Consider the following 57316-nt stretch of genomic DNA (forward strand, 5'->3'; position numbering starts at 1 on the left):
GCCATCAATCAGTGTACCGTTTGCTGATGACATAAATGGCGTGTCATTAACAGGATAGCCATAAGCATGTAAGTAGTCTTTTCTCGCACTTTCCCCCAAAATAATCACATAATCTTGGTATTTAGAATTTTCTAATGTAGATTGTCCCCAGCTACTTTCCTGTGACATTTTTTTCAATTTTTGCCATTCATTAACGATTTGTACGCTCGAATCTATTGTTTCTTTTAATGGCGCAGCAATCGGTAAGTTATAACCAATTAATAGGGTTGACAGCGCGATAAATGTTTTATTACGATAAAATTTCACCCCAAATTTGATCGCACTTTTGTAATGTAAAAAGACTAAAATTGGAATAGACAATGCCGCTAAATAGCTGCTCACAGGGATTTGCATAAGAAACTCTTTGGTCTCTAACATATCTGTCGCGAGAACCGATGCAATATATTGATAGCTTGGTGCACCAAAATTTAAGCCTGTCGGCGTATAAATTGCGTGTAAGCAAACTAAGGGTAATAAAATAAAATAGAAAGATTTTCGGCTGCTACTTAATAGAATAATGAAAATAGCCGCGAGTAAAATCAGACTAATGGATGGCTCAGGAAACATCCCTGAACCACGTAAAATCAAATAACCGGCAGCAATGGCACAAGCCAAAGAAAAAAGTGCGGTTAAAATTTGTGAGGTTTTTGAAATTTTCATAAAGTTTACCTATAAAATCAAAACGGCGATATTTTATCGCACTTTTCTGACCAATTTCCATTTTTAACTTTTTCGCTCTTTTGCTAGAATAAGCCAAATTTTGTAACCGACAAAGGAAAAGACAAATGAGCCAACCAATTTACAAACGTATTTTATTGAAATTAAGTGGTGAAGCATTACAAGGGGATGAGGGATTCGGTATCGATCCTTCGATTCTTGATCGTATGGCTTTAGAGATTAAAGAATTAATTGAAATGGGCGTGGAAGTTGGTGTTGTGCTCGGCGGTGGTAACTTATTCCGTGGCGCAAAATTAGCTAAAGCCGGCATGAATCGAGTGGTGGGTGACCATATGGGAATGCTTGCAACGGTAATGAATGGTTTGGCAATGCGTGATGCACTTCACCGTGCAGATGTCAATGCGAAATTAATGTCTGCGTTCCAATTAAATGGTATTTGCGATACCTATAACTGGTCTGAAGCAATTAAAATGTTACGTGAAAAACGCGTGGTGATTTTCTCAGCCGGTACGGGTAGCCCATTCTTTACAACAGACTCAGCAGCTTGTTTACGTGGTATTGAAATTGAAGCAGATATCGTATTAAAAGCGACTAAAGTAGATGGTGTATATAACTGCGATCCTGCTAAAAATCCTGATGCCGTGTTATATCATAATTTATCTTATGCAGAAGTGATTGAAAAAGAATTACAAGTAATGGATTTGGCAGCATTCACGCTTGCTCGTGATCACGGTATGCCAATTCGTGTATTTAATATGTGTAAACCTGGTGCGTTACGCAAAGTGGTACTCGGTACAGAAGAAGGCACAACGATTAGTTAATTTTTTAAACGAATAAAATGGCGAGAGACTATCTCGCCTTTTTTATGAATAAATTTATTCAAAACTCCCTAAAAATCCAGTAAAATCACTGTGTTTTATCTTTATTTATTGAAAAGGACAGATGAATGATTAATGAAATCAAACAAGATGCTGAAGCTCGCATGGAAAAAAGCCTCGAAGCGTTGCGTGGGCATATTGCAAAAATCCGTACAGGTCGTGCTCAACCTAGCTTATTAGACGCGATCCAAGTGGAATACTATGGTGCAGCGACACCACTTCGTCAATTAGCTAACGTGGTTGCAGAAGATGCGCGTACTTTAGCGGTAACAGTATTTGACCGTTCTTTAATCAGTGCAGTAGAAAAAGCAATTTTAACTTCTGATTTAGGTTTAAATCCATCTTCAGCAGGTACAACAATTCGTGTGCCTCTTCCGCCATTAACTGAAGAACGTCGTCGTGATTTAATCAAAATCGTAAAAAGCGAAGGTGAACAAGGTAAAGTCGCGATTCGTAACGTACGTCGTGATGCAAATGATAAAATCAAAGCATTATTAAAAGACAAAGAAATCAGCGAAAACGATCAACACAAAGCAGAAGAAATCATTCAAAAAGTGACTGATAGCTATATCAAAAAAGTGGATGAGATCTTAGCTGATAAAGAAAAAGAATTAATGGATTTCTAATTGTCGAACCATGTTTTGGGGCAGACCAAGTGTCTGCCCTTGTTCTATTCTGATGAAGAAATAAAAGCACAAAGTGCGGTCGAAATTTTATGCAAAAACAAAATCTTGTTATTTTAGGATCAACAGGTTCTATCGGTCATAGCACCCTTTCTGTTATCGAACATAATCCCGACAAATACCATGCCTTTGCGTTAGTGGGGGGCAAAAATGTTGAGACAATGTTTGAACAGTGCGTGAGATTTCAACCGCACTTTGCTGCATTAGATGATGAAAATGCAGCAAAGGTATTGCGAGAAAAATTAGCTTCACACCACATTAAAACGGAAGTCTTAGCTGGACAGAAAGCCATTTGTGAGTTGGCAGCACATCCAGATGCAGATCAAATTATGGCAGCCATTGTTGGGGCGGCGGGATTACTACCGACTCTTTCGGCAGTAAAAGCGAGTAAGAAAGTCTTGCTTGCGAATAAAGAATCCTTGGTGACGTGTGGCCAGATCTTTATTGATGCAGTGAAACAGTCAAGAGCAAAATTATTGCCTGTTGATAGTGAGCATAACGCGATTTTTCAATCCTTACCGCCTGAGGCACAAGAAAAGGTTGGATTTTGTCCTTTGAAAGAATTGGGGGTCAGTAAAATTGTCTTAACTGGTTCTGGTGGGCCTTTCCGTTATACGCCATTAAACGAGTTTGAACATATTACGCCAGAACAAGCCGTCGCTCATCCAAACTGGTCAATGGGTAAAAAAATCTCCGTGGATTCTGCCACGATGATGAATAAAGGCCTAGAGTACATTGAAGCGCGCTGGCTCTTCAATGCATCAGCGGATGAAATGGAAGTGATTATTCATCCTCAATCTATTATTCATTCGATGGTGCGTTATGTAGATGGCTCGGTCATTGCTCAAATGGGTAACCCGGATATGCGTACACCCATTGCAGAAACCATGGCTTATCCAAATCGTACCGTAAGTGGTGTAGAACCATTAAATTTCTTTAAAATCAAAGAATTGACATTTATCGAACCTGATTTTAATCGTTATCCAAATTTAAAATTAGCAATCGATGCGTTTGCAGAAGGGCAGTATGCGACAACCGCAATGAATGCAGCAAACGAAATTGCAGTACAAGCCTTTTTAGATGGATATATTAAATTTACGGATATTGCGAAAATTAACCAAGCATCGGTTGAACAAATGCCATCTTCTATCATTTCAAGCATTGATGATGTATTAGCCGTAGATAACCAAGCCCGTGAATTAGCCGATTCGCTGATTAAAAAGTTGATGTAGAATACGTAAAAGTGCGGTCATAAAATTCGAATATTTTAGAATGAAAGAACTTGATAACAATAATATTCCCGAACATGTTGCCATTATTATGGATGGTAATGGGCGCTGGGCGAAGCAACAAAATAAGCTGCGTATTTTTGGCCATACAAATGGGGTGTCAGCCGTACGCCGAGCGGTGAGTTATGCACGACAGACTGGTGTTAAATTTTTGACGTTATATGCATTTAGCAGCGAAAACTGGAATCGTCCCGAGCAAGAAGTGAGCGCTTTAATGACGCTCTTTATGCAAGCGCTTGATCGAGAAGTCAAAAAATTACATAAAAATAATATTCGTTTAAAGATTATCGGTGATGTTTCTCGTTTTAGTGAAAAATTGCAAGAGAAGATCGCAAAAGCAGAAAAGTTAACGGAAAATAATACCGCACTGACTTTAAATATTGCGGCTAATTACGGTGGTTGTTGGGATATTGTTCAAGCGACTCAACAATTAGCTGAAAAAGTAAAAAATAATGAGATTTCGGTGAGTGATATTAATGAATCACTTTTCCAGCAACATTTAGTCACACAAGATGAGCCGCCGGTCGATTTGTTAATTCGGACGAGTGGTGAGCAACGCATTAGTAATTTCTTGCTTTGGCAAATTGCGTATGCGGAATTGTGTTTTTTAGATGTGCTTTGGCCGGATTTTAGTGAAAAAGATTTTAATCAGGCAATTGCCTGCTATCAACAACGTCATCGCCGTTTTGGCGGGACAGAATAAGCGGAGAACTTATGCTTAAAGAACGTGTATTATCAGCCATTGTGTTGATTGCTTTGGTATTATGTGCCTTGTTCTTATTTACCCCATTTTATTTTGCCCTAGCCTTGGGCTTTGTGGCGACGCTTGGTATTTGGGAGTGGGCTCAATTTGCTCGTTTTAAAAATCCTTTAGCACGCCTTTGTATCGCGGCATTTTTAGGTGCATTTATCTTCCTTTGGCTTTATAACGAAGGTAATTATTTAGATGCGGGTCGAGTATTTGAAAACTACTTACCGTTGTTATTACTAAACTCTGTCGGTTGGTGGGCACTTGCATTGGTGTTAGTGGTAACTTATCCAAGCTCAGCGAAGTTTTGGGGTAAAAATATTCCTTTACAACTCCTGTTTGCGTTTTCTACGTTGATTCCTTTTGTTGCCGCCGTCTTACGTTTACGTTTAGATAATTATACGGCTGATCCACATCATGGTTTGTTCTTATTGCTCTATGTATTTGTATTAGTATGGGCAGCGGACTCTGGTGCCTATTTTGCCGGACGAGCCTTTGGTAAGCACAAGCTTGCGCCGAAAGTATCACCGGGAAAAACATGGCAAGGCGTATTTGGCGGCATGATCACCGCGGCGGTATTGGCATTTGTATTTATTCATTTCTCAGGTGAAACCTTATTAGGTAGTCGTGCAATGACTGGTTTTGTTGTGCTTTCTGTGGCAACTGTGGCTATTTCTGTATTGGGTGACTTAGCAGAAAGTATGTTTAAACGTGAATCAGGCATTAAAGACAGTAGTCAGTTAATTCCAGGCCATGGTGGTATTTTAGACCGTATTGATAGCTTAACGGCCGCAGTACCATTCTTCACATACTTCTATTTCTTTGTGTTATAGGATAGAACATGTCGTTTTTGTGGTCGCTTGGCTCATTTATTGTTGCAATTGCCGTACTGGTTGCTGTACATGAATACGGTCACTTTTGGGCCGCAAGAAAGTGCGGTATTAAAGTTCATCGTTTTTCGATTGGCTTTGGTAAAGTAATTTGGCAACGTACAGATAAATTAGGCACAGAGTTTGCGATTTCAGCCATTCCGCTTGGCGGTTATGTAAAAATGCTTGACGGGCGAAATGAAGAAGTTCCCGCAGAATTAAAATCGCAGGCATTTGAAAGTAAATCTGTTGCGCAACGTGCTTTTGTGATTGTTGCAGGTCCCCTTGCTAATTTTATTTTTGCGATTTTGGCATATTGGGTCATTTATGCCGTTGGAATTCCGAGTGTTAAACCGGTTATTGAAAACATAACACCCAATTCTCCGGCTGCAATGGCTCAAATTGAACCGAATACCCAGATTTTGGCAATTGATGGGAAGAATACACCCGATTGGGAAACCATTAATTTATTGCTTACTGATAAGTTAGGTTCTGATTCGGTTGAACTCACATTAACACCTTTTGGTGAAGACCAACCTTATCAACGAACCATTAATCTGCAAAATTGGACATTTGAACCAGATAAAGAAACATCATTTGAAACATTAGGGATCAATCCCGTTTCAAGTAAAGTGGAGATGACACTATCAAAAGTAGTGGAAAACTCACCAGCAGAAAAAGCGGGCTTATTGATTGGCGATAAAATTTTAGCAGAAAATTCGACCGCACTTGACTGGAAAGCTTTTGTCGCACAGGTACAACAAGGTCAACCTTTTACAATCAAGGTGGAGCGAAATCAGGAAATTTTTGACAAAACCTTGCAACCGGAGAAGAATCAAGATGGTAAATGGTTTGTAGGGTTAAGTCCGACGTTCTTAAAAGTTGGCGAACAGTATCGAACTGAATTAAAATATGGTATTCTTGATGCGCTACAAAAAGGTGTGGAAAAGACAGGCCAAATTTCTTGGTTTATTGTGAAGGCAATCGGGAAATTGCTTAGTGGTGAACTTTCATTTTCCAGTTTGGCTGGGCCAATTTCAATAGCACAAGGTGCAGGCGCATCTTCTAACGCAGGTGTGATTTATTTCTTAAGTTTTCTTGCGTTGATTAGTGTGAATTTAGGCATAATGAATTTATTTCCGTTGCCAGTTTTAGATGGTGGACATCTCGTATTTTTGGCGGCGGAAGCTATCAAAGGAAAACCTGTTTCAGAACGGGTGCAAAATTTAAGTTATCGTATAGGGCTAACAATCTTGTTAATTGAAACAATTTTTGTGCTTTTTAATGATTTCTTACGTTTATAACTATTGTTTTTTATAGGATAAAGTCGATGAAAAAACTTCTAATCGCAAGTTTATTATTCGGTACTACAACGAGTGTATTTGCGGCACCATTTGTAGCAAAAGACATTCGTGTTGACGGCGCTCAAGGAGACTTAGAACAGCAAATTCTAGCAAGCCTTCCAGTTCGTAGTGGTCAGCGAGTAACGGATAAAGATGTAGCCAATATTGTACGTTCATTATTCGTAAGTGGACAGTTTGATGATGTTAAAGCTTTCCAAGATGGTGATGCATTAGTAGTGAGTGTTATTGCGAAACCAATCATTTCTGAAGTGAATATTAAAGGTAACTCAGTTATTCCTACAGAAGCATTAAAACAAAATCTTGATGCAAATGGTTTCAAAAGTGGTGATGTCTTAAATCGTGCGAAATTAGAAGAGTTTGCGAAAACCTTAAGAGAACATTATAAGAGTGTAGGCCGTTATAATGCGAAAGTTGATCCAATCGTGACAACTTTACCCAATAACCGCGCAGAAATTACGCTTCAAATTGATGAAGATGATACGGCAAAACTTCGTTCAGTGACTTTTAATGGAAATGAAGCGATTTCTAGTAGCAAGTTACAGGAGCAAATGGAGCTCCAACCAGATGCTTGGTGGAAACTTTGGGGTAATAAGTTTGATGGAACGCAGTTTGACAAAGATATACAAACCATCCAAGATTACTATCATAATAATGGTTATGCAAAAGCAAGAGTGACAAAAACAGATGTTCAACTAAATGAAGATCATACAAAAGCAGATGTTACCATTGATGTAAATGAAGGTGAAAAATACAATTTAAGTTCAGCTCGTATTGTCGGTAACTTAGGTGGTATGGCTGATGAATTGCAACCATTGTTAGGTGAACTTCACTTAAACGATACGTTTAGTCGTGCAGATGTGCAAAATGTAGAAAGCTTAATTAAAGATAAATTAGGTGAACGAGGTTACGGTAGTGCAACAGTTAATACTGTTCCTACTTTTGATGATGCGAATAAAACATTGGCGTTAACCTTTGTTGTTGATGCTGGGCGTCGTTTATCTGTACGTCAAGTCCGCTTTGAAGGTAATACGGTTTCTGCAGATAGCACATTGCGTCAAGAGATGCGTCAGCAAGAAGGCACTTGGTATAACTCACAATTAGTTGAGTTAGGTAAAGTTCGTTTAGATAGAACGGGTTTCTTTGAAAGTGTAGAAAACCGTATTGAGCCAATTAAAGGCTCTCATGACGAAGTGGATGTAGTATATAAAGTAAAAGAACGTAATACAGGTAGTATCAACTTTGGTATCGGTTATGGGACTGAGAGCGGTATAAGTTATCAAGCAAGTGTAAAACAAGATAATTTCTTGGGTACAGGCGCGGCAGTAAGTTTGGCTGGTACACGTAATGACTATGGTACAAGTGTAAATCTAGGTTATACAGAACCATACTTTACTAAAGATGGGGTAAGTTTAGGTGGAAACGTATTCTATGAGACTTACGATAATTCAAAAAGTGATACAGCCTCAAATTATAAACGTACCACTTATGGTGGCAATATTACATTAGGCTTTCCTGTAAATGAAAATAACTCATATTATATAGGTGTAGGCTATACTTATAACAAAATCAGTAATTTTGCGTATGAATATAATCGTACTTTGTATATGAAATCAATGGATTTGCTTGGTAATTCTGTTAAAACTAATGACTTTGATTTCTCATTTGGTTGGAATTATAACAGCTTAAATCGTGGATATTTCCCAACTAAAGGTGTAAAAGCAAGTTTAGGTGGACGTGTAACAATTCCTGGTTCCGATAATAAATACTATAAGTTAAGTGCTGAGCTTCAGGGATTCTATCCATTAGATAGAGATCATCGTTGGGTATTATCTGGTAAAGCTACTGCCGCTTATGCGAATGGTTTAAGCGGTAAAAGAGTGCCATTTTATCAGCTCTATACTGCAGGTGGTATTGGTTCATTGCGTGGTTTTGCATATGGGGCAGTAGGACCTAATGCAATATATTGGCAAAAAGATCGTAATGGTAAAGAAGGTTGGATACCAAACACTGATGTGATTGGTGGTAATGCAATGGCTACCGCAAGCGTAGAATTAATTGTTCCAACTCCTTTTGTATCAGATAAAAGTCAGAATAATGTAAGAACTTCACTGTTTGTTGATGCTGCAAGTGTTTGGAACACAAAATGGAAATCGGATAAAGAAGGGTTACCGTCTAGTGTTTTAGTTAACTTACCTGATTATAGTAAAGCTAGCCGCATTCGAGCTTCTGCGGGTATTGGTTTCCAATGGCAATCTCCGATAGGACCGTTAGTTTTCTCTTATGCTAAACCAATCAAAAAATATGAAAATGATGATGTAGAACAATTTCAATTTAGTATCGGTGGATCTTTCTAATAAGTTGAACTTTTACATCTAATCTAAGTCAAAATCTTCGTTCTGTGTCAGTATGTTAGCTGACACAGAAAAATTTACTAAACTAATTTAAGGAAATTTAAATATGAAAAATGTAGTAAAAATGACCGCACTTTCTTTAGGTCTTGCTCTTGCATCAGGTTTAGCCGCTGCGGATGAAAATATCGCATTTATTAATGCGGGTTATTTATTCCAGAATCATCCAGATCGCCAAGCTGTAGCAAACAAATTAGATGCAGAATTTAAGCCAATGGCAGATAAACTTGCTGCAAGTAAGAAAGAAATTGATGCTAAAATTGTGGCATCTCGTAAAAAAGTGGAAGAGAAAATAGCAGCTCTGCAAAAGGATGCGCCACGTTTACGTCAAGCTGAAATCCAAAAACGCCAAGAGGAAATCACTAAATTTGGTTCTGATGAAGAAGCGGCATTAAATAAATTAATGGAAGAACAAGACAAAAAAGTTGCTGAGTTTCAAGAGCTAAATGAAAAACGCCAAACAGAAGAGCGTGGTAAATTGTTAGAAAGTATCCAAGTGGCAACTAATAACTTGGCAAAAGCAAAAGGTTATACTTATGTTTTAGATGCAAATTCTGTAGTATTTGCGGTAGATGGTAAAGATATTACTGAAGAGGTATTAAAATCTATTCCAGCAACTGAAAAAGCAGCTCCAGCAAAAACTGAAGAGAAAAAATAATAGGTTCTCATAATGCAAAAATCCTATTCTTTACAGGAATTAGCAAAAAAAGTCGGCGGTACCCTTCGTGGTAACGCCGACGTTGTTGTTAATAATATCGCCGCACTGTCAAAAGCAGAACCTAACCAGCTTACGTTTATTTCTAATGCAAAATTTCGTCCTTTATTAGCTGAATCTAAAGCAGGTATTCTTGTCGTGTCAGAAGCGGATGTGGAATTTTGCTCACCTGAAAGTAATTTACTTATCGTTAAAGATCCTTATGTTGCTTATGCAGTATTAGCTCAATATATGGATACTACCCCGAAAGCCGCTCAAAATATCCACCCAAGTGCAGTTATTTCTGAAAAAGCTTCAATTGGTGTAAATGTATCAATTGGTGCAAATGCTGTTATTGAAGAAGGCGTTGTATTAGGCGATAACGTGATTATTGGCGCAGGTTGTTTTGTAGGTAAATTCACAAAAATTGGCGCGGGTACTCAGCTTTGGGCAAACGTAAGCGTTTATCATGAAGTAGAGATTGGACAAAATTGTTTAATTCAATCAGGTGCTGTCATTGGTAGTGATGGTTTTGGCTATGCGAATGATCGTGGTCGCTGGGTGAAAATTCCACAGGTAGGTCAAGTGATTATTGGTAATCATGTCGAAATCGGCGCTTGCACTTGTATTGACCGTGGTGCCTTAGACGCGACAGTCATTGAAGATAACGTCATCATTGATAACCTTTGTCAAATAGCCCATAACGTTCATATTGGCACGGGCACAGCCGTTGCTGGCGGTGTGATTATGGCGGGTAGCTTAAAAGTCGGTCGTTATTGTTTAATTGGCGGAGCAAGTGTGATTAATGGTCACATGGAAATCTGCGATAAAGTAACCGTGACAGGCATGGGCATGGTGATGCGCCCGATTACTGAACCAGGCGTGTACTCATCGGGTATTCCATTACAAACCAATAAAGAGTGGCGAAAAACAGCCGCACTTACCTTGGGAATTGATAGTATGAATAAACGATTGAAAGCCCTTGAGAAAAAACTTGGCTAAGATTTTAAAACGTACCTTAGGGTGCGTTTTATTTTTATACAGAAATATCGTATAATCTCAATGTTTTATTATTATTTATTGTAAAGGTATTAGACGTGTCAGAGAATCAAGTAAGTAAAGTAATTGAAGCAAAAGAAATTATGACCTTATTGCCACATCGTTATCCATTCTTATTGGTGGATCGCGTGTTGGACTATAAAGAAGGTGAGTGGTTAAAAGCAATTAAAAATATCAGTGTAAACGAACCTTGCTTTACAGGTCATTTCCCGAGTGAGCCGATTTTACCAGGTGTGTTAATTCTTGAAGCTTTGGCACAAGCAATGGGATTACTTGCATTTAAAACTCATGAATTAAAAGGTGGCGAATTATTCTATTTCGCAGGTATTGATGAAGCGCGTTTCAAACGCCCAGTATTACCTGGAGATCAAATGGAATTGAACGTTCAAGTGATTAAAGAACGTCGTGGTATTACAGCATTCACTGGCATTGCAACCGTAAACGGTGAAGTAGCTTGTGAAGCCAAATTAATGTGTGCTCGTCGATAATTAAAGAAAATTAAGGGGTAAGTATGATCCACCCAAGTGCAAAAATTCACCCAACCGCGCTTGTTGCTGATGGCGCAGTTATTGGCGAAGATGTTGTTATCGGTCCTTTTTGTATTATTGAAGGAAGCGTTGAGATTAAAGCACGTACTGTTTTAAACTCTCACATTGTCGTGAAAGGCGACACCGTGATTGGTGAAGATAACCAGATTTATCAATTCGCTAGCATTGGTGAAGTAAATCAAGATTTAAAATATAAGGGCGAAGCAACAAAAACCATTATTGGTAATGGAAACCGTATTCGTGAGCATGTGACGATTCATCGCGGCACTATCCAAGGTGGTGGTGTAACATATATTGGTAATAACAATTTACTCATGGTAAACGTACATGTTGCCCATGACTGCCAAATCAAAAATAACTGTATCTTAGCAAATAACGCAACACTTGCTGGTCATGTTCAATTAGATGATTTTGTAATTGTTGGTGGTATGTCTGCGATTCACCAATTTGTGATTGTAGGGGCACATGTTATGTTAGGTGGAGGCTCTATGGTTAGTCAAGATGTTCCGCCTTATGTGATGGCTCAAGGTAACCATGCGCAACCTTTCGGTGTTAACCTTGAAGGATTAAAACGTCGTGGTTTTGATAAACCAACTATGCATGCTATCCGTAATGTTTATAAAATGATTTACCGCAGTGGTAAAACCCTTGAAGAAGTATTGCCGGAAATTGAACAAATTGCACAAACTGAATCTGCAATTAGTTTCTTTGTGGAATTCTTCAAACGTTCTACCCGTGGCATTATTCGTTAATCAACGTTTCTTTTCTCGTTAAGAGAAAATGATGAATAACAAAGAGACCGCACGATGATTTGTTCAAAGTGCGGTCGTTTTTTAGGATAAATTTAATGATTAAAGAAAATCCGACTATTGCAATTATTGCCGGTGAAGTGTCTGGTGATATTCTTGGTGCCGGTTTCATTAAAGCACTTAAACGCCACTATCCGCAAGCTAAGTTTGTCGGGATTGGCGGGGAGCGAATGATTGCTCAAGGCTTTGAAAGCTTTTTTGATATGGAAGAGCTCTCTGTCATGGGGCTAGTGGAAGTTCTCAAACATTTGCCGCGATTGCTAAAAATTCGTCGTAGTATCATCGACCAACTCTCTGACATTAAACCTGATGTATTTATCGGTATTGATGCACCGGATTTTAATCTTACCGTTGAACTGAAATTAAAAGAAAAAGGGATTAAAACCATTCATTACGTAAGTCCATCGGTATGGGCTTGGCGTCAAAATCGTATTTATAAAATTGCTAAAGCGACCCACCAAGTCTTAGCTTTTCTTCCTTTTGAAAAAGCCTTTTATGATCGTTTTAATGTGCCTTGTCGTTTTATTGGCCATACCATGGCAGATGCGATTCCATTAAAACCAAATAGAACGGAAGCTTGCCAGACCTTAGGTATTGATGAAAAGGGACATTATCTTGCCATTTTAGTGGGAAGCCGTGGTAGCGAAGTCGGGTTTCTTACTGAACCATTTCTAAAAACCGCTTTGTTATTAAAAGAAAAATATCCAGACTTGCAGTTTTTAGTTCCTTTGGTGAATGAAAAACGTCGTCAGCAATTTGAGGAAATAAAGGCTCAGATTGCCCCTGATCTCGATATGCATTTAATTGATGGTAAAGCACGCCAAGTGATGATTGCCGCCGAAGCGACTTTACTTGCTTCGGGTACTGCAGCCCTTGAGGCGATGTTGTGTAAATCACCAATGGTAGTGGGGTATCGAATGAAACCTTTCACGCATTTCTTGGCAAAACGATTGGTCAAAACAAAATATATTTCATTGCCTAATTTGTTAGCGGATGAAATGCTTGTGCCAGAAATGATTCAAGAAGATTGCGAACCGCAAAAATTAGCAGAGCAACTTTCTCAGTATTTGGGCGATGACGAAAGTGCGGTCAAATCTCGCAGTGTTTTAATTCAACGTTTTACTGAATTACACAAATTAATTCAATGTGATGCGGACACTCAAGCCGCTCAAGCTGTGATTGATTTATTGGAGCAAAAACATGACTGATTTTGTTTATCCTGAAGGTTATCAATTAGTTGCAGGAGTGGATGAAGTAGGCCGAGGGCCTTTAGTGGGGGCAGTTGTAACGGCTGCAGTGATCTTAGATCCGAATAAGCCGATTGCTGGTTTGGCAGATTCTAAAAAACTCAGCGAGAAAAAACGCCTTGCACTCGCAGCAGAAATTAAAGAGAAGGCCTTAGCTTGGGCAATGGGACGAGCAGAGCCAGCTGAGATCGATGAACTAAATATTCTTCATGCCTCTATGTTAGCCATGGAACGAGCCGTAAAAGCCTTAAAAATTCAACCGCACTTTGTATTGGTGGATGGTAATCGTATTCCGCCTAATCTTGGTTTACCAGCTCAAGCGGTAGTGAAAGGGGATTCAATCGTGGCTGAAATTAGCGCAGCCTCTATTTTAGCAAAAGTCGCACGGGATCAGGAAATGGAAGCATTAGATAGAAAGCATCCTGAATATGCTTTTGCTCAACATAAAGGCTATCCGACCAAATTACACTTGGAAAAGTTAGCGGAACTGGGACCTTTACCTGAGTATCGTCGTAGTTTTTCGCCAGTGAAGAAAGCATTAGGCATAGAAGAATAGTTAGAGTGAAGGTCGTAAGATTAAAGGATAGAGTATGAACACCATTTTTGAGCATGCACTTTGGGTGAGTCCGTTGTTTTGGACATTAATACTGCTTGGTGCTGCCATTATTTTATTTGTACATAATAAAATTCGTATGGATGTGGTGGCATTATTGGTGATGCTATCCTTTTATCTAAGCGGTATTCTCAGTATTCAAGAGATCTTAGTTGGCTTTAGTGATCCTAATATTATCCTCATTGCTTTACTCTTCATTGTAGGGGAAAGTTTAGTCCGTACGGGTATTGCTTATCGTGTGAGCGATGGCATCTTGAAAGTTGCGGGAAATAGTGAAGCTAAAGTACTCATTTTACTGATGCTTTCAGTGGCTGGATTAGGGGCATTTATGAGCTCAACAGGTGTGGTTGCTGTATTTATTCCTGTTGTGATGATGATTTGCCGTCAAATGAATATTTCACCAAAACGACTAATGATGCCATTAAGTGTGGGAGGGTTAATCAGCGGGATGATGACATTAATCGCGACAGCGCCTAACCTTGTGGTAAATGCGGAATTAGTAAAAGACACCAACCTTCGTCTTGAGTTTTTTGATTTCACTCCGATCGGATTGCTAATCTTAGTGCTAGGTATGGGCTATATGCTTATCGCTCGTCGATGGCTTTCGGATAATAGTGATGAAAGTAATCAAGATATGGCGCAGAGCTCCATGAATGAGCTAATTAATGAATATGGTTTGAAAGATCGTACCAAGCGTTTGGTGGTGAAAAGCACATCCCCTTTCGTGGGTAAAACCTTAGACCAACTTCATTTACGTTCTAGCTATCAACTTAATGTGTTGGCGATTGAGCGTTGGAAACATTTCCGTCCAAGTTACATCATGCCTCTTGGCACCTCAGAGATAAAAGCAAAAGATATCCTCATGGTGGATTTGGAACGCTGTGATTTCAATTTTGATATGTTTTGCCAAGAGTTTCATTTAGAACCAGCCGAAATTAAATCTCAATCGTTTGATCAGCAAGCTCGTTCTATTGGGATGGCCGAGTTAATTATTGTGCCAAACTCAGCCTGTATTGGTAAAACCACTGCTGAGTTACAATTCCGCACAAAATACGGTTTAAATGTGGTTGGGATTAAGCGAGATGGCCTGGTATTGAGTGATGCCTTTAAAGAAAAATATCGCTCAGGTGATTTGCTTTTAGTGATTGGTGATTGGCGACTTATTCAAGCGATGCGTGATCGTCGAAAAGATTTCCTGGTATTGAATTATCCGAAAGAAATGGAGCGTGCTGTGCCAGCTCAACGTCAAGCACCGCTTGCCTTATTATCTATTTTAACCATGGTAGTATTAATGGTTTCAGGTGTCGTGCCAAATGTTGTGGCAGCCTTAATTGGTTGTTTAATGTTGGCTTATTTTCGCTGTGTGGATGCTAAAAGTGCTTATGACTCCATTCAATGGCCGAGCCTTATTTTGATTATCGGAATGATGCCATTTTCGACCGCACTTCAAAAAACTGGAGGAGTAGAGTTTGCCGTGAAATGGCTCACACAAATCATTGATGGATGGGGAATGTATCCTGTATTGATTGTGCTCTTTATATTTTGTGCATTAGTTGGACTGTTTATTTCGAATACAGCTACTGCAATTTTGATGGCACCCATTGCGATTTCTCTCGCAACCCAGCTTAATGTGTCTCCCGTGCCATTTGCAATGGTCGTGGCGATTGCGGCTTCAGCTGCATTTATGACTCCAGTATCTTCTCCGGTGAATACCATGGTGGTGGGGCCAGGTGGCTATAAATTTGCTGATTTTATAAAAATTGGCGTACCTTTTACCTTAATTGTTATGTTAGTGACTGTTTTTATTGTGCCAATATTATTTCCATTTTGATTAAAAGAGTAGTCCATTTTTGAGAGTTCTCCCTATGAAAGGGACAAATTTTTTGTTAGTAATTGCAAGAATAAGGTATCATTTTTCTAATTTCTTCCCTTTCCTTAACAATCCTATCCTATCAGGATATTCAGCACCAAAAGAATAATTAGCACAAAGAGCACAGTGAGCACCCTGTGTTTTTTGTAACAATTTGTTTTTTAATGAAAAAATAGCAGTTTGTTGAAATATATATACAATCTCAATATTGTTAATTGTAATATATATTTCAATTCGATATTATTTATCGTGGTAATGATTGAGGTGTAACATTTTGCTTTTATTGAATAAATCATTGATATATATGGTTTTTTTGATAGTATTACTACGTTGATTGTCATATCTAATAAGGAGGAGTTTATGACTACACAAAAAACAATTACTAATAGACGTAAATCAGTGGATGAAAGAAATAATGAGTTAATGAAAACTTTATGGACGGAAGAAGAATTAAAGAAAATCCCTAGATGGAACAGAAAAATTAATCATGGGTTTGCGACATTGCCAAGAGCTTTGCCATTAATAACATTAATACAAGATAAGTTATCTAATGGTAAACCGTTATCTTCTACATATCTAAGTTTATGGTTTAGAGGGAATGATGATGGATTTATAAATATTAAAAACGAAAAAGATTTAGCTATTGAATCAGGATTTAGTGGTGAAAGAGCTGTTTCAACATGGAAATCGAGAATGAAGTTATTACAAAAATTTGGATTTATTGAAATCAAAAAAGGTTTAGAAAATGAATTTCAATATATTTTATTAATTAATCCTTTTATTGCGATTCATAAATTAAAAGATACTATTCAAGAAGGATTGTATACAAAGTTAGCTGAAAGAATGTTAGAAGTAGGTTCCAAATGGGATTAAGGAGTGATTATGAAAAGATATATTAAGCATTTATTAGTTATTATATTAGTGTTTGTTTCTCCGCAGAGCTTTATACATATAGATAATCATATTTTTATTACGAACATTACTGTTACTTTATAGACCTTTAAATAGGTGAGAAAGTTAATTTTTCCTATTGTTGTATTGAAAAATATAGAAATTTTTATATTAAACCATGAATTTTTTAGTGAATAAATAAAAGAGCGGTCAAAATTGACCGCTCTTTTTATCTCTCAGCGAGATTATTTATTTAATTTCGCTTTGTAAGTTGGGTTCATTAAGTTTTCTACAGAAAGGATGTCATCCAATTGTTCTTTCGTTAATAAACCTTTTTCTAATACCACTTCACGTACGCCTTTACCTGTTTGAGCACAGATTTTACCGACTAAGTCACCGTTGTGGTGGCCGATGAATGGGTTCAAGTAAGTCACGATACCGATAGAATTGTAAACGTAGTTTTCACAAGTTTCTTTGTTTACGGTAATGCCATCAACACATTTATCGCGTAAGTTCACACATGCGTTGCCTAAAATCTCAATAGATTCAAACATTGCTTGTACGATAACTGGCTCCATTACGTTTAATTGTAATTGACCCGCTTCTGATGCGAAGGTCACAGTTGTATCGTTACCAATTACTTTAAAGCATACTTGGTTAACCACTTCAGGCACAACTGGATTTACTTTTGCTGGCATGATAGAGGAACCCGCTTGTAATTCAGGTAAGTTAATTTCTTTAATACCTGCACGAGGACCAGAAGAAAGTAAACGTAAGTCATTACAGATTTTTGATAATTTCACTGCTGTGCGTTTTAATGCACCGTGAACAGAAACGTAGTCACCGCAGTCTGAAGTTGCTTCGATTAAGTTCTCAGCACCCGTGCAATGTAATCCAGTTACATTAGATAAGTGTTTAACAACAGAAGGTACATAACCTTGTGGAGTATTTAAGCCAGTACCAATTGCAGTTGCGCCCATGTTTACTTCTAGTAAGTGTGCCGCAGCTGCTTTTAAATGTTTCACTTCTTCAGCCATTAATACAGCAAAAGCTTTGAATTCTTGACCCACAGTCATTGGTACAGCATCTTGTAATTGGGTACGGCCCATTTTTAATACTTTCTCGAATTCTTTCGCTTTATTTTCAAAACCTTGTTGCAAATAAGCAACTTTTTCAAGAAGTTTAGCTACGCTGTTGTAAACCGCAATATGGAAACCGGTAGGGTATGCGTCATTAGTTGATTGGCTCGCATTCACATGATCCATTGGGTCAAGGTATTTATATTCCCCTTTTTTGTGACCTAAAATTTCTAATGCTAAGTTTGCAATCACTTCGTTGGTATTCATGTTTACAGAAGTACCCGCGCCACCTTGATAAATATCAGATGGGAACTGATCTAAACATTTACCGTTTATTAATACTTCATCACAAGCTTTTACAATGGCTTCTGCGATGTTTTGTGGAATCGCACCCAATTCACCGTTAGCTAATGCAGCTGCTTTTTTCACCATTACCATGCCGCGTACAAATTCTGGTACATCAGAAATGGTCACATTAGAAATGTTGAAGTTTTCGACCGCTCTTAAGGTATGGATACCCCAGTATGCATCTGCTGGCACATCACGTTCACCTAATAAATCCACTTCTTTTCTGTATTGAGTCATTTTAATCACCTTTCCTGGTTGTTAATTAATTTGAGGTAATTATAGGAATTTAAATTGAAAATAAATTTGACGTGGATCACATTTCAAATAAGACGTATAAGAGATATTTTCATTTCTCGCATAAATTTTTTTAGGGGAAACATCACTTAGTAATATTAATTTTATACTAATTTTAGTTGCTCACTGATCTTCTCAAAGAGCTTTTGAATGAGCTCTGCACGATAGCCAAGCACTCGTAGAATAAGTCCACCTTCATTTAATTGAGAAATGCCAATCAGTAGCGATTTTTCGCTTTCCTGCTGTTGAAGTGTTTGGACGATTTGCTTAATATCAGTTTGCGTTTTATGTAAATTGAGATAAACCAATGAGCCTTGATGTGAAAAATCTTCCATTTGGCTTAATGCGGTCAATTTCATTTGTGCTGGCTGCCATTGAATACAATCCAAAACAAGCGGTTTAGTTTGCCCATTGTTTTGCAAAAGCTGAACTTTCAGATGAGAAGAAAATTGACGAAATTCAAAACGTTCATTATTTGCTACTCGACCAATAGCTACAATCTCGCCGTAAATCAGAGTGCTATTGGGCAGCATATTGATGAATGTTTTTTGTTTAAGTGCAGAATCCTTATGCAATACCAATGGGTGGGGCAAATAAAATAAACGGCTATTCTCTTCAAGCTGAATGAACGTGTTTTGTTCAGCAAAATCGCCTTCATTCATCGCCTGAACACGGGTAAAAGCTTGCGTATTTAAAGAAAGTGCGGTTGATTCTGCGAGCGTTATTTGAATATTGATACAATCCCGAGATAAGAGCCCAGGCGAAGAAGACATCTGAATGGCATTAAGTCCATTTGTCCAAGAATCGGCATAAGCAGGTAACGTCATCACTTTAAAAGGTGGAGTGGCAAAATACTCCGCAATCTGAGTTTTACCGCTTGAAGAAAGTTTAGTTGAGAGTTTTAGCGTACTGTTCATAATTGATTAAATTTGTAAAATTCCCCTCTCAAAAGAAGAGAGGGGAGCATACCTATCTCACTAATGCTTTTGGCTCTTCCACATTTTTCAATAAGGCGTATTTTTCAATCCAACCAATTACACCATCTAAATTTTCTTTCTTCATTAAGTTGGTAAAGATAAATGGTTGACCGTTACGCATACAGCGTGCATCACGTTCCATGACACTTAAATCAGCGCCAACAAATGGGGCGAGATCAGTTTTGTTAATCACTAATAAGTCTGAACGGGTAATACCTGGTCCACCTTTACGCGGAATTTTTTCGCCTTGCGCCACGTCAATCACGAAAATAGTCACATCGGCTAAATCGGGGCTAAAAGTCGCAGATAAGTTATCACCACCAGATTCAATAAAGACGATTTCTACATCAGGGAAGCGTGCAACCATTTCATCGACAGCTTCTAAGTTCATAGACGCATCTTCACGAATTGCCGTATGTGGGCAGCCGCCTGTTTCCACGCCCATAATACGCTCTGGCGGAAGTAGGCTATTTTTCGTTAAAAATTCCGCATCTTCTTGGGTATAGATATCGTTAGTAATTACTGCCACGCTGTAGCGACTTGCGATTTCACGAGTCAGTTTTTCAATTAACGCCGTTTTGCCTGCACCAACAGGGCCAGCAACGCCAATTTTAATGTAGTTACGCATAATGTTCCTTTTGTGTTGATTATCGTAGAGGTGCTTTTATATCCTCAACGATAAGTAAAAATTCAATCAAAAATGACCGCTCTTACGACATATAAAGTCGCGTATAAAGCACTTCGTGCTGCATGGAACGGATGTCATTTGCGAGAGTTGCTGCACCCAGCCACTCAAGATTGGGCTCAAGGCTTAATTCGACAGCTTGCAAGAGCGCACTACGCAAATCAAACAGAATATCTTGCCCATCCATTTGGCTGAGCGGAATGAGTTTCACGCCATTGGTAATGGTGCCGACTGCCGCATTGTAGTAAAACGCATACAGGGTATCCGCTTTGCTGAGCCCCATCGCTTGCGCCACCATCGCAAACACAATCGGGAAATAGCCTTGTACGGTTTTATTTTGAATCGCTTGCTGAAATTGGCTCAACATTGGGTGTTGTTCATAGCGGATAAAAATTTTTAATAACCGTACGCCGAGTTTAAAACTGCCTTCGCGACTTTCTCGCGCAATTTTGGTCGCAGATAGCGAATGGTCTAATTCGCACAGACGGTCAAAATCATTGGTAGCCATGGCTTCAAATGCGAGCGAAAGATAAGCGCCATCATTATACACCCAGTTTTGAAAAAGCTGGGTTTGTACATATTCTTCTAGGCTTGGTTTTGTCGCAACAACACCTTGTTGAACAAAGGTTTCTAAACCGTTTGAATGGTTAAAGCCCCCGATTGGCAAAGTGGGGTCAACCAAGTGCAACAATGCGCCTAAATCTGCCAGGCTTCGGTTTAATGCTGGTGCCAATTGCCGTCTCCATGGTGGTGATAGCCATGATGCTCATGCGAATGACCATGCGAATGCCCGTGCCCTTGTGCAGAATTTGCTCTTAACGCTTGGCTTAAACGGCGTTCTGCTTTTTGCGGATGAAATCCCGCGGCTTGTAACCATTCGAACATCGGCTTATCGTAAGGTAATGTCACTTCATCACCATCTAAAAAGAGTGGCGAATGTTTATTACCGATCTCATAACAAGCCCGAGCCATTTCAGGCAAGGTTTTCGGCGATAGCACAATCACTTCACTCGGTAAAATTTCAATCGCAATGACTAACTCATCGCTGATAAACACCACATCATCGTGCTTTAAACGTTGTCCTTCTTTGAGTAGGCGAAATGCCACTTCACGCCCGGTATTTGTAGTTTTACGCAGGATGTTGCGCTCACTCTCATACCACTGCAATGCAACACGTTCAATGGTTTGATGTGTAATCTTGCCTTCTGATTGAAGACTAGTTAAATCGCCTAAAATGGTATCCATAATAGGCAGAATGGGGTTGAGGATTTTCATTTTTATATTACTTATTTTCTTCGTTAATTAAGTCTGCCAAATCTCCCCTTCCCCTCTTTGCTAAAGAGGGGATTTTCTTTATAAATTTGCTGTCATCTGACTAATTTATATTTGCCATATCAAAGTAGAACAATGATATAAAATCTCGCTCATTCTTCCCCCCTCTTTAGCAAAGAGGGGAAGGGGAGATTTGGCAGAATAAAAAACAGAGAAATTAGGTTATTTAGATCAATTTCATGACGCAACAAAAATGGTTACAAAGTTGGCTTTGTTTCTCTTAAAACCTCATATTTTTTATTCATCTCTGCTGCCCAATCGGTTAAATTTGGAAATTCTTTTGCAAGATCTAACCCAATTTTTTCTGCTCTAAACAAGAACCAATCAATGACTGCAACAGCCGTTAACGTACCAATGTTTAATTCCGTGCCAAACGATTTTAAATCTTGCTCTAGTCTTGCAAAACTTTGACGATTGCGCTCAATCAGTTGTTGATGGCGAGCTGTCCAGCATTCACTTTCAGGGCGAAGCATTTTTTCAGCCATCATCGGCACGGTGTTTTCCATAATGCCATCTGCTAAGTTATGTAAGGCGAGCGCCGCCCAACGTGGCTTACCACTTTCTGGAATGAGTTTAGGCTCTACCTTGCCTTTTTGGTCGAGATATTCGCAAATCAGCAAACTGCCATAAAGCCAATTACCACAATTACGTTCTAACGCTGGCACTCTACCAAGAGGATTCGCCTGATTATGCGGAGAGCTTGCATCAAATGATGAACCAATTTTAATCAGTTCTGTTTTGTCTAATAGTTGTTGATATTTCAACGTTACCAGCACTTTACGTACATATGGACTGGTGGTGGAGTACCAAAGTTTCATTGTAAATTCTCCTTAAATTTTGACCGCTCTTTTCTGCTTAGAACATAAAATATCGTTGTCCTAATGGCACCGTATCCACGGGTTCGCAGGTAATTAGCTCACCATCTACACGTACTTCATAACGCTCTGGATCCACCGTAATTTCAGGTGTCGCGTTGTTATGAACGAGCTCTTTTTTACCCACGCTGCGGCAGCCTTTCACAGCAATGGTTTCTTTGTGTAAACCGAATTTTGCACGAATATCGGCTTTTTCAGCGGCTTGTGAAACAAAGAATACTGCTGTTTGTGCTGTTGCTAAGCCTTGTGCACCATACATTGGACGGTAGAATACAGGTTGCGGTGTTGGAATAGAAGCATTTGGATCACCCATTTTCGCGTAGCTAATAAAGCCTTTTTTAATTACTACTTCAGGTTTTACCCCAAAGAACATCGGTTTCCATAACACGATATCCGCAATTTTGCCCACTTCTAACGAGCCAATATGATCCGCAATACCATGTGCAATTGCCGGGTTGATGGTGTATTTTGCAATGTAGCGCTTAATGCGGAAGTTATCGTTTCCTTCATTGCCTAGCTCACCACGTTGCATTTTCATTTTATCTGCGGTTTGCCATGTGCGAATTACCACTTCGCCAATACGTCCCATTGCTTGAGAGTCAGAACTCATAATCGAGAAGACGCCCATATCATGCAAAATATCTTCTGCAGCAATGGTTTCAGGACGAATACGGCTATCAGCAAATGCTACGTCTTCCGGCACGCGCTTATCTAAGTGATGGCAAACCATCAACATATCTAAATGTTCATCAATGGTGTTTTTAGTAAATGGACGAGTTGGATTGGTTGAGGCTGGCAATACGTTTGGATACATCGCTGCTTTAATGATATCTGGCGCATGGCCGCCACCTGCACCTTCCGTGTGGAAGGTGTGAATGACACGTCCATCAATCGCTTTCATGGTATCTTCTAAGAAGCCACTTTCATTTAGCGTATCGGTGTGAATGGCCACTTGAATATCCATTTCATCTGCAACTTTTAAGGCAGAATCAATTACCGCAGGTGTTGCGCCCCAGTCCTCATGGATTTTTAAACCTAATGCCCCCGCTTCAATTTGTTCGCGTAGCGGATCTAAAGTTGAACAGTTTCCTTTGCCAAAAAAGCCTACGTTTACAGGCAATGCTTCTGCAGCTTGGAACATACGTTCCATATACCATGCACCCGGCGTACAAGTGGTCGCGTGTGTACCATCAGCCGGGCCTGTTCCGCCACCAATTAAAGTCGTAACCCCACTTTCAATCGCATGCTGTGCTTGTTGCGGACAAATAAAGTGGATGTGGGTATCGATACCACCAGCTGTTGCAATTAAATGCGCACCGTTATGCACTTCTGTGCTCGCACCGATAATCATATTGGGCGTGATGTTATCCATGGTATCAGGGTTGCCCGCTTGTCCGATGCCGACGATGCGACCATCGCGAATACCAATATCGGCTTTGATAATGCCTAATTTGGCATCAATGATCATCACATTGGTAATCACAAAATCTAATACATTAGGATTGTCGCGAGTTGCGGTGCCGCTTTGCGCCATGCCGTCGCGCACACTTTTACCGCCACCAAATTTACACTCATCACCTTTGGTTAATAAATCTTGTTCAATGGTTGCCCATAAATTGGTATCGCCTAAACGGACTTTATCGCCAACGGTTGGGCCATAAGTTGCTACATATTGCACTCTTGAAATTGTTAATGCCATTTTGCCCTACCTTATAATTTGCCATCAATTTGATTATGGAAACCGTAAATGGTTTGCGAGCCTCCAAAAGCCACTAACTCGACTGATTTCACTTCACCCGGTTCGAAACGTACTGCATTGCCAGACGGGACATTTAAGCGCATTCCACGCGCTAAAGTGCGGTCAAATTTAAGGGCGTTATTGGTTTCAAAGAAATGGTAATGGGAACCGACTTGGATTGGTCGGTCGCCTGAATTGGTTACTTCGATTGTGACCGTTTTTCTGCCAACATTGGCAATAATATCGCCTTCAGCTAATTGGTATTCACCTGGGATCATTTTATTTAAATCCTTCTATTTTAAAATTTTCATGGAAAGTCCCCCCTCTTTGAAAAAGAGGGGCTGGGGGAGATTTTTTCGTTATAACTTTACGCACAAAGCAGAATTTTCTTCTGCCAAATCTCCCCTTCCCCTCTTTGTTAAAGAGGGGGGAATTTTCTTTTATCTAATTATCTAATCGGATTGTGCACGGTAACAAGCTTCGTGCCATCTGGAAAAGTTGCTTCGATTTGTACTTCATGCACCATCTCGGCAACACCTTCCATCACATTTTCAACAGTGAGCAGCGTTGCACCATATTGCATGACTTCCGCGACACTCATGCCATCTCTCGCTGCTTCTTGTAAATGGCTTGCAATGTACGCGATTGCCTCAGGATAGTTTAATTTTACGCCACGAGCTTTGCGTTTTGCTGCGAGCTCACCGGCTAAAAAGAGCATCAATTTCTCTTGTTCTCTTGATGTTAAATGCATATTGTTGTTCCTTAATTTAGTATTATGCAAAATGCGCTGAATTTTACGTAAAAAAATGAAATAGGAAAAATATTTTATTCGATTTTTTTAATCATGCCCCTTGAAATCATAAAAATCTTCCTTATATAGAGGTTGCATTAACTAATTTTAAGAAGGAAATTAATCATGAATATTCGTCCTTTACACGATCGTGTAATTATTAAACGTGAAGAAGTAGAAACTTGTTCAGCTGGCGGTATCGTATTAACCGGCTCAGCAGCGACTAAATCAACCCGTGCAAAAGTATTGGCCGTGGGTAAAGGTCGTATTTTGGAAAATGGTACCGTTCAACCTTTAGATGTGAAAGTTGGCGATACAGTCATTTTCAATGATGGTTATGGCGTGAAAAGTGAAAAAATCGATGGTGAAGAAGTGTTAATCATTTCTGAAAACGATATTTTGGCGATAGTTGAATAATTTAAATTAAGGAAAAAAGAAAATGGCAGCAAAAGATGTAAAATTTGGTAACGATGCACGCGTAAAAATGCTTAAAGGCGTGAATGTATTAGCAGATGCAGTAAAAGTGACCCTTGGCCCTAAAGGTCGTAATGTCATTTTAGATAAATCATTTGGTGCACCAACAATCACTAAAGATGGTGTATCTGTCGCACGTGAAATTGAATTAGAAGATAAATTTGAAAATATGGGTGCACAAATGGTGAAAGAGGTTGCCTCTAAAGCCAATGATGCAGCGGGTGACGGTACAACGACTGCGACAGTTCTTGCTCAAGCTATCGTAAATGAAGGTTTAAAAGCTGTGGCTGCGGGCATGAATCCAATGGATTTAAAACGCGGTATTGATAAAGCGGTAAGTGCGGTTGTTTCTGAGCTTAAAAATTTATCCAAACCTTGCGAAACCTCTAAAGAAATTGAGCAAGTAGGGACAATTTCTGCTAACTCTGACAGCATTGTGGGTCAATTAATTGCTCAAGCAATGGAAAAAGTGGGTAAAGAAGGCGTGATTACCGTAGAAGACGGTACAGGCCTTGATGATGAATTAGCTGTTGTGGAAGGGATGCAATTCGATCGTGGTTACTTATCACCTTATTTCATCAACAAACCAGAAACGGCAACTGTTGAATTAGATAATCCATACATTCTTTTAGTAGATAAAAAAGTATCAAACATTCGTGAATTACTTCCAGTATTAGAAGGTGTTGCAAAAGCGGGTAAACCATTATTAATTATCGCTGAAGATATCGAAGGTGAAGCGCTTGCAACCTTAGTAGTGAACACTATGCGCGGTATCGTGAAAGTGGCAGCAGTGAAAGCACCTGGTTTTGGTGATCGTCGTAAAGCAATGTTACAAGATATTGCGATCTTAACTGCTGGTACCGTAATTTCTGAAGAAATCGGTATGGAACTTGAAAAGGCGACATTAGAAGATTTAGGCCAAGCAAAACGTGTAGTCATCAACAAAGACAATACCACGATCATCGATGGTGTGGGTGATGAAGCTCAAATCAAAGGTCGTGTGGCTCAAATTCGTCAACAAATCGAAGAATCAACGTCTGATTATGATAAAGAAAAACTTCAAGAACGCGTAGCTAAACTTGCTGGCGGTGTGGCTGTAATCAAAGTTGGTGCAGCAACTGAAGTTGAAATGAAAGAGAAAAAAGATCGTGTAGATGATGCGTTACACGCAACTCGTGCTGCGGTTGAAGAAGGTATCGTTGCAGGTGGTGGAGTTGCCTTAGTTCGTGCAGCAAGCAAAGTAGCGGCAACCTTAAAAGGTGATAACGAAGAACAAGATGTAGGTATTAAACTTGCATTACGTGCAATGGAAGCGCCGCTTCGTCAAATCGTCACTAACGCAGGTGAAGAAGCATCAGTTGTAGCAAGTGCGGTTAAAAATGGCGAAGGAAACTTTGGTTATAACGCAGGTACTGAACAGTACGGCGATATGATCGAAATGGGTATTTTAGATCCAACTAAAGTAACGCGTTCTGCGTTACAATTCGCAGCTTCTGTAGCGGGCTTAATGATTACCACAGAATGTATGGTTACCGATCTTCCAAAAGATGATAAAGCCGATTTAGGTGCTGCTGGAATGGGCGGTATGGGAGGCATGGGCGGAATGATGTAATTCCCCTTTGCGAAAGAAAGTGCGATCGTTTTTCTTTATAGAAATGCGATCGCATTTTTATTTGTGTGGTGCTACACTTTAATGGTTTTCGATGATTTTATAGGTATAACAATGACAATTTCCCAAACTGAACTTAATCAACAACTCAAATCTGCCGGTATTGGTATTAATGCAACTGAATTACATGGTTTTTTAAGCGGCTTAATTTGTGGTGGACTGAAAGACCAAAGTTGGTTACCACTTTTATATCAATTCAGTAACGATAACCACGCTTATCCAACCGCATTAATTCAGCCGATTACCGAAATCTATGAGCAGATTGGTAAAACCTTAGGGGACGTAGAAGGGTTTGATTTTGAATTGGGATTAACAGAAGATGAGAGCGTGTTTGCCCGTGCAGACAGTTTATCAGATTGGGCAAACCAATTTTTACTGGGTTTAGGTCTTGTTCAGACAGAATTGGATAAGGAAAAAGGCGAAATTGGCGAAGCGGTAGATGATTTACAAGATATTTGTCAGCTTGGTTATGATGAAGAAGATGATGAAGAAGAACTTGCCGAAGCATTAGAAGAAATTATTGAATATGTTCGCACCATTGCGATGTTGTTTTACACCCATTTCAACGATGATGCGCAAGAAATAAAACCGATATTACATTAAAAGGAGCGAAACATGGATCTCGCATATATGGCGGCATTACCGCAAGAAGAATTTACTGAACGTCGTCAAAAAGTGTTAGCACAAATGCAGCCAAATTCTGCTTTGTTGCTATTTTCCGAAATTGAAAAACGTCGTAATAACGACTGCGATTTTCCTTTCCGTCAAGACAGTTACTTCTGGTATTTAACGGGTTTTAATGAGCCAAATGCAGCGTTGTTATTGATTAAAACGGAAGAGGCTGAAAAGGCGGTGGTATTTCTTCGTCCGCGAGATCCTTTACTTGAAACCTGGAATGGTCGCCGATTAGGTGTTGAGCGCGCACCGCAAAAACTTAATGTCGATGAAGCCTATTCTATCGATGATTTTAAAACAGAATTTCCAAAATTAACGGAAAAATTGACCGCACTTTATCATGTGGCCGATCGTCATCCTTGGGGTGATAAATTATTAGCCGAAAGTGCGGTGAAATTTTACGCTGTTTTTGATTGGCAGCCGATGTTAAGTGAAATGCGCTTAATCAAATCTCCAAACGAAATTCGCTTAATGCAACAAGCGGGACAGATTACTGCGTTCGGACATATTAAAGCGATGCAAGTGACTCGCCCAAATCGTTTTGAATATGAAATTGAAAGCGAAATTCTGCATGAATTTAATCGTCATGGGGCAAGATTTCCGTCTTACAATTCCATTATTGCCGGGGGCGATAATGCCTGTATTTTGCACTACACCGAAAATGATCAACCTTTGAAAGATGGCGATCTTGTGTTAATTGATGCAGGTTGTGAATTTGCTATGTATGCAGGCGATATCACACGTACATTCCCTGTAAATGGTAAATTTACTCAGCCACAACGTGAGATTTATGAATTAGTTTTAAAAGCACAAAAACGCGCGATTGAGTTATTAGTGCCAGGTAATTCAATTAAACTGGCGAATGATGAAGTGATCCGTATTAAAACTCAAGGCTTGGTGGATTTAGGTATCCTGAAAGGGGATGTAGATAAGCTGATTGAAGAAAAAGCCTATCGCCAATTTTATATGCATGGTTTAGGCCATTGGCTTGGCTTGGATGTGCACGATGTTGGCCGCTATGATGATGATCGTAGCCGCACGCTTGAAGTGGGGATGATCATCACTGTTGAGCCAGGTATTTATATTTCAGAAGAGGCGGATGTGCCTGCTCAATATAAAGGCATTGGTGTGCGTATTGAGGATAACTTGCTAATGACTGAATATGGCAATAAAAATCTGACCGCGGCGGCACCAAAAGAAATCGATGACATTGAAAATTTAATGAAAAATTGAGAAGAATTCTCAAAATTGTGATCTAGTGCAAGTTTTTTGTGCAGTTAAGGTGCTAATATACTGTTAGATAAAAAAGACCAATCAAATCAGTAAGGAGTCGATTATGTACAAACACGTTTTAGTGGCGGTAGATCTTTCTGATGAAAGTGAATTTCTACTCAAAAAAGCCGTGGGAATTGCAAAACGTAATGATGCGCAACTTTCCATTATTCATGTAGATGTAAACTTCTCGGATCTCTATACTGGTTTAATTGATGTCAATATGTCATCAATGCAAGATAGAATCTCGAGCGAAACCCAAAAAGCGCTAATTAATTTAGCCGAACATGCTGGTTATCCAATAAAAGAAAAATTGAGCGGTAGCGGTGATTTAGGTCAAGTTTTGACGGATGCTATTGATCAGTATGATGTAGATCTACTAGTGACAGGTCATCACCAAGATTTCTGGAGTAAATTAATGTCTTCAACACGTCAAGTGATGAATACCATTAAAATTGATATGTTGGTTGTGCCACTTCGCGACGAATAGTGATCAAAAATTATTTTAGCTCTATTAAAATAACGTAAATTTTAACCGCACTTCTCAATCAATGCAGTAGAGTGCGGTTTTCTTTTTTAAGATCAGTGAAAAAGCCTTTTTCTCTAGGTCAAAATATGCAAGAATAGTAAGCTTATTTTATAAATCGTGATCGAGATAGAGACACAAGGTTTTATCAATGAAAACAACAGCAGAAATTAGACAGTCATTCCTTGATTTTTTCCATAGCAAGGGGCATCAGGTCGTCGCAAGTAGTTCACTTGTGCCTGAAAATGATCCGACATTGCTTTTTACCAATGCCGGGATGAACCAATTTAAAGACGTGTTCCTTGGTATGGATAAACGTCCTTACTCACGTGCGACAACTGCACAACGTTGTGTGCGCGCAGGTGGTAAGCATAATGATTTAGAAAACGTAGGTTATACAGCTCGTCACCATACTTTCTTTGAAATGCTCGGCAACTTCAGTTTTGGCGACTATTTCAAACATGATGCGATTAATTTTGCCTGGGAGTATTTGACTTCTCCACAATGGCTCGGGTTACCAAAAGAAAAATTATGGGTAACCGTGTATGAAACTGATAATGAAGCTTATGATATTTGGCATAAAGAAGTTGGTGTGCCACCAGAACGTATTATTCGTATCGGTGATAACAAAGGTGCGCCTTATGCATCAGATAACTTCTGGGCAATGGGTGACACAGGTCCTTGTGGTCCATGTACGGAAATTTTCTACGATCACGGTGATCATATTTGGGGTGGACCTCCAGGCTCACCAGAAGAAGACGGTGACCGCTATATCGAAATCTGGAACGTGGTGTTCATGCAGTTTAACCGTCAAGCAGACGGTACAATGGAAAAACTACCACGTCCATCTGTTGATACCGGGATGGGCTTAGAGCGTATTTCTGCCGTATTACAGCACGTAAACTCTAACTATGAGATCGATATTTTCCAAAAATTAATTGCGAAAACAGCAGAAATCGTAGGGACAACAGATTTAACCAATAAATCATTACGCGTAATTGCAGACCACATTCGTTCTTGTGCATATTTAATTGCAGATGGTGTGATTCCATCAAACGAAGGTCGTGGTTATGTATTACGTCGTATTATCCGTCGTGCGGTACGTCATGGTCACTTGTTAGGTGCTAAAGAAGCGTTCTTCTACAAACTTGTGCCGACTTTAATTGAAGTCATGGCGGAAGCTGGCAAAGAAGTTAAAGAAAAACAAGCCAATGTCGAAAAATTACTTCGTTTAGAAGAAGAGCAATTTGCTCGTACATTAGAGCGCGGATTAAGCTTATTAGACGATGCGCTTGCTCAAGTGAAAGATGGTGTGTTGTCAGGTGAAGTTGCCTTTAAACTTTATGATACTTATGGCTTCCCACTTGATTTAACCGCTGACGTATGTCGCGAGCGTGATATTGCAATTGATGAAGCAGGTTTTGAGCGTGAAATGGAAGCACAACGTTTACGTGCTCAATCTGCAAGCCAATTCGGCATGGATTACAATAATGTTATTCGCGTAGAAGGTGAAACGAAATTTGAAGGTTATACTGAATCAGAATCTTTAGCCAAAGTGACCGCACTTTTCCATGATGGTAAATCAGTAGACAATATTACTGCAGGTCAAAGTGCTGTCGTTATTTTAGAAAATACCCCATTCTATGCAGAATCAGGTGGTCAAATTGGCGATAGTGGTTATTTAATCTCTCAAGGTGTTCAGTTTAATGTAAAAGATACTCAAAAATATGGTCAAGTGTTCGGTCATATTGGTGAGTTAGAACAAGGTACTTTAAAAGTCGGACAAACAGTCAATGCGGTTGTAGATGCAGAAAGACGTCATCAAACATCACTTAACCATTCTGCAACACACTTATTACATGCTGCATTGCGTCAAGTTTTAGGTCACCATGTAGTGCAAAAAGGATCATTAGTATCCGATACCGCATTACGTTTTGACTTTGCTCATCCGGAAGCGATTACCAAAGCACAGCTTAACGAAATTGAAACGTTGGTAAACCAAAAAGTACGTGAGAATTTTGTAATTCAAACGGACGTGATGAATATCGAAGCGGCAAAAGCAAAAGGTGCAATGGCGTTATTCGGTGAAAAATATGCTGATGTAGTACGTGTTTTAACAATGGGAGATTTCTCCATTGAACTTTGTGGTGGCATTCATGCTAAACGTACCGGTGATATCGGTTTATTTAAAATTGTGGCGGAAACTGCAGTTGCAGCAGGTGTTCGTCGTATTGAAGCGGTAACGGGTGAAAATGCAATTAATTGGTTACATAACCAACAACGTATTCTTACTCAAAGTGCAGATTTATTTAAATCTGACGTTAATACCCTTGTTGAGAAAATTCAGCAACTTCAAGATAAAGCGAAGAAAGCTGAAAAAGAATTACAGGGATTAAAAGAAAAAGCCGCAATGCAGGCGGGTTCCGATTTAGTGAAAAGTGCGGTTAAAATTAACGATATTTCTGTAATCGTACATCAACTAGACGGAATTGAAACTAAATCGTTACGTGTGATGGTTGATGATTTGAAAAATCAACTTGGTTCAGGCGTAATTGTATTTGCATCTATTTTAGATGGTAAAGTCAACCTTGTCGTTGGCGTAACAAGCGATTTAACTACTAAAGTGAAGGCCGGTGAGCTAGTGAATTTAATGGCTCAGCAAGTTGGTGGAAAAGGCGGTGGTCGCCCTGATATGGCAATGGCAGGAGGCTCCCAACCAGAAAATGTGAGTTTAGCATTAACAGTCGCAAAAAACTGGTTAAGCAATAATCTGTAGTACAAGCAGGTCGGTGGGATGCCGATCTTTACTTGATTGATAGGGATATCTAATAAATGCAAACTAAGGAGATAAAAGATGTTAATCTTAACTCGAAAAGTTGGCGAAAGTGTTCTTATTGGGGACGATATTTCTATCACGGTTTTGAGTGTACGTGGAAACCAAGTCAAACTCGGTGTGCAAGCGCCTAAAGAAGTATCTGTTCACCGAGAGGAAATTTACCAACGAATTCTGCAGTCAAAAGATGAACATGTAGACGGCACATCTTAGGTTTACGAGTTTTATGAATGTTTTAACATTCTGTTTATACTTTAATTAACGTTTTTTCAAAAATTAAACCCATTGGTTTGCAAAATTTAAAATAACGGAAATTTCAGTGATAAAGGGTAGAGAAGGAACTTTTCCAACTTAAATCTATCAAAGTTTAATAAATAATGACCGCACTTTTTCAGAGAAGTGTGGTCATTCCATATTTAAATAAAAAGGAAAATCAATGAAAGTCATTATTCCCGTAGCAGGTTTAGGTACTCGAATGTTACCCGCAACAAAAGCGATTCCAAAAGAAATGTTAACGCTTGTGGATAAACCACTGATTCAATATGTTGTGAATGAGTGTGTCGCAGCAGGAATTAAAGAAATCGTGTTAGTCACACATTCTTCTAAAAATGCAATTGAAAACCACTTTGATACGTCTTTTGAGTTGGAAACCATGCTTGAGAAACGTGTTAAGCGTCAACTTTTGGAAGAGGTTCGTTCTATTTGCCCTAAAGATGTAACTATTATGCATGTTCGTCAAGGCAATGCTAAAGGTTTAGGTCATGCGGTGTTATGTGGTCGTCCTGTCGTTGGAAACGAACCATTTGCAGTGGTTTTACCTGATGTGCTTTTAGCGGATTTTACGGCAAATCAAAAGAAAGAAAATCTTTCTGCGATGATTAAACGTTTCAAAGAAACCAAAGCGAGCCAAATTATGGTAGCGCCTGTTTCCGCTGATGAAGTGAGTAGCTATGGTATTGCTGATTGTGGTGGCGTAGAGTTAAAAGGTGGTGATAGCGTCAAAATTAACAGCATTGTTGAAAAACCCTCTGTTGAAGATGCTCCATCAAATCTTGCGGTTGTAGGTCGTTATGTATTCTCTGCTGAAATCTGGGATTTATTAGAAAGAACACCTGTTGGTGTGGGGGATGAAATCCAATTAACGGATGCGATCGATATGCTTATAGAGAAAGAGATCGTTGAAGCATTCCATATGACTGGAAGAAGCTTTGACTGTGGTGATAAGATTGGCTATATGGAAGCTTTTGTAGAATATGGTCTTCGTCATGATAAATTAGGCAAAGAGTTTAAAGCTTTCCTAAAAGATCTTGCAAAAACCTTATAATTGATTGAAACCACCGAAAGGTGGTTTTTATTTATCTTATCTAGATTGCTATACTTTTAGCCGTCTAGATTGTTATTTTGCTTATTTTTCATTAAAATACAGACAAATTATCAGGTTATTTAAGGTGCATTATGGCAAACTGGGATGGCAAATATATTAGCCCTTATGCAGAACATGGCAAAAAGAGTGAACAAGTCAAAAAAATTACAGTTTCTATTCCGATTAAAGTATTGGAAATTCTGACAAATGAGCGTACTCGTCGTCAGTTAAAAAGTTTGCGCCATGCAACAAATAGTGAATTGCTTTGTGAGGCATTCTTGCATGCTTTTACTGGTCAGCCATTACCGACTGATGCAGATTTAATGAAAGAACGCCATGATGAGATTCCTGAAAATGCCAAAGAGATTATGCGTGATTTAGGCATCGATCCTGAAAGCTGGGAATATTAATTTTATCCTTTTAACCCTTCCAAAATACTACATTCAGGGCAGTCATTGCCCTGACAAGCGTTATGCCATCGCTCCAATTCCTCTACCATTTTTTGCAAGTGATGAATTTGCTCATTCAATGTTTTAATATGCTGCGTCGTGAGTGCTTTAACTTCTCGGCTACTGCGATTGGGATTATCCTGTAATTGCAAAAGCTGGTGAATTTGTTGGAGTGAAAACCCTACATCTCGAGAGTGACGAATAAAACGTAGTCGTTCTAAATCCTTTTCTTCATAATGGCGATAACCAGAAAGGCTTCGCTGTGCTGGCTTTAATAAGCCGGACTTCTCATAATCCCGAATTTGTTTACTTGATAAACCCACTAATTTTGCCACTTCACTAATGTTCATAAAAAAATCCTTGACCTTAACCTTGTGTTAATGTTTATAGTAAGCTCAATTTCAATCTATATCAATAATTAAGGAGTAAATATGAAATTAATTACATTACATGTAACAGGAATGACTTGTGGTGGTTGTGTGAAAAGCGTTACAAGAGTGTTGGAAGAGCTCAATGGTGTAGAAAAAGCGGTTGTAACACTTGATGACGGTAAAGCAGAGATTACCTTTGATGAAAGTGCGGTTAGTATTGCACAATTAATTGAAACAATTGAAGAGGCAGGTTTTGATGCAACAGAATAAAAAAATAGTCATTCAAATCGAGGGGATGACCTGCCAATCCTGTGCGAATAGGATTGAGAAAGTATTGAATCGAAATGATTTTGTCTCTGACGCGGGCGTGAATTTTGCGGCAGAGGAAGCGCACGTAGTATTTGATTCATCTCAGGCTTCAGAACAAGATATTTTGACAATTATTCAAAAAGCGGGATTTAATGGCATTCTAAAGCAAAATGTGCTGCCTAGCGCACCTAATGAAACGAAGATTAGTCCGCGTTTATGGTTGCTTTTGTTCATTAACATTCCTTTTTTAATCGGAATGATCGGGATGATGTTTAATCATCATTCTTGGATGATTCCACCAATGTGGCAATTTGTTCTTGCGAGCATTGTGCAACTTTGGTTAGCCATTCCTTTTTATAAAGGTGCGATTGGTAGTATTCGAGGTGGTTTGGCCAATATGGATGTACTGGTAAGTACTGGTACGTTGGTGATTTATCTCTATTCGGTCTTTATGCTGTTTTATCATCAGTCAATGGGGCATGATGGCACATCTCATGTCTATTTTGAAGTATCGGTGATGGTAATTGGTTTTGTCAGCCTAGGGAAATTTCTTGAGGAAAGAACGAAGAAACAAAGCTTAAACAGTTTAGGATTATTATTACAACTCACCCCAAAACAAGTGAGTGTTCAACGTGAAAATCGTTGGGAAACGATTCCTCTAGACCAAGTAAAAATAGGCGATATTTTACGGGCTAATCAAGGTGAACGTATTGCTGCGGATGGCATTGTTGAACAAGGAAGTGGTTGGTGCGATGAGAGTCATTTAACCGGTGAATCTCAACCATTAGAAAAAATATCTCAAAGCCCTGTACTTGCGGGAGCAATGGTGACACAAGGTAGCCTTATTTATCGAGCCAATCAACTCGGCCAGCAAACACTATTAGGCGATATGATGAAAGCGCTCTCTGAGGCGCAAGGTACAAAAGCGCCGATTGCTCGTTTTGCTGATAAGGTCGCTTCTGTCTTTGTACCAGCCGTGTTATTGATTTCGGCACTAACATTTGGATTGACTTGGTGGATAAAAGGAGATTGGGTAACCGCCTTAATTCATTCTGTTGCGGTGTTAGTCATTGCCTGTCCTTGTGCTTTAGGGCTTGCCACACCGGCTGCCATTATGGTCGGTATGGGCAAAGCAGTAAATGCAGGGATTTGGTTTAAGGATGCGGCATCCATGGAGGAGGCGGCCCATGTGGATACGGTGGTATTAGACAAAACAGGTACGCTAACTCATGGAGACCTCAAAATCTCTGCTGTTTGGCAACCTCAAAGTGCGGTCTATTCTGAGGAGGATTTATATCGCATTGCGGCTTCCGTCGAACAAAACGCCAATCACCCTTTAGCTAAAGCGATTGTCTTGGCGGCGCAGGAAAAATCACTTGAAATTCCGACCGCACTTTCAGTTCATTCAGAAGCCGGGCAGGGCATCTCTGCTCATATTGATAGAATAGGTTTGGTTAAAGTCGGTAAGCCGGCTTATTGTGAATTAATCTTACCAGATAATATGCCTCAAATTTGGCAAATTGCGAGTATTGTTGCGGTATCTGTAGATAACAACCCAATAGGTGCATTTGCACTAGCCGACAGTCTAAAAGAGGATAGTTTGCAAGCGATTCAGCGTTTACATCAACATAATATTGATGTGGTGATAATGAGTGGCGATCAGCAATCTGTCGTTGATTATGTTGCTCAGCAAGTTGGTGTGAAAACCGCACGGGGTAATTGTAGTCCACGTGACAAAGCGGCCTATGTTGAAACATTACGTCAGCAAGGAAAAGTGGTTGCAATGGTTGGTGATGGTGTAAATGATGCACCCGCATTAGCAATGGCTAACGTAAGCTTTGCGATGAAATCGGGTTCTGATGTTGCAGAGCAAACTGCATCGGCGACACTCATGCAGCATTCGGTTAATCAGTTAGTTGATGGATTAATGATTTCCCGAGCAACATTAAAGAATATTAAGCAAAACTTATTCTTTGCTCTCATTTACAATGTGCTAGGTATTCCACTTGCCGCATTGGGCTATTTAAGTCCTGTCCTGGCCGGTGCAGCCATGGCGATGAGTTCGCTTTCTGTGCTGTCCAATGCATTGCGATTAAAACGAGTGAAAATTAGATAAGAAAAAGGCGATATGAAAATATCGCCTTTTGTTTGGATTAGTCTTGTTTCCATAATGGAAGTTGAATCGTGACAGCAAGCCCACCTAAATTACTGGATTCTGCCCATACTTTTCCATGGTGCTCATTAACCACGTTATAAACGATGGTTAACCCTAATCCTATTCCGCCGGTGGCTCGTGTTCGTGTTTCATCTACACGATAGAATGGCTTAAAGATTTTATCAAATTCTTCAGGTGGTAACCCTAAGCCATTATCGTCCACTCTAATTTGTAGGCTGTTCTCATCCTCTTCATTTTTTTGTAAGTTAATAGTGAGAAAAATACGGTCTTTGGTGTATTTCAATGCATTACGAACAATGTTTTCAATTGCACTGGTAAGTAAGCTAAGGTTACCATAAATCATGTGCTTTTCAGGATGTAAGATAGAGATATTCACATCACAAGTTATTTTTCGTTGCTCAGCTTCAAATAGAGCATCCTTTATGATATCGTCCCAGAGTTGATCAATAGAAAATAAATTGTGCTCCATTTGAGAATGCATTTGTTGGCGAGAAATGAGTAACAACTCGCTGATCATTTTATCCATTCGTTGTATTTCTTTCTCAATGCGTTTAACTGGTTCAATATCCCCTGTTTGATGACGAACCAGGGCAGTGGAAAGTTGCAAACGCGTCAACGGTGTTTTTAATTCATGAGAAATAGATGAAAGCAGATTGTGTTGGTTTGAAATCAGATTATCAATCGCAATCGACATCTTGTTAAAGCTTTGTCCTACTTCTCGTAATTCTGCTGGACCATGATTCGCTAATTCATTATCAACCTTAAAGTTTCCTAACGCCACGCTATTAGCCGCCTTTTGTAAATTGGTAATAGGCTTGACGATGGTATGCGTAAACCACCAAAGTAAAGGCGTTGTAATAATTAAGGTTAAGAGCAATAAGACCCAAGGGTGGTCAAGCATATATCGTAAAATTTCTTGTTGACCATTTGCTCGAGACACAAAGAATAATTCGGAGGATTGTTCCGCATCCCCAATATAGACTTTAAAAGGTCCTGAAATTTGAATATCTTTAAAGGTTTTACGTTGTGGCTGGGCGAAGTTACTTGATTCTTGGGCGAACTGAGCAATATGTATTCTTTCTTCGCCTAAAGCGCCGAAGATTTCTTTTTCAGGCGTCATGATGACTGGGCGAGCAGAGTCGAATTTATCAGTTGGAAGTACAGGAACGCCTGCGAGAATACCATTGATTCTATTGTTACGAATTGATTCAACGAGCTTCTTTTGATAGCTCGATATTTCATTTTGATTCAAGTCAGAATACAAGCGGCTATCAAAATAAGGGAGTGCGACTAAAAGTGCGGTCATGGCAAAGAATGCCAACCAAAAGACAGTAAATGTGCGTATCGTAAGCTGATTTAAGCTGAATTTTTTGATAAGCATTATTCACAAACCAATAAGTAACCACGACCACGTAGCGTTTTCAGCCATGGTAAGCCATTGTCTCTTTCTGGAAGTTTTTTGCGCAAGTTTGACATGTGCATATCAATCGAGCGATCAAAAGGAGAAAGGTGTTTGCCAAGTACATTCATGCTTAATTCTTCACGAGAGACAATTTGTCCAGGGCGAAGTACCAGTTTATGAAGTAGAGCAAATTCAGAGCCGGTTAGACCAAGATCTTGACCGTTATAAGAGGCTTGTTGAAGGCCTAAGTGAAGCACTAAACCACAAAATTCCAATGTGTTTTCTTCTGATGAAAGTGCAGTCGAATTTTGAGTATTTTCTTTTTCTACTGGCGTAGCACGACGTAAAATGGCTTTAATGCGAGCAACCAGTTCACGATCGTTAAAGGGTTTTGGTAAATAGTCATCGGCACCAAGTTCTAAGCCAAGAACACGATCGATCTCTTCACCACGTGCGGTAAGCATCATCACAGGGACATTTGATGTTTGGCGAATTTTCTTGAGTGTTTCAATCCCGTTTAATACAGGCATCATGATATCTAATAACACTAACTGATGGCTTTCATTTAGCTTATCTAGCGCTTCTTGGCCATTATTGGCGACCTCGACTTCAAAACCTGTCAGTCGTAAAACTTCAGCAAGTAAATCTGTTAGTTCAATATCATCATCAACCAATAGAATTTTTGACATTTTCATTCCCTTGTAATACAACGAACCTGCTTGATATGACAAGCAGGTGTTATTTTTTAATGATTACCAGAATTTCCACCAGCTTTTCTTACCTGCATTTTCAGGTGTGCTCATAATAGTATTATTTTCATCTTGTTTTGCCACTTCTGGTAATGGCTTATCTAATTCTGCACTGCTTACTAAACCGTTCTGATCGAATTTCACCGTAAATGTGTGTTGTTCAGGTTTTTGGTAAGAGTGTTGTTGTAAGAATACGTAATACCAAGTTAAGTTACTATAAGGATCAATTAAAACCGGTGTGCCAAGTAAATATTGTACTTGTTGCGCTGTCATGCCCGGTTTTACTTGTGCTACCGTCGATGCTTCTAAATAGTTACCTTGTGGAACATCAATACGATAAACGACTTTTTGTACCGTTGAGCAAGAAGTTAAACTTAATGCTAAAACAACTACACCTAAAAATGTTCTTAATTGCATATTTTTTACCTTTTACTGCAAAGTTATGTCGAATGATACCGAAACTTTATGATCTTGCCAAATTAATTATCGCACTTTAATGCTTTTTGAAGTTGATCTTTCAGATTTGGTGGTATCCCTTTGATTGTTAAAGTATCTGTGAGTGGATCCCATTCAATACGGTTATTCAATAAATCCGCATCAAAACTTAATGTTACCCCCTTACCTGAACCTGAAAATTTCGTTAATGTTTTTAAGGCTGAGCGTACTGGCGGAATTGTTTCTTCCAAGCCGTAATCTTGCTCTTCTGTAAAGGTAACAAAAGGGCGCTCGTTTAGAGTAGGTAAATTCGCTGAAAGTTCAGTTAAGGCAATTTCATCACCGCTTGCTAATTGACCTTTACAGTATTCAAATACCTGTTTTTTCACTGCTTGAGTTTGTTCTTTATTCAATTCACCCTGTTCACAGTAGTCACTTACTGCTTGTAATAAGCATTGGTTTTGAACTTGTGGATTTAAACCTTCTTCCGCCCCCAAGAAATCCATAAAGAAGTCACTGATTTTACGGCCAACACGACCTTTAATAAAAGTAAGGTAGCGGTTTGAGTTTGCGTTTACTTGCAAATCCGTTAGGTTTATACGTGCAGCAATATCAAATTGTGTGATATCTAAGTATTCCGTACGGCGAATTTCAAGATTTTCGTCAACTAACATGCTGATACGACTATCTAATAGTGCGATGAATAGGTAGTCAGTTGCTAAAAAGTTGTATTGACATAGGATTAGTGTGCCACTATCAGCAAAATTATATTTGCCCAATTCTTGCGCTAATAATTTTGTGGATTGTTGGCTGAAATTTAAAAAATTGATTTCATTTTCTAATAAACGATTCAGATCTTGTGCGAAAATGGAATTTTCTTGGAAGACACCAAATGCTTTACCTTTATTTTGATAGCCTTGATGTAGTTGCAACATCATTTGTTCGACTTCTGGCGTAATAGTGAGAAGTTCATCACGCAACACGCTTTCCATCATAGTGGTTTCATTTTCAGCGTGCTTAACTAGTTGATGTAGCACGATTTGATTAACCGTAATGCTCATAATTTTTTCCTTCGTAAAATTTACCTTAAATTATAACCGCACTTTTTAAGCAAGAAAAAAGAAATTATTCAGATTGGACAAATTATCGGGTATGATATGAGAAGTTTTTTGTATTTAGAACAGGCTTAAACATTCCAAATGGCTCAACATTCAAAGTATTCAGATGGGCAAGTTAATGCCATCATTAACGACATGATTAGCGTACTTGAAACTCACAAAGCACCCGTTGATCTTTCTCTTATCGCTTTAGGCAATATGGCCAGTAATTTATTGACCACTAGCGTGCCAGCCGCACAGCGTGAAGCTTTAGCTCAAGCCTTTGCCAACTCTTTAATGAATTCGGTAAAAATAAAATAAAATGTTTTGGTTTAAAAAGAGCAAATTCAACGGGCGTGAATACCGTGAAGAAACCTCACGAAAAATTTCGTGGGGACATTGGTTTGCTTTTTTTAACATTATCATCGCAATTCTTATTGGCAGTCGTTATGCCTTTCTCATTGACTGGCCCGACACATTACTCGGCAAAATTTATTTCTTCATCAGCTTATTAGGCCATTTCAGCTTTTGTGTTTTTGCCCTGTATTTGCTGGTTATTTTTCCACTGAGTTTTATCATCAAAAATCACCGCACTTTCCGTGGCCTAACGGTGATTATTGCGACAATTTGCACCACATTACTGCTGTTTGATACAGAAGTATTTAACCGCTTTAATATCCACCTTTCTTCTATTGTTTGGAATTTGTTAGTGAACCCTGAAAAGGGCGATCTCTCACGGGATTGGCAAATTTTCTTTGCGCCAATGCCGATTATTTTGCTAATCCAAATGCTTTTCTCCCGTTGGAGTTGGGAAAAATTACGTAGCTTAGAACGTCAGAAATGGCTGAAGAAAGTGGGATTAGTGCTGACTTCCACGTTTGTCGCGACACACTTAATTTACGCTTGGGCGGATGCCTTTTTATATCGTCCGATTACCATGCAGCGTTCTAATTTCCCGCTTTCTTATCCAATGACTGCTCGAACTTTTTTGGAAAAACAAGGATTTATTAATGCGGAAACATACTCTCAGCGCTTAGAGCAAGAAGGGCGTTTAGATGCATTAAAACTTGATTATCCGAAAAAAGACCTTCAGTTTGAGCAAGTTGAGAACAAACCAAATATCCTCGTGATTACCGTTTCAGGTTTACGTTATGACGCACTGACTAGCGAGAAAATGCCTAAATTGTTTGAATTTGCCACAAGTTCTACTCAATTTACGAATCATTACAGTAGCGGCAATACGAACAATGCCGGCCTAGTGGGCTTATTCTATGGACTGAATGCAAATTATACGGACAGTATTTTGAGTAATCACACACCGTCGGTGTTAATTAAAAAGTTACAAGACGAGAAATATCAATTTGTCGCTTATTCGTCTACAGCATTTAAAGACAGCTTATTTAAACAAGCCTTGTTCCGTAATGTGAAATTACCTAAAGTGAAAGCCTCTTCACCAAAAGAAGCGATAAATAGCGTTTTATCTCTCTTAAAAGAGGATAAACCTTGGTTTGCTTATGTGGATTTAGATGTTGCGGATCAAGCGGAAGAAAATTACACAAAATCGCTTGCGGAGATTGATCAACAAATTGATGACACGTTAACATCAGTTTCCTTAGATAATACGATTGTTATTATTACGGCAGAGCATGGTAAAACGTTTAATAAACTGAATGAAAAAGCACAAGAAAACTATTTCGGTCGTGATGAAATCCAAGTGCCGTTTATTGTTTACTGGAAAGATTTGCCGGTGCAAGAAGTCTCTAAATTAACAAGCCATACTGATTTATTACCGGCATTGATGTCGTCGATCTTTAAAGTGAAAAATCCAGTTTCGGATTATGCACAAGGTCGCAATTTATTTGAACTTAATGGTGATTCTTGGGTGTTGGCATCGAATTTCCGTTGGAATGTCATTATTCAGCCGGATGGCACACAGTATCATATTGATCGCAAAGGAAACTATAAGAAATTTGACCGCACTTATACCGAGCAATCTTCAAGCCGCCCACCGCTCGGCTTGTTCTTAGATGTCTTTAAACAAGAGCGTTCTTTTGTCAATAAATAGATAGCTTTTTTGTGCTTAAAATTTTATACTTTGCACTCAGTTGAAAGACTGAAAAGATGTTATTAATTAAAATCTGCGAATTTTTCATAACATTGCAAACAATTCACAATAGACCAGATCCTTATTGGGTTTGCTTTTCAATTAATACACTTCTCGTCTCTCTTTTCCTTTCTTTTTTGGTGGAGTTATTATGAGAAATCACGTTCGTAGCTTTAAAACGTTTATTCGAGACGAAATTATTAAAAAAGGTGGCTGGGTTAATGCTCATGCTCACGCAGATCGTGCTTTTACAATGACACCCGAAAAAATTGGCATTTACCACAACAGTAATCTTCAACAAAAATGGGATTTAGTGGACGAAGTTAAACGTACATCAAGTGTTGATGATTATTACGCCCGTTTCTGTCAATCGATTGAGTTGATGATTTCCCAAGGGGTGACGGCATTTGGGACTTTTGTAGATATCGACCCGATTTGTGAAGACCGAGCCATTATTGCTGCGCATAAAGCGCGCGAAGTCTATAAGCATGACATTATTTTAAAATTTGCGAATCAGACCTTAAAAGGAGTGATTGAGCCAGAAGCACGTAAATGGTTTGATATTGGCTCTGATATGGTGGATATGATTGGTGGTTTACCTTATCGCGATGAGCTTGACTATGGTCGTGGCCTTGAAGCAATGGATATTTTACTTGATGCAGCTAAGTCTCGAGGCATTATGTGTCATGTACACGTGGACCAATTCAACTCTCCAAAAGAAAAAGAAACCGAACAGCTTTGCGATAAAACTATCGAACATGGTATGGAAGGTCGAGTCGTGGCGATCCATGGTATTTCTATCGGTGCACATAGCAGAGAATATCGTTATAAACTTTATGAAAAAATGCGTCAGGCAAAAATGATGATGATTGCTTGCCCAATGGCATGGATTGATAGTAACCGCAAAGAAGATTTGATGCCTTTCCACAATGCATTGACTCCGGCAGATGAAATGATTCCGGAAGGGATTACAGTCGCGTTAGGTACGGATAATATTTGTGATTACATGGTGCCCCTTTGTGAAGGGGATTTATGGCAAGAACTAAGCTTACTTGCTGCGGGCTGTCGTTTCCCACATCTTGATGCGATGGTTGATATAGCCAGTATCAACGGACGTAAAGTGTTAGGTTTAGAACCGGTTTAATCCCAAAAATTGATAAAAGAGCGGTCATAAAATGAAATATTTTGTGGCCGTTTTTATTTATAAGATAAAACAGAAATAATGCTAATTTGACTGATTTAAAAAAGACTTTAAGAAAAGTGGTGGGCGATACCGGTCTCGAACCAGTGACCCCCTCCTTGTAAGGGAGGTGCTCTCCCAACTGAGCTAATCGCCCGATGCACCTGAAAAGGTATTCGGATTTATTTAAACACTAAAATTAAGTGGTGGGCGATACCGGTCTCGAACCAGTGACCCCCTCCTTGTAAGGGAGGTGCTCTCCCAACTGAGCTAATCGCCCACATAAGAAAAGCGTTTAAATAATGGGAAAGTTTGAGCGGAAAGAACACTTTAGAAAAGTGGTGGGCGATACCGGTCTCGAACCAGTGACCCCCTCCTTGTAAGGGAGGTGCTCTCCCAACTGAGCTAATCGCCCGCTTGGTCAAACTTTTACAACATTAAAGTCTACTTTGGAAAAAGTGGTGGGCGATACCGGTCTCGAACCAGTGACCCCCTCCTTGTAAGGGAGGTGCTCTCCCAACTGAGCTAATCGCCCTTAATGTTGTGGATTGGCATTATAAGTATAATGAGATTTCAGTCAATATATTTTTATGAAAAAGCGTCTAGTTGTTGCAAAAATAGGCATAAAATCAGATTTTTTATTTAGAAGTCACGCAAGTCGTAGTAAAATAAAGGTAATTTTTGTAAATGAATAGGTTATTAAGAAAATGAAAATTGATCCTCCTTTTGAATTAGATCCGAATGTCAAAGTGCGTACACGTTTTGCCCCAAGTCCAACCGGTTATTTGCACGTGGGTGGCGCACGTACAGCCCTTTATTCTTGGTTATTTGCAAAACATAACAACGGTGAGTTTGTATTACGTATTGAAGATACTGATTTAGAGCGTTCTACACCGGAAGCAACAGCGGCAATCATTGAAGGGATGGAGTGGTTAAACCTGGCTTGGGAGCATGGTCCTTATTATCAAACCAAACGCTTTGATCGTTACAACCAAGTGATTGATGAAATGATTGAGCAAGGCTTGGCTTATCGTTGCTATTGCTCTAAAGAGCGCCTAGAAGAATTACGTCATACACAAGAACAAAACAAAGAAAAACCACGTTATGACCGTCATTGTTTACATGATCACAATCATTCAGCCGATGAGCCACATGTTGTACGTTTTAAAAATCCAACAGAAGGTTCAGTCGTGTTTGATGATGCCGTGCGTGGTCGCATTGAAATCAGCAATAGCGAATTAGATGATTTAATTATTCGTCGTACAGACGGTTCACCAACCTACAACTTCTGTGTGGTAGTGGATGACTGGGATATGGGCATTACTCACGTTGTGCGTGGTGAAGACCACATTAACAACACTCCTCGTCAAATTAATATCTTAAAAGCGTTAGGCGCACCAATTCCAGTATATGCGCACGTTTCCATGATTAATGGTGATGATGGTCAAAAACTCTCCAAACGTCATGGTGCGGTAAGTGTAATGCAATATCGTGATGACGGTTATTTACCAGAAGCCTTAATCAACTATCTTGTTCGTTTAGGTTGGGGTCATGGTGACCAAGAGATCTTTACACGTGAAGAAATGATTAAATTCTTCGAATTAGATCACGTGAGTAAATCTGCAAGTGCGTTTAACACGGAAAAATTATTGTGGTTAAATCACCATTATATTCGTGAATTACCATCTGAATATGTGGCAAAACACCTAGCATGGCACTATAAAGATCAAGGTATTGATACTTCAAATGGTCCAGCGTTAACTGAAATCGTGACGATGCTTGCCGAACGTTGCAAAACTTTAAAAGAAATGGCATCAGCAAGCCGTTATTTCTTCGAAGAGTTTGAAAGTTTTGATGAAGCTGCGGTGAAAAAACACTTTAAAGCGGCGGCTATTGAACCTCTTGAAAAAGTAAAAGAAAAATTGACCGCACTTTCTAGCTGGGATTTACATTCTACTCATGAAGCGATTGAACAAACGGCTGCTGAATTAGAAGTAGGGATGGGTAAAGTTGGGATGCCGTTACGCGTGGCTGTAACAGGCTCAGGTCAATCACCTTCAATGGATGTGACATTAATGGGTATCGGTCGTGAACGTGTGTTAGCGCGCATCCAACGTGCTATTGATTTTATTAAATCTCAAAACGCTTAATATTTAGGCTGATAAGCGGGATTTGATTATTTCAATATTGACAGTTTATCAGCCGAAATTTATCATAGCTTGCGTTATTTGGGGATATAGCTCAGTTGGGAGAGCGCTTGAATGGCATTCAAGAGGTCGTCGGTTCGATCCCGATTATCTCCACCAAATTTAAAACCTTGAAACTTAAAAGTGAGTTTCAAGGTTTTTTTCTTTATGGAAATCTACATTTCTTTTAGATAATTCAAGCCTAATCCATTCATTTGTCCCATAATCCAACTTTGTTTTTTACGAACTAATGCACTAGGCTTATTTACTTTATAGATGATAGGGTTTGGTAAAACCGCAGCGAGTAATGCTGCTTCGGATTGAGTTAAATTCTTCGCCGATTTTTTGAAATAATAACGGCTGGCAGCTTCCACACCAAAGATACCATTACCGAATTCGGCAATGTTCAAATACACTTCTAAAATGCGTTCTTTGGACCAAAAGATTTCCATTAATGCTGTTGTGGGAACTTCTAATCCTTTACGAAACCAACTTTGTCCATGCCAGAGAACGAGGTTTTTCGCGGTTTGTTGAGAAATCGTTGAAGCACCTCGGGTTCGGTGAGATTTTTCATTAAATTTAAAGGCCTTTTGAATTGCCTCAAAATCAAAGCCCCAATGGTGGGGGAATTTTTGATCTTCAGCAGCAATTACCGCAAGCTGCATATTCGGTGAGATTTCATCAAGGCTCACCCAATCATATTTGATTGAATAGCTGAAATCTAACTGTAATAAGTGCCCGATTTTTTGCTGTGCCATATAGGCGGAGAAGGGAACTGGGATAAAGCGAAAACAAACGAAAAACGCCAGGATTGCGAGAGAAAAATGCCACGCAACCCGTTGCCAATTTTTTTTCCACCAAGAGGGGCGAAAAAGAGGTAAAAGTGCGGTCAGAATTCGCTTAGTTTTTTTCAGCTTGCTCATCGAGTTGGCTTTTCACCCAGTTTATAAAATCCGGATCCATTGTTTTGAGCATATTAGAACCACGCGTAATGGTTGCAGCACTGGTATTGAGATTTTGTTGAATTTCTCGTTGAGAGAGGTTTTTATCCAATAACTGAGCCACGATTTGTAAACGCAAACCCACTGCATCGCGCTCATCAGGCGTGAGCAGAAGCGTTAAGAAATCTTGTGCTTTCCCTTGTTCAAATGCGGTTTGCAAGGTTGTGAGGAAAGCATTCCATTGTTCTAAATTGCGACTAATATACATATCAACAATCCTATACTATTAAACTAGTGCAACTAGTATAGCCGATCGTATTCCTCTTTGCTAAAGGTTTGTAATTTTTCTTTGTCTTGTAGGTGTTGATAGTAAAAATCGTAAGTTAATACGTTTTGAACATAACCCCGAGTTTCAAAGAATGGAATGGACGCAATAAATTCATCCATAGCCAATTTGCCATTGGCTCTCGCAAGCCATTTTTCTACACGGCTTGCTCCCGCATTATAGGCAGAGGCGATCAAAATGCGATTGTTTGGATATTTAGCATTCAGCTCATTTAAGTGCGCCGTACCGAGTAAAATATTATTAAGCGGTTTGAATAAATCTAACTCACCGTTATAAGGAAGTTGCTGATTTTCTGCCGTTTTTTGTGCAGTGCTCGGTAATAACTGCATTAATCCTCGCGCATTTGCGGAAGATTGTGCCATTGGATTCCACGCACTTTCTTGGCGAGCAATGGCCATGGCAAAAGTTTTGGTGACACGATTATCCACAATAGCTTGAGGTTCCGTTGCGCTGAGATTCACATTGCTGAGGGCGATATCAAAATATTGACTGTAAGCATTTGGTAAACGTAATCCGATATAATCCCATGCTTTCGCAATAATCGACCCATCCACACCTAATTCAAACCAATTTTGTTCATTCGCATATTGGCTTAAAGCAATCTGTAGTTGTTCTTCTTGCGATAATTTTTCTAACAGAAAACGCCAACGTTGTTTGGCAGCGCCTAATCGATCTAATTGACGTAATTCAGCAATTTCTGCGAGCTCTGGTTGAAATTTTTTATATTCATGTGCCCAGTAGGGATCGGAAATACTCCGCGCGACATATAATTCTGCTTGACCGAAATCATATCCTGCGCCACGATTTTCAGGATATAATTTTGCTGTCGCTAACATTGGGTAGAATCCGCGTTCGTTGCTTAATTCAGAGAATATTTCTTTGGCTTTTGTGACATTCTCTTTTTCGAGTGCTTTCCCCATCCAATAACGCCATTCTTGTTTTTGCTTCGCTTCATTGGAAAGGGTATTCAACCAACCTAATAAATCCGTTTTTTGCCAAATAGCCGTACGCAAACGACGTTCAATGAGATTATCTGCATTGAGTTTGAGAAGTTCTTGATCGCGCCATTGCACAAAATTAGGACTTTCATTATCAAAGAAACGGCTAATAAAGGCGATTTTCCAATCACGTAATTCAGTTTCGTTTAATTGCCAAGTCTTAGCCCATTGCTCGTAAGGGGTGAAGGTTGGCTCATCCATATTTTCCGGAATGGTTCGTAAATAACGAGCAAAACCTAGCACTACGGCAAATTTATGGATAATTTTATTCGTATTACCATCAATTAATGGCAGGCTCTCAGCGAGTGTTTTCAGATTTGCTGGATTTTTTAAGAGATCCAAATAAAGAGCCAAATCGATATTTACCTGAGCATTTTCTTTCGCACCATCAACTTTTTCTAATTCTTTAGCGAGTATTTCGAGACCTTTCGCGTCATTTTTACTAAAAAGCATTTCCGCTTTTTGATAGATCTTCTCTTCAGTGCGTCCACCTTGTGAATACCAAGCTAACCATAGCTGAGCATCATTAGGAAGCTCAGCGTTGTTGAGCCAAAGTTGTTCATACTCAGATAAAATAGCCGATTTATTCTTGTCATTTGATTGGTTTTCTGCCGTTTGATTAGTATTGGCTGCTTCTATTTGATATTTAGCCGTGAGCACGGCAATTTGTGTTTCCAAATTATTAGGCGTGAGTTTGGCGAGAGCTTGAGTATCTTCAGCATTGATGAACAAGGTAAAAATACTTTGTTCTAATTTTCCACGTAGAAAATGAGAGGAATGTTGCTGAATAAATTGTTCAATGTCTGTTCTCAATGCATTTACTTCTTCACGAGGCGTATCGCGATTAACGGTTTTTACACGCGCATCCAAATAAGCCACTATAGCATCAGTTTGCAATGGATAACCTTTTAAAGAATCAATAAGCCCAAGAAATAATTTGGCATTATTAGAAACATGATTATTTTTGACCGCACTTTTAAGTAGCGACTCTAATTGCAGAAAAGTGGCGCGTTGTTCAATCAGCTTTAATTCATGAGCATGCTGTTGTTGTGCCCATTTGGCTTGTTCTTCAGCAAGGTTAATTTGTGGCGCAGTTTCATTTTTGCTTTTATGAGCATGCTGATTAGCCAAAGCTGAGCCTGAAAGTGCGGTTAAAATCAATAACGAAATTGTCGTGTGTTTAAGTGCTCGCATAGGAGATTCCATATAAAGAGAAAGAAGGATATTTAGATCCGTCTTTGAGTATAGAGTTCGTTTTATTTAGAAAACTTTTTTGAAGGGCTTCACAATCACATCCCCATAAACACCCGCTTCTACGTAAGGATCTTGTGCCGCCCAGTCTTTTGCTGCCGACAGGCTTTCAAATTGAGCAATCACTGTCGAGCCGGTAAAGCCAGCTTCGCCTGGATTTTCATCATCAATGGCGGGATTGGGGCCTGCTGTTAATAAGCGCCCTTCTGCTTGTAATTGTTTTAAACGAGCAAGATGTTGTTCACGTACAGCAAGACGTTTTTCTAAGGTGCCGGGAATGTCTTGGGCAAAAATTACATAGTACATAGCTTCTCCTGTTAGCAACTTAAGTGTAATTCTTCAATCGTTTTTAAGGCTTGCTCTAATTCATGGTTACCTTCACGCGGAATACTGCGAGATTTTCCATCCGCATCGACTGCAACGAAGGTAAATACCGCATCGGTGACACAATAGCGTTCACCAATGGGTTCGCTAGAGACTTTTTTCACCCAGACTTCTACTTTAATTTTAATAGAAGAACGACCCACTTTAAGACATTGTCCGTAGCAGCAAACCACATCCCCTACCGAGATAGGCTTAATGAAGTTCATACTTTCAACTGCAACGGTGACGACACGGCCATGGGCAATTTCTTTCGCTAAAATTGCGCCGCCCATATCCATTTGTGACATAATCCAGCCACCAAAAATATCGCCGTTCGCATTGGTGTCTGAAGGCATCGCTAAGGTGCGTAGTAATAATACGCCTTTAGATTGACGACCGTTTTTATCAGTAAGATTTGTAACCATTATTTATCCTCATCATTCTTTTGATCATCTTTAGGTAAGTAACGGTAAATATAAGCACCGCTGACGATTGTTGCAACAAAGGTCATACCAAGTAAACCAAAAGATTTGAAATCAACCCAAGCATCTTCAGACATATTTTGGCTGATATAAATATTTACAAGCATACACAGAATGAAAAATCCTGCCCAGCCTAAATTCAATTTGTTCCACACATTATCCGGTAATTGGATTTCTTTGCCTAATAACTTTTTCACCAGTGGCGTATTGAATTGGAATTGTGCAACCAATAAAACAATGGCGAAGAGAGCATTAATAATCGTAACTTTCCATTGTAGATATTTGATTTCATTGAAATAGGCAGTGAGCAAACCAAAAAAGATGACAGCAATCGCCATGATTTTTTGTTGTTTCTCAATCATGCCATATTTCAGTTTTAGTACAACCATCTGAATGATGGTCGCGATAACTAAGACAATCGCCGCCTCACGCACCCCAAACATTTTGTAGGTGATGAAAAAGAGAACAAGAGGAATAAATTCAAGAAGTTGCTTCATATTATGCCTTCATAAATAAACTGTAAAAACGGTAAGTAAATACCAAAATAAATAGTTGAAATAATGCAGCCAAGATACCAACGATAGCACTTAAAAATGATGAACCCAAGATTGCACCAATGGTATTCACCACTAAAGGAAGAAATAAATAAGTGAGCAAGGCATAAATAATTAATACGCCATTACGTTTAATACCTGCACGCCACACCTGTAAAGCACTTTGCCCGATAGATTGATTTGCGGCAATGTAATGCACAGGCGATAAGCATAGGCGAACAAAGAAAAATAAACCAAATACCATTGAAACAAAGGCTAGAGGGGAGAGGGCATTTTTGCTTAAAAATGAGCTCATGACATCCGCTATGCCAAAGAGAAGTGGCAAGCTCATAAAAATATCTAAAACGACCACACCTAAAAAACGACGCAATGTAAGCATGAGACCTTGATTAATCGGATTTTCATTTTGCAGACTAATATGATGAATGGTTGCAATACCGAAGGTCGCAATAAAAGACATCAATAATTGTTGGAATAAAAAAGATCCAATCAGTGCAGTTGGCTCCACTTTGCTCAATGCATCAATAATATCCTGTTGTGATGGATTAGGATTATCACCCAAACTCGGCATTGGGACACTGACTAGTGCATTAATCAATTGTGAGATGACGAAAATACCAATGAAAATCAGCACGGTTTTTCGCTGATTACGCATAAAGTTGAGGCTATCTTGAAAAATCTGAGTAAAATTAATTTGCATACTATATCCCACAATAATAAAACCCCGATTATACAGGGTTTATTGTTTTTTTCATAAAATCAGGTTATTTAATGGTGATTTCATTTACCATTTTCAAGAGAGAATATCGTTTTATTCATAAGCATAGCCATTAGGCGGTAGCAACTTACCATCTAAATAAGCTTGATTTTCAATCAGTTTTAATCGCTCTTCAATAAACCATTTAATCACTAAAGGATAAATATTATATTCCTGTTCACGCGTACGAAGTTCAATTTCCTCGACGGTATCACCAGGGAAAATAGGCACTTTAGCTTGTAACACAATGGCACCACCATCGATCTCTTCATTGACAAAATGCACAGTTGTACCGTGTTCGCTGTCGCCATTCTCAAGTGCTCTTTGATAAGTATGTAACCCAGGATATTTTGGCAGAAGGGAAGGATGAATATTTAAAATTTTCCCAGCAAAACGTTGTGTAAATGGTTTCGTTAAGATTTTCATATAACCGGCTAACACAATGAGATCAATACTGAGATCTTCTAAATAATCACCGATAGCCTTATCCATATCGAGATTGGACGTAAAATCTTGACGTAAAAAAACGCGGTTAGGAATGCCCGCACTTTCAGCTCGTTCTAAGCCAAATGAATCGATGTTATTACTGATGACGGTCACAATCTTTCCTGGAATAACCCCCGTTTGGCAAGCCTCAATTATTGCTTGAAGATTTGCTCCTTGTCCTGAAATCAGGACGGCAATTTTTTTCATATTATTCTACATAAAAGAAGGGCGAACCTTTCATTCTGAAATTTTCGCCCTGAAATGGAAAAGAGAAATTATTTAATAATAACTTGTGGTTCGTTATCTGTCGCATTTTCAATATGACCGATTAACCAGGCATTTTCACCGGATTGTTTTAAAATCGCTAAAGCGGTTTCCACTTGCGATTGTGGTAATGCAATCACCATACCAACGCCACAGTTAAATGTACGGTACATTTCATAGGTTTCAATGTTGCCTTTTTCTTGTAACCATTTGAATACGGGTTGCCATTCCCAACTGCTTTCATCGATAACAGCTTTGGTATTTTTCGGTAATACACGAGGGATATTTTCCCAGAAACCGCCACCCGTTAAGTGTGCGATAGCATGGACTTCCATTTGTTTGATTAAAGCGAGAACAGATTTTACATAGATTTTTGTCGGTGCAAGCACTTGTTCACTTAATGGACGACCATCTAATTGCTCAGTGGCTGGATTGACGCCAGCAACATCAATGACTTTACGAATTAAAGAATAACCATTTGAATGCGGGCCACTTGAACCTAGTGCAATTAAAGCATCTCCTACTTTAACTTGGCTACCATCAATGATTTCTGATTTTTCGACGACACCCACACAGAAACCTGCTAGGTCATAATCGCCAGCGTGGTACATACCCGGCATTTCAGCGGTTTCGCCACCCACTAATGCACAACCCGATTGTACACAGCCTTCTGCAATGCCTTTCACTACATCGGATGCAACATCCACATCAAGTTTTCCTGTCGCATAGTAGTCTAAGAAGAATAATGGTTCGGCGCCTTGAACCACTAAATCGTTAACACACATCGCAACCAAATCAATACCAATGGTATCGTGTTTTTTTAAGTCAATGGCTAAACGTAGTTTTGTTCCTACACCGTCTGTACCTGAAACGAGGATCGGTTCTTTATATTTGCCCGGAATAGCACATAATGCGCCAAACCCACCTAATCCCCCGATGACTTCAGGACGAGTAGTTCGTTTCACGTGTGGTTTAATACGTTCAACTAATTCATTACCGGCATTAATATCCACGCCTGCATCTTTATAACTTAATGATGGTTTGCTCACAATGCTATCCTATATTTTTAGGTTCAATAATAAAACGGCGTGATTGTATCAGATTAAGCAAACGTTTGCGATAGTGATTTAATTAGGATTTAAGCAAAAAAATAACCGCACTTTATTTTGCATGATAAAGTGCGGTCAATTTCTAAAATATTTTTAGCGATTTGCTAATTCGAAAATCATCGCTTCAGCTTGGCAGCTAAATGTAAAACGCGCCGTTAAATTGGCGCCATTCTCAGTTTCTGTGATTTCACTTTTAATGTCGCAAGGATCGCTTTCTGTTTTGCGTGCTTTTTCAATGAAACGATTAAGTGCCGCTTCAGCTTCAGCTTTATTCGCATAGGTTTGATGAATATCAACAGAGCAATCTGAACCGTCAATAATCGTACCCACATCAACACAACTACAAGTGAGAGATTCTTCTGCTTTGCATGTTACTGTCATAGGATTTCCTTATTTAAAATTAAGATTGGTTCTATTCTAGCATTTTTAAAATGCTCTGCCAAAGTACCGCATTTTTTTAATTTAAATATCATTTATTTATCACTGGTCGGAACACTTTTAAATTAATCTAAAATAATTTGCACTCCATTTATTGGAGTTTTAGAATCTCGCGGATTTTTTCATTATTATTAATAACAAAAGGTTCCAAATGACAAAATTTAATAAAACGCTATTAGCAATGACCACATTGTTAGCAGCAAGCGGTGCAAATGCAGCCGCATTCCAATTAGCAGAAGTTTCTACATCCGGTCTTGGTCGTGCTTATGCCGGTGAAGCAGCAATTGTTGATAATGCTGCAGTAGTTGCAACTAACCCTGCATTAATGAGTTTATTCAAAACTAATCAATTCTCTGTGGGTGGCGTTTATGTGGATTCTAAAATTCACATGAGTGGTCCAGTTACAGTTAATGCACTAGGTCGTACCGTTGCTGTTGGTTCTGCAGCTCATAATAGTGTTGTTCCTGGTTCATTGATTCCAAATATGTATTTTGTGGCACCAATTAATGACAAATTTGCCATTGGTGGTGGTATGAATGTGAATTTTGGATTAAAAAGTGAATATGAATCAGATTACAATGCAGGTGTATTCGGCGGTAAAACCGATTTAAGCGCGATTAACTTAAATTTAAGCGGTTCATATCGTGTTTCTCAAGGTTTAACTGCTGGTGTGGGGTTAAATGCAGTTTATGCCAAAGCAGAAATTGAACGTCGTGCTGGTATTTTAAGTGATGCAGTAAAAAATGTTGCACCATTAGTTCCTGGACTAGTTAAAGCAGGAAAAATTCCTCAAAGTGCTGCCGCATCTTTAGCTCGCTTACAAGGAGTGAATAAAGAAACTGTACTAACCCACTTACAAGATAAAAATGCATGGGGTTTCGGTTGGAATGCAGGTTTAGTGTACGAGTTTAACGAAAATAACCGTGTTGGTTTAGCCTATCATTCAAAAGTCGATATTGACTTTGAAGATGATAATGCTGTGAGTGCGAGTCGTACTATTCGTGGTCAAGGCCCTGCTGCAGGTGGATTAACATTACACTTACCAGATTATTTAGAATTATCAGGTTTCCACCAAGTGACAGATAATTTGGCATTGCACTATAGCTACAAATTTACACATTGGAGCCGTTTCAAAGAGTTACACGCCACCTTTAATGACGGTGAACTTGCTTTCCATAAAGATGAAAAATACCGTAGCAATTCTCGTTATGCATTAGGTACAACCTATAATGTAAATGATAAATTAACGCTTCGTGCCGGTATAGCTTATGATGAAGCGGCAGCACCAACAGAACATGTGAGTGCATCTATTCCAGATACAGATCGTATGTGGTATAGCGTAGGGGCAACTTATAAATTTACCCCGAATCTTTCTATTGATGCGGGCTTTGCGCACTTACGTGGTAAAAAAATTCACTTCACCGAAAGCCAACCAATTGGTGGTTTAGCAACAGTAACAGCGAATTATACCTCTAAAGCAAGTGCTAACCTTTATGGTTTAAACTTAAACTACAGTTTCTAATTTGTTAAAAATTTAGCATAATACGCAGCACACCGAATGCAGGTTCGGTGTGCTTTTTTCTTATATGGTCCCATAAAAAACGGGAGAAAAATGACCGCACTTTTTTATGCTTATATGGATTCACCAATCGGTCGGTTATTAATGCTTTCTGATGGTGAAAACCTTACAAATTTAGATTGTGAGTTAGAACAAACCACGCCAAATCCAAATTGGATTTTACGAGAAGATTTACCGCTTTTTGAAAAAGTGCGGTGCGCTTTAAGGCGTTATTTTAATGGCGAGCCAGAAAGTTTCTCCGATATTCCTTTATCGCCTAAAGGTACCGCATTTCAACAAGCGATTTGGAAAGCATTGCGTCAAATTCCTTATGGTAAAACAGCCAGTTATGGTGGATTAGCCGAAAGTATTAATAACCCTAAGGCGGTGCGAGCAGTTGGCGGTGCTGTTGGGAGTAATCCCATTAGTATTATCATTCCATGTCATCGTGTATTAGGGAAAAAATGTGAAATCACTGGTTTTGGTGGTGGATTGCCAGCAAAACGCTTTTTATTGAAGTTAGAAAATATTCCTTACATCGACAAAGGCGTAGAATACGTTAAACCGAAATTATTGAAGAAATACCACGCATGATCCCACAAACCGAACAAGCCTTATTAGAAAAAGCGCAATCTATTGCGGGGTTAACCTTTGGCGAACTTGCAGATGAGTTAAATATTCCTGTTCCGCCTGATTTAAAACGCGATAAAGGTTGGGTTGGAATGTTGCTTGAAACCGCATTAGGAGCGACTGCCGGCAGTAAAGCAGAACAGGACTTTTCCCATTTAGGCATTGAATTAAAAACGTTACCCATTAATACCGAAGGTTTTCCGTTGGAAACCACGTTTGTGAGCATTGCGCCCTTGGTTCAAAACGCTGGGGTAAATTGGGAAAATTCACACGTTCGTCATAAATTATCGAAAGTCTTGTGGATTCCCATTGAAGGCAGTCGAGATATTCCTTTGCGTGAGCGCCATATTGGCCAACCTATCTTATGGCAACCTTCGACTGAACAAGAACATCAATTACGCCAAGATTGGGAAGAGTTGATGGATTATATTGTGCTCGGAAAGTTAGATCAGATTACGGCACGTATTGGTGAAGTCATGCAACTGCGTCCAAAAGGCGCAAACAGTAAGGCCATTACAAAAGGCATTGGTAAAAATGGGGAAGTGATTGATACCTTGCCTTTGGGCTTTTATTTACGTAAAGAGTTTACTGCAGGTATTTTGAAGGCGTTTCTAGATAATAAAAATGGGTGAATCATCACCCATTTTTTTATTTCTCTAAGTTCTGAAAAACACGGAAAAAACCCACCGCACTTTGTAAAGTCTCACCATAAAAAATGAGTGGAATGCGATTCCGTTGCCAAGGCGGAACACCGAGCTCTTGCCAGATTTTTTTCATGGTTTCGGCAGGGCGATTATGCTGTCGTTTCACTTTGCCAGTATAAGCAAATCGTATTTGAATCGGTTCTTGTGTATCGGCAAGTTGAACCTGTTTTTCGTTCCAATTGACTAAAATGCCTTTCGCGTTGTGGGCTGCACAAATTGTTCCAAGATTATCAGGCAAGGTAATCTGTTGATTTAATGGCATATCAATACAAGTTTGCGACAAATCAACGAATTTTCCTGTTAAATAGAGACATTGTTGATAGCGGCGAATAATATGCTCTCCAAGTTGAAATTGTGGAG

The 57316-nt window shown here is 39.2% G+C and carries 59 protein-coding genes and 5 tRNA genes (2 of these 64 only partly in view); 34 read left to right on the forward strand and 30 right to left on the reverse strand.

The annotated features are described in order from the left end of the window. Positions 1 to 699 carry the 5' portion of a phosphoethanolamine transferase gene (locus DPV95_RS03100; protein WP_111406637.1) on the reverse strand. 861 nt of this gene lie to the left of the window's left edge, so only the first 699 of its 1560 coding nucleotides appear in the window; its start codon is at positions 697 to 699; its stop codon lies off the left edge, out of view. Between the two features lie 125 nt (positions 700 to 824). On the opposite strand from DPV95_RS03100, the gene pyrH reads away from it, so the two are divergent. The 15 genes from pyrH to DPV95_RS03175 all read left to right on the forward strand — a co-directional run bounded on the left by pyrH (position 825) and on the right by DPV95_RS03175 (position 16669). Beyond that, positions 825 to 1538 (forward strand): UMP kinase, encoded by a 714-nt coding sequence (pyrH, locus tag DPV95_RS03105; protein ID WP_005699771.1) that lies wholly within the window; start codon positions 825 to 827, stop codon positions 1536 to 1538. A 125-nt stretch (positions 1539 to 1663) separates the two neighbouring features. After that, the gene (frr, locus tag DPV95_RS03110) at positions 1664 to 2221 is read left to right on the forward strand and encodes a ribosome recycling factor (RefSeq protein ID WP_005696784.1); all 558 of its coding nucleotides are present in this window, start codon (positions 1664 to 1666) and stop codon (positions 2219 to 2221) included. Positions 2222 to 2310: 89 nt separating this feature from the next. Next, positions 2311 to 3510: a 1-deoxy-D-xylulose-5-phosphate reductoisomerase gene (gene ispC, locus DPV95_RS03115; RefSeq protein ID WP_111406638.1), complete on the forward strand. Its 1200-nt coding sequence runs from the start codon at positions 2311 to 2313 to the stop codon at positions 3508 to 3510. Positions 3511 to 3550: 40 nt separating this feature from the next. Beyond that, positions 3551 to 4270 (forward strand): polyprenyl diphosphate synthase, encoded by a 720-nt coding sequence (gene uppS / locus DPV95_RS03120; protein ID WP_111406639.1) that lies wholly within the window; start codon positions 3551 to 3553, stop codon positions 4268 to 4270. An 11-nt stretch (positions 4271 to 4281) separates the two neighbouring features. Then, complete coding sequence (locus tag DPV95_RS03125; protein WP_049383878.1) at positions 4282 to 5148, forward strand: phosphatidate cytidylyltransferase; 867 nt, start codon at positions 4282 to 4284, stop codon at positions 5146 to 5148. 8 nt (positions 5149 to 5156) lie between these two features. After that, positions 5157 to 6488 carry a sigma E protease regulator RseP gene (rseP, locus tag DPV95_RS03130; RefSeq protein WP_111406640.1) on the forward strand — a complete coding sequence of 444 codons (1332 nt, stop codon included), beginning with the start codon at positions 5157 to 5159 and terminating at the stop codon, positions 6486 to 6488. A 26-nt stretch (positions 6489 to 6514) separates the two neighbouring features. Further along, positions 6515 to 8902 carry an outer membrane protein assembly factor BamA gene (gene bamA / locus DPV95_RS03135; protein WP_049367886.1) on the forward strand — a complete coding sequence of 796 codons (2388 nt, stop codon included), beginning with the start codon at positions 6515 to 6517 and terminating at the stop codon, positions 8900 to 8902. Between the two features lie 103 nt (positions 8903 to 9005). After that, positions 9006 to 9614, forward strand: coding sequence for an OmpH/Skp family outer membrane protein (locus tag DPV95_RS03140; protein WP_005696778.1), 609 nt, complete (start codon positions 9006 to 9008; stop codon positions 9612 to 9614). Positions 9615 to 9626: 12 nt separating this feature from the next. Then, positions 9627 to 10652: a UDP-3-O-(3-hydroxymyristoyl)glucosamine N-acyltransferase gene (gene lpxD, locus DPV95_RS03145; protein WP_049367885.1), complete on the forward strand. Its 1026-nt coding sequence runs from the start codon at positions 9627 to 9629 to the stop codon at positions 10650 to 10652. A 95-nt stretch (positions 10653 to 10747) separates the two neighbouring features. Further along, positions 10748 to 11197 carry a 3-hydroxyacyl-ACP dehydratase FabZ gene (gene fabZ, locus DPV95_RS03150; protein WP_075875086.1) on the forward strand — a complete coding sequence of 150 codons (450 nt, stop codon included), beginning with the start codon at positions 10748 to 10750 and terminating at the stop codon, positions 11195 to 11197. Positions 11198 to 11220: 23 nt separating this feature from the next. Beyond that, the gene (lpxA, locus tag DPV95_RS03155; RefSeq protein ID WP_049367884.1) at positions 11221 to 12009 is read left to right on the forward strand and encodes an acyl-ACP--UDP-N-acetylglucosamine O-acyltransferase; all 789 of its coding nucleotides are present in this window, start codon (positions 11221 to 11223) and stop codon (positions 12007 to 12009) included. Between the two features lie 95 nt (positions 12010 to 12104). Next, positions 12105 to 13274 (forward strand): lipid-A-disaccharide synthase, encoded by a 1170-nt coding sequence (lpxB, locus tag DPV95_RS03160; RefSeq protein ID WP_049367883.1) that lies wholly within the window; start codon positions 12105 to 12107, stop codon positions 13272 to 13274. Next, a complete protein-coding gene (gene rnhB / locus DPV95_RS03165) occupies positions 13267 to 13869 on the forward strand; it encodes a ribonuclease HII (protein WP_049367882.1) in 603 nt (200 codons plus the stop codon). The genes lpxB and rnhB overlap by 8 nt, the downstream gene beginning before the upstream one ends. Before the next feature lie 34 nt (positions 13870 to 13903). Next, a complete protein-coding gene (locus tag DPV95_RS03170; RefSeq protein WP_049367881.1) occupies positions 13904 to 15757 on the forward strand; it encodes an SLC13 family permease in 1854 nt (617 codons plus the stop codon). 399 nt (positions 15758 to 16156) lie between these two features. Beyond that, the gene (locus tag DPV95_RS03175; RefSeq protein ID WP_053087333.1) at positions 16157 to 16669 is read left to right on the forward strand and encodes a hypothetical protein; all 513 of its coding nucleotides are present in this window, start codon (positions 16157 to 16159) and stop codon (positions 16667 to 16669) included. 263 nt (positions 16670 to 16932) lie between these two features. Here the strand turns inward: DPV95_RS03175 and aspA are convergent, their stop codons facing one another. The 9 genes from aspA to ureA all read right to left on the reverse strand — a co-directional run bounded on the left by aspA (position 16933) and on the right by ureA (position 24766). Next, entirely contained in the window at positions 16933 to 18351 is a 1419-nt protein-coding gene (gene aspA / locus DPV95_RS03180) for an aspartate ammonia-lyase (protein ID WP_049367880.1), read from the reverse strand. A 161-nt stretch (positions 18352 to 18512) separates the two neighbouring features. Continuing rightward, on the reverse strand, positions 18513 to 19325 hold the full coding sequence (locus DPV95_RS03185; RefSeq protein ID WP_049367879.1) for an urease accessory protein UreD: 813 nt from the start codon (positions 19323 to 19325) through the stop codon (positions 18513 to 18515). Positions 19326 to 19377: 52 nt separating this feature from the next. After that, positions 19378 to 20013, reverse strand: coding sequence for an urease accessory protein UreG (ureG, locus tag DPV95_RS03190; protein ID WP_049367878.1), 636 nt, complete (start codon positions 20011 to 20013; stop codon positions 19378 to 19380). A gap of 82 nt (positions 20014 to 20095) precedes the next feature. Continuing rightward, positions 20096 to 20803 (reverse strand): urease accessory protein UreF, encoded by a 708-nt coding sequence (locus tag DPV95_RS03195; RefSeq protein WP_049367877.1) that lies wholly within the window; start codon positions 20801 to 20803, stop codon positions 20096 to 20098. Next, on the reverse strand, positions 20788 to 21345 hold the full coding sequence (ureE, locus tag DPV95_RS03200) for an urease accessory protein UreE (RefSeq protein ID WP_111406641.1): 558 nt from the start codon (positions 21343 to 21345) through the stop codon (positions 20788 to 20790). The genes DPV95_RS03195 and ureE overlap by 16 nt, the downstream gene beginning before the upstream one ends. Positions 21346 to 21599: 254 nt before the next feature. Next, a complete protein-coding gene (locus tag DPV95_RS03205; RefSeq protein WP_049367875.1) occupies positions 21600 to 22220 on the reverse strand; it encodes a glutathione S-transferase in 621 nt (206 codons plus the stop codon). A gap of 37 nt (positions 22221 to 22257) precedes the next feature. Continuing rightward, a complete protein-coding gene (ureC, locus tag DPV95_RS03210; protein ID WP_049367874.1) occupies positions 22258 to 23976 on the reverse strand; it encodes an urease subunit alpha in 1719 nt (572 codons plus the stop codon). Between the two features lie 11 nt (positions 23977 to 23987). Continuing rightward, entirely contained in the window at positions 23988 to 24293 is a 306-nt protein-coding gene (gene ureB, locus DPV95_RS03215) for an urease subunit beta (RefSeq protein ID WP_005629499.1), read from the reverse strand. A 170-nt stretch (positions 24294 to 24463) separates the two neighbouring features. After that, positions 24464 to 24766, reverse strand: coding sequence for an urease subunit gamma (ureA, locus tag DPV95_RS03220; RefSeq protein WP_049367873.1), 303 nt, complete (start codon positions 24764 to 24766; stop codon positions 24464 to 24466). A gap of 165 nt (positions 24767 to 24931) precedes the next feature. On the opposite strand from ureA, the gene DPV95_RS03225 reads away from it, so the two are divergent. The 9 genes from DPV95_RS03225 (at position 24932) to metJ (ending at position 34027) form a co-directional block, all read left to right on the forward strand. Next, positions 24932 to 25222, forward strand: a complete 291-nt coding sequence (locus DPV95_RS03225; RefSeq protein ID WP_049367872.1) for a co-chaperone GroES — start codon at positions 24932 to 24934, stop codon at positions 25220 to 25222. A gap of 22 nt (positions 25223 to 25244) precedes the next feature. After that, positions 25245 to 26891, forward strand: coding sequence for a chaperonin GroEL (gene groL / locus DPV95_RS03230; protein ID WP_049367871.1), 1647 nt, complete (start codon positions 25245 to 25247; stop codon positions 26889 to 26891). Between the two features lie 111 nt (positions 26892 to 27002). Next, complete coding sequence (locus DPV95_RS03235; RefSeq protein ID WP_049367870.1) at positions 27003 to 27551, forward strand: YecA/YgfB family protein; 549 nt, start codon at positions 27003 to 27005, stop codon at positions 27549 to 27551. Between the two features lie 12 nt (positions 27552 to 27563). Further along, positions 27564 to 28856: a Xaa-Pro aminopeptidase gene (pepP, locus tag DPV95_RS03240; RefSeq protein ID WP_049367869.1), complete on the forward strand. Its 1293-nt coding sequence runs from the start codon at positions 27564 to 27566 to the stop codon at positions 28854 to 28856. 103 nt (positions 28857 to 28959) lie between these two features. After that, positions 28960 to 29385: a universal stress protein UspA gene (gene uspA, locus DPV95_RS03245; protein WP_005698692.1), complete on the forward strand. Its 426-nt coding sequence runs from the start codon at positions 28960 to 28962 to the stop codon at positions 29383 to 29385. 187 nt (positions 29386 to 29572) lie between these two features. Continuing rightward, positions 29573 to 32197, forward strand: coding sequence for an alanine--tRNA ligase (alaS, locus tag DPV95_RS03250; protein WP_111406642.1), 2625 nt, complete (start codon positions 29573 to 29575; stop codon positions 32195 to 32197). A 78-nt stretch (positions 32198 to 32275) separates the two neighbouring features. Next, complete coding sequence (gene csrA / locus DPV95_RS03255; protein WP_005698601.1) at positions 32276 to 32467, forward strand: carbon storage regulator CsrA; 192 nt, start codon at positions 32276 to 32278, stop codon at positions 32465 to 32467. Between the two features lie 223 nt (positions 32468 to 32690). After that, on the forward strand, positions 32691 to 33578 hold the full coding sequence (galU, locus tag DPV95_RS03260) for a UTP--glucose-1-phosphate uridylyltransferase GalU (protein WP_005699830.1): 888 nt from the start codon (positions 32691 to 32693) through the stop codon (positions 33576 to 33578). Positions 33579 to 33709: 131 nt separating this feature from the next. Next, positions 33710 to 34027 (forward strand): met regulon transcriptional regulator MetJ, encoded by a 318-nt coding sequence (gene metJ, locus DPV95_RS03265; RefSeq protein ID WP_005696757.1) that lies wholly within the window; start codon positions 33710 to 33712, stop codon positions 34025 to 34027. Between the two features lie 2 nt (positions 34028 to 34029). Here the strand turns inward: metJ and cueR are convergent, their stop codons facing one another. Next, positions 34030 to 34416 (reverse strand): Cu(I)-responsive transcriptional regulator, encoded by a 387-nt coding sequence (gene cueR, locus DPV95_RS03270; RefSeq protein WP_005699815.1) that lies wholly within the window; start codon positions 34414 to 34416, stop codon positions 34030 to 34032. An 81-nt stretch (positions 34417 to 34497) separates the two neighbouring features. Between cueR and DPV95_RS03275 the strand changes: the two genes are divergently transcribed. Further along, on the forward strand, positions 34498 to 34707 hold the full coding sequence (locus DPV95_RS03275) for a heavy-metal-associated domain-containing protein (RefSeq protein WP_005699760.1): 210 nt from the start codon (positions 34498 to 34500) through the stop codon (positions 34705 to 34707). Then, positions 34694 to 36862, forward strand: coding sequence for a heavy metal translocating P-type ATPase (locus DPV95_RS03280; protein WP_111406643.1), 2169 nt, complete (start codon positions 34694 to 34696; stop codon positions 36860 to 36862). Before DPV95_RS03275 ends, DPV95_RS03280 begins: the two co-directional genes overlap by 14 nt. A gap of 37 nt (positions 36863 to 36899) precedes the next feature. Here the strand turns inward: DPV95_RS03280 and cpxA are convergent, their stop codons facing one another. From cpxA to yejK, 4 genes are all read right to left on the reverse strand, one after another. Next, positions 36900 to 38303, reverse strand: coding sequence for an envelope stress sensor histidine kinase CpxA (gene cpxA / locus DPV95_RS03285; protein ID WP_111406644.1), 1404 nt, complete (start codon positions 38301 to 38303; stop codon positions 36900 to 36902). Continuing rightward, a complete protein-coding gene (locus DPV95_RS03290; protein WP_111406645.1) occupies positions 38303 to 39013 on the reverse strand; it encodes a response regulator in 711 nt (236 codons plus the stop codon). The genes cpxA and DPV95_RS03290 overlap by 1 nt, the downstream gene beginning before the upstream one ends. Before the next feature lie 63 nt (positions 39014 to 39076). Beyond that, positions 39077 to 39490 carry an outer membrane protein assembly factor BamE gene (bamE, locus tag DPV95_RS03295; RefSeq protein WP_049375738.1) on the reverse strand — a complete coding sequence of 138 codons (414 nt, stop codon included), beginning with the start codon at positions 39488 to 39490 and terminating at the stop codon, positions 39077 to 39079. Positions 39491 to 39552: 62 nt separating this feature from the next. Beyond that, a complete protein-coding gene (gene yejK / locus DPV95_RS03300; protein WP_005696747.1) occupies positions 39553 to 40569 on the reverse strand; it encodes a nucleoid-associated protein YejK in 1017 nt (338 codons plus the stop codon). Between the two features lie 138 nt (positions 40570 to 40707). On the opposite strand from yejK, the gene DPV95_RS03305 reads away from it, so the two are divergent. The 3 genes from DPV95_RS03305 (at position 40708) to DPV95_RS03315 (ending at position 43853) form a co-directional block, all read left to right on the forward strand. Further along, positions 40708 to 40926 (forward strand): YejL family protein, encoded by a 219-nt coding sequence (locus DPV95_RS03305; RefSeq protein WP_005698664.1) that lies wholly within the window; start codon positions 40708 to 40710, stop codon positions 40924 to 40926. Between the two features lies 1 nt (position 40927). Then, positions 40928 to 42670 carry a DUF3413 domain-containing protein gene (locus tag DPV95_RS03310; protein ID WP_111406646.1) on the forward strand — a complete coding sequence of 581 codons (1743 nt, stop codon included), beginning with the start codon at positions 40928 to 40930 and terminating at the stop codon, positions 42668 to 42670. 190 nt (positions 42671 to 42860) lie between these two features. Then, positions 42861 to 43853 (forward strand): amidohydrolase family protein, encoded by a 993-nt coding sequence (locus tag DPV95_RS03315; protein ID WP_005696743.1) that lies wholly within the window; start codon positions 42861 to 42863, stop codon positions 43851 to 43853. Positions 43854 to 43970: 117 nt separating this feature from the next. On the opposite strand, the gene DPV95_RS03320 is transcribed toward DPV95_RS03315, so the two are convergent. From DPV95_RS03320 to DPV95_RS03335, 4 genes are all read right to left on the reverse strand, one after another. Further along, positions 43971 to 44046 (reverse strand) — tRNA-Val (locus tag DPV95_RS03320). A 47-nt stretch (positions 44047 to 44093) separates the two neighbouring features. After that, positions 44094 to 44169 (reverse strand) — tRNA-Val (locus tag DPV95_RS03325). 59 nt (positions 44170 to 44228) lie between these two features. Beyond that, positions 44229 to 44304 (reverse strand) — tRNA-Val (locus tag DPV95_RS03330). 44 nt (positions 44305 to 44348) lie between these two features. Continuing rightward, a tRNA-Val gene (locus tag DPV95_RS03335) sits at positions 44349 to 44424 on the reverse strand. Between the two features lie 172 nt (positions 44425 to 44596). Between DPV95_RS03335 and gltX the strand changes: the two genes are divergently transcribed. After that, positions 44597 to 46039, forward strand: coding sequence for a glutamate--tRNA ligase (gene gltX / locus DPV95_RS03340; protein WP_049368047.1), 1443 nt, complete (start codon positions 44597 to 44599; stop codon positions 46037 to 46039). 80 nt (positions 46040 to 46119) lie between these two features. Further along, positions 46120 to 46195, forward strand: a tRNA-Ala gene (locus tag DPV95_RS03345). A 56-nt stretch (positions 46196 to 46251) separates the two neighbouring features. On the opposite strand, the gene mtgA is transcribed toward DPV95_RS03345, so the two are convergent. From mtgA to DPV95_RS03395, 10 genes are all read right to left on the reverse strand, one after another. Continuing rightward, complete coding sequence (gene mtgA / locus DPV95_RS03350; RefSeq protein WP_049368046.1) at positions 46252 to 46998, reverse strand: monofunctional biosynthetic peptidoglycan transglycosylase; 747 nt, start codon at positions 46996 to 46998, stop codon at positions 46252 to 46254. Beyond that, positions 46976 to 47284, reverse strand: a complete 309-nt coding sequence (gene trpR / locus DPV95_RS03355; protein WP_049368045.1) for a trp operon repressor — start codon at positions 47282 to 47284, stop codon at positions 46976 to 46978. The genes mtgA and trpR overlap by 23 nt, the downstream gene beginning before the upstream one ends. A 32-nt stretch (positions 47285 to 47316) precedes the next feature. Beyond that, positions 47317 to 49554: a transglycosylase SLT domain-containing protein gene (locus DPV95_RS03360; protein WP_049368044.1), complete on the reverse strand. Its 2238-nt coding sequence runs from the start codon at positions 49552 to 49554 to the stop codon at positions 47317 to 47319. A gap of 66 nt (positions 49555 to 49620) precedes the next feature. Next, the gene (locus DPV95_RS03365; protein ID WP_049368043.1) at positions 49621 to 49917 is read right to left on the reverse strand and encodes a YciI family protein; all 297 of its coding nucleotides are present in this window, start codon (positions 49915 to 49917) and stop codon (positions 49621 to 49623) included. 11 nt (positions 49918 to 49928) lie between these two features. Next, positions 49929 to 50399, reverse strand: coding sequence for an acyl-CoA thioester hydrolase YciA (gene yciA / locus DPV95_RS03370; RefSeq protein WP_049368042.1), 471 nt, complete (start codon positions 50397 to 50399; stop codon positions 49929 to 49931). Next, entirely contained in the window at positions 50399 to 50953 is a 555-nt protein-coding gene (locus DPV95_RS03375; protein ID WP_111406647.1) for a septation protein A, read from the reverse strand. The genes yciA and DPV95_RS03375 overlap by 1 nt, the downstream gene beginning before the upstream one ends. Before the next feature lies 1 nt (position 50954). Then, positions 50955 to 51710: a hypothetical protein gene (locus DPV95_RS03380; RefSeq protein WP_049384326.1), complete on the reverse strand. Its 756-nt coding sequence runs from the start codon at positions 51708 to 51710 to the stop codon at positions 50955 to 50957. A 111-nt stretch (positions 51711 to 51821) separates the two neighbouring features. Further along, positions 51822 to 52460, reverse strand: coding sequence for a phosphoribosylglycinamide formyltransferase (purN, locus tag DPV95_RS03385; RefSeq protein WP_049368039.1), 639 nt, complete (start codon positions 52458 to 52460; stop codon positions 51822 to 51824). Positions 52461 to 52528: 68 nt separating this feature from the next. Further along, positions 52529 to 53566, reverse strand: coding sequence for a phosphoribosylformylglycinamidine cyclo-ligase (purM, locus tag DPV95_RS03390; RefSeq protein WP_049368038.1), 1038 nt, complete (start codon positions 53564 to 53566; stop codon positions 52529 to 52531). Between the two features lie 153 nt (positions 53567 to 53719). Further along, entirely contained in the window at positions 53720 to 54007 is a 288-nt protein-coding gene (locus DPV95_RS03395) for a YfcZ/YiiS family protein (RefSeq protein WP_005697117.1), read from the reverse strand. Positions 54008 to 54215: 208 nt separating this feature from the next. Here DPV95_RS03395 and DPV95_RS03400 point away from each other — a divergent pair, with 208 nt between their 5' ends. The 3 genes from DPV95_RS03400 (at position 54216) to mutH (ending at position 56884) form a co-directional block, all read left to right on the forward strand. After that, positions 54216 to 55586 carry a porin gene (locus tag DPV95_RS03400; RefSeq protein ID WP_049368037.1) on the forward strand — a complete coding sequence of 457 codons (1371 nt, stop codon included), beginning with the start codon at positions 54216 to 54218 and terminating at the stop codon, positions 55584 to 55586. 90 nt (positions 55587 to 55676) lie between these two features. After that, positions 55677 to 56216, forward strand: coding sequence for a methylated-DNA--[protein]-cysteine S-methyltransferase (locus tag DPV95_RS03405; RefSeq protein WP_049368036.1), 540 nt, complete (start codon positions 55677 to 55679; stop codon positions 56214 to 56216). Beyond that, positions 56213 to 56884, forward strand: coding sequence for a DNA mismatch repair endonuclease MutH (mutH, locus tag DPV95_RS03410; protein WP_049368035.1), 672 nt, complete (start codon positions 56213 to 56215; stop codon positions 56882 to 56884). The genes DPV95_RS03405 and mutH overlap by 4 nt, the downstream gene beginning before the upstream one ends. Before the next feature lie 16 nt (positions 56885 to 56900). On the opposite strand, the gene tilS is transcribed toward mutH, so the two are convergent. Further along, on the reverse strand, positions 56901 to 57316 hold the end of the coding sequence (gene tilS, locus DPV95_RS03415; RefSeq protein ID WP_049368034.1) for a tRNA lysidine(34) synthetase TilS. It continues 877 nt past the right edge of the window; 416 of the gene's 1293 nt are visible here — the last part of the coding sequence; its start codon lies off the right edge, out of view; its stop codon occupies positions 56901 to 56903.

Origin of the sequence: Haemophilus parainfluenzae (assembly GCF_003252755.1) — a bacterium.
GTDB lineage: Bacteria > Pseudomonadota > Gammaproteobacteria > Enterobacterales > Pasteurellaceae > Haemophilus_D > Haemophilus_D parainfluenzae_N.

What these genes read in the sequence shown, in the direction of transcription:
- cpxA (WP_111406644.1), bottom strand. Translation starts at nt 38,303, where the DNA reads ATGCTTATCAAAAAATTCAGCTTAAATCAGCTTACGATACGCACATTT.
- uspA (WP_005698692.1), top strand. Translation starts at nt 28,960, where the DNA reads ATGTACAAACACGTTTTAGTGGCGGTAGATCTTTCTGATGAAAGTGAA.
- DPV95_RS03125 (WP_049383878.1), top strand. Translation starts at nt 4,282, where the DNA reads ATGCTTAAAGAACGTGTATTATCAGCCATTGTGTTGATTGCTTTGGTA.
- csrA (WP_005698601.1), top strand. Translation starts at nt 32,276, where the DNA reads ATGTTAATCTTAACTCGAAAAGTTGGCGAAAGTGTTCTTATTGGGGAC.
- DPV95_RS03305 (WP_005698664.1), top strand. Translation starts at nt 40,708, where the DNA reads ATGGCTCAACATTCAAAGTATTCAGATGGGCAAGTTAATGCCATCATT.
- rseP (WP_111406640.1), top strand. Translation starts at nt 5,157, where the DNA reads ATGTCGTTTTTGTGGTCGCTTGGCTCATTTATTGTTGCAATTGCCGTA.
- DPV95_RS03185 (WP_049367879.1), bottom strand. Translation starts at nt 19,325, where the DNA reads ATGAACAGTACGCTAAAACTCTCAACTAAACTTTCTTCAAGCGGTAAA.
- lpxD (WP_049367885.1), top strand. Translation starts at nt 9,627, where the DNA reads ATGCAAAAATCCTATTCTTTACAGGAATTAGCAAAAAAAGTCGGCGGT.
- rnhB (WP_049367882.1), top strand. Translation starts at nt 13,267, where the DNA reads ATGACTGATTTTGTTTATCCTGAAGGTTATCAATTAGTTGCAGGAGTG.
- mutH (WP_049368035.1), top strand. Translation starts at nt 56,213, where the DNA reads ATGATCCCACAAACCGAACAAGCCTTATTAGAAAAAGCGCAATCTATT.
- DPV95_RS03170 (WP_049367881.1), top strand. Translation starts at nt 13,904, where the DNA reads ATGAACACCATTTTTGAGCATGCACTTTGGGTGAGTCCGTTGTTTTGG.
- DPV95_RS03315 (WP_005696743.1), top strand. Translation starts at nt 42,861, where the DNA reads ATGAGAAATCACGTTCGTAGCTTTAAAACGTTTATTCGAGACGAAATT.
- DPV95_RS03140 (WP_005696778.1), top strand. Translation starts at nt 9,006, where the DNA reads ATGAAAAATGTAGTAAAAATGACCGCACTTTCTTTAGGTCTTGCTCTT.
- bamE (WP_049375738.1), bottom strand. Translation starts at nt 39,490, where the DNA reads ATGCAATTAAGAACATTTTTAGGTGTAGTTGTTTTAGCATTAAGTTTA.
- DPV95_RS03280 (WP_111406643.1), top strand. Translation starts at nt 34,694, where the DNA reads ATGCAACAGAATAAAAAAATAGTCATTCAAATCGAGGGGATGACCTGC.
- DPV95_RS03235 (WP_049367870.1), top strand. Translation starts at nt 27,003, where the DNA reads ATGACAATTTCCCAAACTGAACTTAATCAACAACTCAAATCTGCCGGT.
- ureG (WP_049367878.1), bottom strand. Translation starts at nt 20,013, where the DNA reads ATGCGTAACTACATTAAAATTGGCGTTGCTGGCCCTGTTGGTGCAGGC.
- DPV95_RS03400 (WP_049368037.1), top strand. Translation starts at nt 54,216, where the DNA reads ATGACAAAATTTAATAAAACGCTATTAGCAATGACCACATTGTTAGCA.
- DPV95_RS03175 (WP_053087333.1), top strand. Translation starts at nt 16,157, where the DNA reads ATGACTACACAAAAAACAATTACTAATAGACGTAAATCAGTGGATGAA.
- ureB (WP_005629499.1), bottom strand. Translation starts at nt 24,293, where the DNA reads ATGATCCCAGGTGAATACCAATTAGCTGAAGGCGATATTATTGCCAAT.
- aspA (WP_049367880.1), bottom strand. Translation starts at nt 18,351, where the DNA reads ATGACTCAATACAGAAAAGAAGTGGATTTATTAGGTGAACGTGATGTG.
- ureE (WP_111406641.1), bottom strand. Translation starts at nt 21,345, where the DNA reads ATGAAAATCCTCAACCCCATTCTGCCTATTATGGATACCATTTTAGGC.
- yciA (WP_049368042.1), bottom strand. Translation starts at nt 50,399, where the DNA reads ATGGTTACAAATCTTACTGATAAAAACGGTCGTCAATCTAAAGGCGTA.
- bamA (WP_049367886.1), top strand. Translation starts at nt 6,515, where the DNA reads ATGAAAAAACTTCTAATCGCAAGTTTATTATTCGGTACTACAACGAGT.
- pyrH (WP_005699771.1), top strand. Translation starts at nt 825, where the DNA reads ATGAGCCAACCAATTTACAAACGTATTTTATTGAAATTAAGTGGTGAA.
- lpxA (WP_049367884.1), top strand. Translation starts at nt 11,221, where the DNA reads ATGATCCACCCAAGTGCAAAAATTCACCCAACCGCGCTTGTTGCTGAT.
- mtgA (WP_049368046.1), bottom strand. Translation starts at nt 46,998, where the DNA reads ATGAGCAAGCTGAAAAAAACTAAGCGAATTCTGACCGCACTTTTACCT.
- purN (WP_049368039.1), bottom strand. Translation starts at nt 52,460, where the DNA reads ATGAAAAAAATTGCCGTCCTGATTTCAGGACAAGGAGCAAATCTTCAA.
- ureA (WP_049367873.1), bottom strand. Translation starts at nt 24,766, where the DNA reads ATGCATTTAACATCAAGAGAACAAGAGAAATTGATGCTCTTTTTAGCC.
- metJ (WP_005696757.1), top strand. Translation starts at nt 33,710, where the DNA reads ATGGCAAACTGGGATGGCAAATATATTAGCCCTTATGCAGAACATGGC.
- DPV95_RS03275 (WP_005699760.1), top strand. Translation starts at nt 34,498, where the DNA reads ATGAAATTAATTACATTACATGTAACAGGAATGACTTGTGGTGGTTGT.
- DPV95_RS03290 (WP_111406645.1), bottom strand. Translation starts at nt 39,013, where the DNA reads ATGTCAAAAATTCTATTGGTTGATGATGATATTGAACTAACAGATTTA.
- uppS (WP_111406639.1), top strand. Translation starts at nt 3,551, where the DNA reads ATGAAAGAACTTGATAACAATAATATTCCCGAACATGTTGCCATTATT.
- trpR (WP_049368045.1), bottom strand. Translation starts at nt 47,284, where the DNA reads ATGTATATTAGTCGCAATTTAGAACAATGGAATGCTTTCCTCACAACC.
- galU (WP_005699830.1), top strand. Translation starts at nt 32,691, where the DNA reads ATGAAAGTCATTATTCCCGTAGCAGGTTTAGGTACTCGAATGTTACCC.
- gltX (WP_049368047.1), top strand. Translation starts at nt 44,597, where the DNA reads ATGAAAATTGATCCTCCTTTTGAATTAGATCCGAATGTCAAAGTGCGT.
- DPV95_RS03375 (WP_111406647.1), bottom strand. Translation starts at nt 50,953, where the DNA reads ATGAAGCAACTTCTTGAATTTATTCCTCTTGTTCTCTTTTTCATCACC.
- DPV95_RS03380 (WP_049384326.1), bottom strand. Translation starts at nt 51,710, where the DNA reads ATGCAAATTAATTTTACTCAGATTTTTCAAGATAGCCTCAACTTTATG.
- alaS (WP_111406642.1), top strand. Translation starts at nt 29,573, where the DNA reads ATGAAAACAACAGCAGAAATTAGACAGTCATTCCTTGATTTTTTCCAT.
- DPV95_RS03395 (WP_005697117.1), bottom strand. Translation starts at nt 54,007, where the DNA reads ATGACAGTAACATGCAAAGCAGAAGAATCTCTCACTTGTAGTTGTGTT.
- pepP (WP_049367869.1), top strand. Translation starts at nt 27,564, where the DNA reads ATGGATCTCGCATATATGGCGGCATTACCGCAAGAAGAATTTACTGAA.
- ispC (WP_111406638.1), top strand. Translation starts at nt 2,311, where the DNA reads ATGCAAAAACAAAATCTTGTTATTTTAGGATCAACAGGTTCTATCGGT.
- groL (WP_049367871.1), top strand. Translation starts at nt 25,245, where the DNA reads ATGGCAGCAAAAGATGTAAAATTTGGTAACGATGCACGCGTAAAAATG.
- frr (WP_005696784.1), top strand. Translation starts at nt 1,664, where the DNA reads ATGATTAATGAAATCAAACAAGATGCTGAAGCTCGCATGGAAAAAAGC.
- yejK (WP_005696747.1), bottom strand. Translation starts at nt 40,569, where the DNA reads ATGAGCATTACGGTTAATCAAATCGTGCTACATCAACTAGTTAAGCAC.
- DPV95_RS03405 (WP_049368036.1), top strand. Translation starts at nt 55,677, where the DNA reads ATGACCGCACTTTTTTATGCTTATATGGATTCACCAATCGGTCGGTTA.
- DPV95_RS03360 (WP_049368044.1), bottom strand. Translation starts at nt 49,554, where the DNA reads ATGCGAGCACTTAAACACACGACAATTTCGTTATTGATTTTAACCGCA.
- DPV95_RS03365 (WP_049368043.1), bottom strand. Translation starts at nt 49,917, where the DNA reads ATGTACTATGTAATTTTTGCCCAAGACATTCCCGGCACCTTAGAAAAA.
- lpxB (WP_049367883.1), top strand. Translation starts at nt 12,105, where the DNA reads ATGATTAAAGAAAATCCGACTATTGCAATTATTGCCGGTGAAGTGTCT.
- ureC (WP_049367874.1), bottom strand. Translation starts at nt 23,976, where the DNA reads ATGGCATTAACAATTTCAAGAGTGCAATATGTAGCAACTTATGGCCCA.
- DPV95_RS03225 (WP_049367872.1), top strand. Translation starts at nt 24,932, where the DNA reads ATGAATATTCGTCCTTTACACGATCGTGTAATTATTAAACGTGAAGAA.
- DPV95_RS03310 (WP_111406646.1), top strand. Translation starts at nt 40,928, where the DNA reads ATGTTTTGGTTTAAAAAGAGCAAATTCAACGGGCGTGAATACCGTGAA.
- cueR (WP_005699815.1), bottom strand. Translation starts at nt 34,416, where the DNA reads ATGAACATTAGTGAAGTGGCAAAATTAGTGGGTTTATCAAGTAAACAA.
- DPV95_RS03205 (WP_049367875.1), bottom strand. Translation starts at nt 22,220, where the DNA reads ATGAAACTTTGGTACTCCACCACCAGTCCATATGTACGTAAAGTGCTG.